Consider the following 57,671-nt stretch of genomic DNA (forward strand, 5'->3'; position numbering starts at 1 on the left):
ACCCGGTGTCACCTTACGTGATAATCAAGGAAAATATTTTCTAAAAAGATTGAAGAAATATTTAGAACGCCAGAACAAGATAGATTTATTTCATCAATTTGTTTCGCATTTTGGACCGGAAGGGACACATCCCCAAGCATATTATCATCAAAAGAACATGGAAGTTTGGAACTTGTGTCAGAAATATGATATGAATATTGAAGTACCCCGTTGGATCCCATCAGATTATCGAAAAGAAAATTATAAAGCAGCAGAAATATTGTTAACTAAAGCACGAATTCTTAAATTTGAAAGAAAACCATTTAAGGACATCTATTGGGCTGGGATGAATATCAATAATTTAAAACAACCCCTAGGACAATTACACAAACAAGGTAAGTTGAAAGATATATTGAAGAGCACTTCAAGAGTTTATTCCCTAATTCAACCATACATAAAACCTCCAACATCTTTGGACAAGTTTTTTTAATAAATTAAGAGTATTTTTACGTTCAACTTGATTTAAATTATGTAAAGTGTTCAAATATCCCATATCAAAATCCAAACTTTACCTCTCGTTTGTGTTATTAGTCCTGATTTTTAACTCCTACATAGGATTAAATTGGTTTTCATTGGGATATGGTGCAACTTCTGTCTCCTTAACGCAAGGGACAAAATCAGAGGCCATTTTTATCGAAGGAAATAGGGTGTATATCGTTGATCAAGAAAAAGGGACAGAAATTTATGATATCTCGGATCCACTTAATATTTCTTTAATCTCCCAGTTTTCCCGCTGGGGAAACACTTCCAAGGGGTTATTTGTGAAAGAAGGTATAGGATATATCGCAGATGGATGGGGGCATGGAGTGCGAATAATTAATTTTACAGATAGTTCTTATGCTTATCAAATTTCACAGATTCAACCTAAAAAATGCTTTATCAACGATGTTTATATCCAGAACAATACGTTATTCATAGCTGCGGGGGAATCAGGATTAATGATCTACGATATTGCTGACATTACATATCCGCGATATTTATCTTCTTTCGGTAATGAATATAATTCCACTGACGGAATTTTTATTAAAAATAATTATGCATTTTTGGCAGATGGGAAAGATGGCTTAGAAATTGTAAATATCTCAAACCCATCCGCCCCAGAATTTATTGGAAATTATAGTATCAATACGGAATCTTATGGAATTACCGGAGATAATAACTTAATTTTCCTAGCGGATGGAACTAAAGGATTTAAAATTCTGAATGTTGAAGATACCACTAATATTTCAATGCTCGGAGAATATAAGGAAGAATTTGGCACCCTCTGGAATGTAATAGTCCAAAATGATGTGGCATTTTTAGCATATGGATTATCAGGACTAATTGCGGTCGACTTAACTAATTCTAAAATACCTCAGAAACTTGAGAGTTATTACAGTGGAGGAAATACTGTCGATTTAGCAATTAGTGGCAAAATATTATATTTGGCAGACAATTGGCATGGATTAAAAAGATTGAATATTACAAATGTGAGTCATTTTGAAAAAATAGAAAACTCAAATATTATTGATGACCAAAATGACCAATTTAGGGCACCCTTCTGGTTATTGGGAGGTTTGGGAATAATTGTCCTTTTTGGATCACTATACATTAATCAAACTAAAAAGAGACCACTTCCAGAGAAGCTATGATATTCTACTGATTAAACTCTCTATCAAAATCATTTGCAAGTTTCTTAAAAAAATAGAACCCTACAGCAATGATAATTAGAGAGATGATAAAAATAACAACTTGAACAAATACATGTGCATTCTTTGCATAGATCTGAATTTTAGTTGGTGATATATAATTGATAATGACCGCTAGGGTAGCAATTATTAAAAAGATAATGACAGAAATACCCCAATACAGATTTTTTTGTTTTTTTTCCATGAACTCCACTTTTTTATCCTAAAGAGCAACTTTATGATATTTACTGTAATATTTATCAAAATCCTCCCATGACCACATACCAGCACCGATGGGGTATTGTTTATGAAAATCGGGTTTTTTCATTTGGAAATAATAGAGTAAGGGGATAAATAAAAAGATTAAGTAATGAGATTGTCCATAATTTGTAGTCAATGTAAATAAAATTACGGATAGAATGAAATACTTAATTAAAAACCATTCTTCATAAGAATCAAACCGTTTTGTAAATAGATAAACCACACATATAACACCCAATATGAAAAACATAAATAATCGCGCTTCGGGACCAATTTGAATTGATCTACCGCTAATATTAAATAAAATTCGAGGAATTGAAAAGACTGACCAAGCATCAAAATCATTTCCACAACTAGGGCACTTATTATAAGGCATATTACTGGAATAAGTAAAAAGACTTTCAATAAAACCCCCTGAAGGCCAAAAGATAAAAATTAATCCTATAAAAATCGCTGGAAGCGCGCCAAGAATAAAAAATCCGAAATCTTTTAATCCTTTTTTCATGTGATAGACTGCATAGATTGGAACGAATAAATAGATTAATTGATAAGACATAGCGGCAAGAGTAATACAAAGACTGGATAAAATCGGATTCTTCAATTTATCGAAAGCTAAGACAGTTAATAGAATAGGAGCATAGATAAATACGGTAATACAAGTTGTTCCTACGGGAATGATCCAAAAGAATATCCCCCCATAATATAATAATTGGTTTTCCCTTGGATCTTTCTCAATATGAGAAATTTGAGCATTTTTCTGACATTTTCGATCACAAGATCCGATTTTAGAAACATATTCCCCTATCAGAAAACTATAAACATTAATCATAATAGCCATTCCAATCCAGAGATTATTATACCAAATTGGAATCAACATAGCCGGTAAATAGACAAGCAAAGTAACAGGACCATAATTGAAAGGTTGTGAGAATTGTGAATTTCCCCAAGCAAGGAAATACTCTGATTTAGAATATGGATTTCGACCCCCCAATAATTCTTGGAGTGCTTGGTAGATTATTTCTGAAGCATCATTATAAACTTCATCTTCATTAACGTATATGAAGATTAGAAGCATAAGTAGTCGTACTCCCAATCCAATCAAAAAATAATCTTTGCGCATAATAGATTTCTCGAATAAATTGAATATTTGATCATTAATTAGATTTCTCGTTCAAAATCAAATCTAAAGTTACAAAAGTTTTTTGCTTATCATAAATTTAAGATCTTAGTAATTATACTCATAATCAAATAGTAAGTGGGAAATTGAATGAATAATCCATCAAATCAAGCAAAAATTAAAACAAATGACAATCATACAGAAGAAGACCCTTCGGAAATAATTATAGTAGAAGGGAAATTTAATGATAAAAAAGTCATACTCCCATTTTCCCTTACAAGCCAACAGCTATTTGATAAAAACTATTTTGGGACTCAATTACCAGATAAACAACTCGAATTAGAAATAGTTGAAGCTTTACTCTTGATAGAACGAAGTCGTTTGAAAGTTTTCAATGTTCAAAATCAAGAAATGACAGCCGAACAAATTCTTGCGTTGTATTCAAAACATGATGAAAAAATCTGGGTCAAATATCTCGTATATCGAGATATTCGCCAACGTGGTTATATCGTGCGAACGGGGTATGGTGAAGGGATAGATTTTCGAGTTTATCCACGAGGTTCAAGTCGAACCGTGGGTGTTGCGAAATATTTTATTTTCATCTTAGATGAAGAAAATCCAGTTCATTTACAAAAGTTAGATAAAATAACCCAACAAACACTTAACTCACGGAAAGAACTTATATTAGCAATTGTAGATCGTCTTGGAGACCCTACATATTATCAACTTGAACAATTTCAACTAAAAGAAAATACCAAAAAAGAAAAATTTTGGTAAACGACTCGCTGTAAATATTTTTTCACAAATTACTTTAAACAAAAATAATGGAATGATTTAAAATGCCCTATACCTTTTTACCCGATACATCTGTTATGTATAATCGCCGAATTCTTGAATTTATTGAAGATGGAGTGTTAGATAATTATCATCCTTCAGAATTGGAATCCGTTACTCAAGTAGAAGTCACTACGATTGTTCTCTCTCGTGTGATGTTATCCGAAATCGAAAATCAAGCAAATCAAACAAAAGCTCAAGAAAATGTAGGTTTAGAAGTCCTTCACGAACTTTATAGACTCAAAAAGCAAGGAAAAATTTTAACTACCATCGTTGGAGAACGCCCAAAGTTAGAACAGATCAAACTTAATCCCGGAGGAGAGCTTGATGCATTAATCCGAGAAGATGCTTTAAAATCCAATTCAATTTTAATTACTGCAGATGAAGTTCAGTCTTCAGTTGCATTAGTTCAAGGTATAGACGTTCTATATACAATGAATATGCCAGAATTAGATAATATCCAACCACATGAAGATCATGTTAAACAAATTCAAGATTTCTTTGACGATAAAACAATGAGTGCACATTTACGAGGACACTGCAAACCTATGGCTAAACGGGGTCGTCCTGGTGATTGGAAACTTGAGCCGATCAGCGAAGATATTATGGAACCTTCAGAAGTCGCTGAAATTGCCAATCGTATTATCCGAGATGCAAAAAACGATGAAAAATCCTTTGTTGAACGAAATGAAAACAGTGTTTCAGTTATTCAGTTACGGAAATATCGGATTGTAATTTGTCGACCTCCTTTTTCAAACACCTATGAAATCACAGCAGTAAAACCGTTAGTCCGTTTAACCCTCGCTGATTATGATCTCCCTCGAAAAATGTTTGATCGCTTAGATATCGCAGAAGGAATATTAGTGGCAGGCAATCCTGGAGCAGGAAAAAGCACATTCATCTCAGCGTTAAGTGATTTTTATTTAGAAAAAAATAAACTTGTGAAAACCATGGAAAGTGTGCGAGATTTGGATGTTTCGCCAGAAGTGTCTCAGTATGCACCCTTAAATGGAAGTCTTGAAGGTACATCAGATATTTTGCTATTAATTCGTCCTGATTTTACCATTTTTGATGAAGTGAGAGTAGAATCAGATTTTAAAATATTTGCAGACATGAGGTTGGCAGGAATTGGATTAGTGGGAGTCGTGCACGCATCCAAACCAGTTGATGCAGTTCAACGATTCATTCGAAGAGTAGAACTAGGAGTAATTCCAAACGTGATTGATACAATAATTTTTATTGATTCAGGAGAAGTCGCAGAAATCTTGAGTTTAGAAATGACTGTTAAGAAACCCAGCGGTTTTGCAGATCGAGATTTATCACGCCCAGTTATTGAAGTACGTAATTTTATGAGTAATGAGTTAGTGTATGAAATTTATGCCTTCGGTTCTGATGTTATAGTTGCCCCTATCGGTGGGTCAAAGCGACGCAACCTTTCCAATAAAAAAGGAAGTAAGTACAAAGGAATGAATGCATATGCTGGACATGCAGAACAACAAAATCCATTTGAACGGATTCGTTGTCATGTATATAGAAGAAGTAAAGCCTATATTATATCAGTAGATCCCGCTTTTGCAAATTCAAACTTCAACTTCTATGCAGGAGACAGACTATTATTTAATGGGGCTTTGAATAAAATGGGAGAACTTTCTATCAAAAATAAAAGCCCAATGTATTCTCGTATTCAAAAAGCGCTTCGAGAAGGAAAAAGAATTGAGGCATCTCAATCTTAAATTCATTTATTGATCAAAAATCAAAAATAACAAAAAAAGATCAATCTTCTTTTTTTTTCTCTTTCTTTAAACTATTAGCCGTTTTTATCCCCAAAGTAATGAACCAAATCCAAATCGGCCACAACATTAAAGTCATGATTAGAGTATAAAGAGATGTCTGCACACGGAAGAATGTAACTAAAATAGCTAAAATGGTGACAAAGATCCCTGTGAAAAGGAAAAGAAACTTCATTCCACCAGATTTTTTTCTTATCGTTTTACCAAACTTCAAACGATCAGACACATTGAACCACGCTAAAATAACCATAGCAATGGGAACAAAGTAATGCATAAAATAATTAAACCAATTTGGACCATTTGAAACCAAAGATGAAAGATAATCTGCAAGCATCAACAGGACTAAAATTGTAGCGGTAACTGGTACAGGTACGCCTTCGTAAGAACCCTTATCTTCAGATACATTGAACCATGCTAAACGAACAATGCCTCCAACAATTAAGAGAAAAGTGGGAACCATCATTAACAACGGATGGTGACTTGCGATACCCATATCTGTTGTATCTTTCCCAGCATATGTGACGAATGCGATTATTGAGGGAGCAATTCCAAAAACAATAGCGTCGCTTAAGCTATCAAGCTGGATACCAAATTCATTAAACTCACCAGTTTTTCGTGCAACATATCCATCCAATAAATCTGCAAAACACCCAGCAAAGATCATGAACATAGCCAATCGGGTAGCATCATATCCGATAGCGGCAATAATTGAAAAAACACCGCATAAAGTCCCCAATAAAGTGGCATAATCCTTCTTTTTTAATTCACTTAGCATAGACTTCTCAATGGTAGTAAAACATCCTATCCATTAAAATTCAATTAATTTTGGTTTCTTAAAATGGGAACATAAGTTTTTTTTACCCAAGCAAACAAATGAATAACCAAGTGAAAATTATGGGAGAATCAGAATCCACCATTCATTATGAACCCGCCTCAAACAAGAAAATCTTGTTATATTCATCACCTCGATTTGGAATCAGTATTTTTATGGGCTTAATTGATATGGCCCTTTTATTTCTATATTATGATGTTTATAACTTGGATCCCGAACTAGTTGGAACTGGGTTGATGTTAGGGAAGTTTTCCATTGCAATATTCCAATTTTTCATGGGATGGCTAAGTGATCATACCCGTACAAGATTAGGGAGAAGAAAACCCTATATTATCATTCTTACACCGATATTGGCAGCCTCTTTTATACTTTTACTTATCCCCGGGATATTTTTAGGTTCAACACCTTCGGAACATAATTTATTCATATGGTTCTGTGTGTTCAACTGTCTTGCGCAAGGTGCATATTCTGTAACAACTGTTTACCAATCTTGGACAGCAGAGCAATTTTCCGTAGACCAACGCCCAAAAGTTTCCCAATATCAAAATCTAATGAATTTTGTTGGAACTGCCATAGTAGTTTTATTTTCAATGTTAATATTGACAAACATTGAGGATGAATTTGTTGCAAATCCCGGTAAAATTCCCTCTGTATACTTGGTAAGTATAATCATTTTTACGTCGATTATGTTTCTATTCAATTTTCTAATAGTGATGAAAATACCTAAAGAAACTACCCCAGAGTATAAGACGAAAATGTTAGATGATCTTAAAACAATTCTTAAGAACAAAAATATGATCTTAGTTTGCCTAATGCAAGGGATTTGTTCTTTTACATGGGCTATGTCTCAAGGAATATTACTTTCTTATACAGAAAATGTATTGAAAATTACGGATACACAATATATTATCGTTGCAGTTGCGATGATTTTGACCATGATTGGTGCACTATTTCTTTGGCGTAAATTCATGGCTAAAGTCGGAAAGAAAAAAACACTCTTGTCAATATTTTCAATGGCAATCGTGACTTTACCTTTGTCCCTGTTAGGTTATTTTGAATTTTCTACAACAATATTATTTGGATTGCCCTATATTATTTTACTCGCCATTTCATTAGGAGGATGGTATCTTTTTCCTTATATAATGTATGCAGATCTTGCAGAAGATGATCAAAAGGAGACTGGACAACTTAAAGCAGGAATTTATGCAGGATTTCCTTCCATTCTATTAAATATTTTCCAAGCCTTCTCTTTGAAATTCACAACTTGGATTTTAAGTTTGGATCAACTCGTGCAAAATGCCCCCAATACTCAATATTTCAATGTAGGCTTATTATTGTGGGGTCCAATTGGGGCAATAATTCTGGTAATATCTCTAATTTATGCAAAAATTTTCATAAAATTAGATTTTGAATGGGAAAAAAACTAATTTTTTATTCCTTCCATCCAAGGTAAATGATATCAAAAAACCAATGAACAAAAATGTTAAACCCTCCTAGAAAATCTAAAGGCATTATCTATTATCTCCTAATCGTCCCAATTATAGTTGTTCTCACCATATTGCGCTTGTGGAAATATGTTTTATATGGATTTTTGGGAATTACTATCTTGGGATTCTTCGTATTTCTATATAATCGAAGAAAAGATATCGAATTTCACTTTATCTCATTCATTTTAGGGAAAAAATCTTTTTTTTTTCTTCAAAAAAAAATTATAACCGATAAATTTCATGTTATACAAAAAGGAACTGTAAACCCTCGTATATTAAGTGAAATTAATATTAAATCACAAATATATCTCAAATCAGTTCTACGATTCTTAAATAAATATGACCAATTTTTAATCAATTTGCCTTCTTTTGTTCAAAAATTGATAAAAGATGCCTATGCAGACAATTTTTCAATTATAAAGATGGATAAAATTTACCAATATTATTCATTACCTACTACCCAATTGATTGACAATCTTCTAAATGATCAAAATTTGGAAGAAAATCTTCAAGAACGAATAATTTATGAAATTAATTATGAAGAAATTTTGTTCTTAGAGAAAAATTTGCTCCATAATCATCCAATCTTGGAAAAGATCTACCAACAACATAAAATAAAATTAAATAATGACTTTGAGATTCTCACGTAGTAATTCTAGTAATTAAAATTAATAAGTTAAAATCTGTAACTAGAACATTAAGAATAAAAATACTAAATTGGAGAAAAAAAATGCCTCAAACAATTTATTGCTCCCAATGTGGAGATCCAAGCCCATTAGGCCAAAGGTTTTGTGAAAAATGTGGATCAAGATTACCTACTTCAGATCCTATGGAAAACCTTCAAGAAACGCAGATACATCAAGGTAAAACAATTTATCAACAAAATTCATCCCAAACACCACCTCCAAGTAATAACTCCCGAGGATTGTTTGATCCTAATCATATGTCTTATGTATTGAAAGAAAAATATTGGGATTTTGGAAGTGGTCCAATTTATGACGCAGCAGGAAGACAAATCGGAAGCATGAAACGAAAACTCCTCAGTATCCGATCTCGAATTGAGTTATATGAAGCAAATGGACAACTTGCTGGTGCAATCAATCGAAAACTAATAGCGATTAAACCAACCTATACATTGCATGATGAGTATGACAATAATATTGGACGGTTTGAAAAAACGCTTCTTAGTATTATTCATCCAAAGTTCTATCTAAAGGATACTAGCGGAAATATAGTTATGACGGCTCAAGGTGAATTTATGGGTTTTGATTTCAAAATCCGGAGAGGAACAAGTACTGATGATAGAGATTTAATAGCAGAGATTCGAAAAGCTGACAGATGGAAAGATGTTTTCTTTAGTGGAGCATGGGATTTTGGTGATACATATGGTGTTAGAATTCACAATCCCTCCGTAGACAGAAGATTATTAATCGGTTTCGTAATCGCAATCGATAATGTTTTGCATGATAATTAATTTTTTTATTCCTTTTGTGATCCAAATGATCGTTGAATACCATTTTACCCAGAACAATATCCAACATCAGATTAATCTCTTAGTAGGAGATATAACAGATCAGAAAACCGATGCCATTGTAAATGCTGCAAATGAAGATTTAATATTGGGAGCAGGGGTAGCGGGAGCAATTAGGAGAAAAGGAGGATCTTCCATTCAAAAAGAATGTAATTCTCTCGAAAAAACGGCAACAGGATGCGCAAAAATAACAACTGCTGGTAATCTTAGTGCAAAATATGTAATTCACGCAGTAGGCCCCATTTTCCACGATTATTCTCCTTCTGAAGCAATATATTTACTAAATAGAGCAGTGAATAATAGCTTACAAATAGCAAGAGATTATAATTTGGGATCAATCTCATTTCCTGCAATTTCGACCGGAATTTATGGATTCCCCAAAAAATTGGCTGCAGAGACAATTATTGAATCGATTCTCGATTTCTTGGAGAAATCTTCTACCCGTTTGTTAATTCAAATATGTTTACTTTCCGAAAATGATTTTCACATTTTTCAACATGTTGCAAATAGATTCTTTAAAGATCGAGTTTTAATTTAAAATCAAAAAGAATTTTTAACTTTTAGGTGAATTAAAGAAATATTTTAAGGAATAAAATCGACTTTATAAAATAAGGGTTTGATCTAAACAATGGCAATTGATGAAGATTATAAGGATTTCCGATGTTATCAACTTACGGATGACGGAGAACGCGAAGAATTAGATGTGGAGTTAAAAGATGCTGAAAAACTCTTTAATAGTGAAGGAGTGTACTTATTTGTGCGTTTTGACTTACGACGTATATTTATATGGAAAGGTCCAAAATCACCTGTTCGAAAACGATTTATATCATCACGGGTTGGAAGTAAACTCCAAGAAGAATCATCTCAAGTTGGTATGCATCTAAAAATAGTGAGTGTAGATGCTGGCGATGAACCCATCGAATTTTTAAGGGCATTTAATACAAATCCGTATGAAATCAAAGAAGGAGAAAAGTTAGAGGATATGTATTATATCCGGAACGATGAACGTCGTAAAATGGAAGAAGAGAAATTGGCGAAGGAATTAGAACAAAAATCAGGAAAGAAGAAAGAATACTGGAGCCCAATATTAGAAGAAGAAAAACGAATGAAACAAATGCAAGAAGCCAAAGAAAAAGCAGCCTCAACAGCCCAAGAAATTGCGACATCATTATCGTCTACACCTTCAAAGAAGAAAGATTTCACTCCAAAAGTAATTAAAAAGGCCCCCACTTCCAGAGCACGCGATTCTTTTTCCCCCAATAAAAAAAAATCTGGTCCTAATCGTTCAGAAGAAGAAGAACATGCAATATTAGATTTAATTTTAACTCATGACTGTCCTGAAAATTTGGAACGTTTGAATATTATTATTGGAACCTCATTATTTAGTCCAAATAAAACCATTTCGTCTGTATTTGGGAAAACAGTAGAAGAAATTCAATGGGATAGAGTTGGACAAATTCCCGACGGTAATATTGATATAGACACACATATGCTTCGAGCCTATTGTAAAAATAATCAAGTGGAAGGATTAGAGTTATTTAAAACAAAAACGGACACAAATCAGGAGAGTACTGAAGAAACCCCTGTAAAAGACACAACGGAGAAAAACAAAACAAAGAAAAAAACTTCAAAGAAAAGAACTTTAAAGGCAATCCCAAAGGGAAATTAATCATTTTTTAAATTTCATATTTTTTCGCGTATTCTGGAAGAATCACCATAATTTCATCATCTAGTAACTTCTGAAATAGTTCAGGATGAGTTGTATGAACAGGGAAAACATATTTAGGGTGGATTGTTTGAATAATTGAAATTATTTCGTCCCCCGATGCATGCCCTGAACAATGATACCGTTTAATATGATCTGATCCAATATCATAACGAGCGAGCCATGCTTCCAATTTACTCTGTTCAATTCTTCCTTCATCATCCCAAGGTTCACTTTTTGATAGAATGAAGTAGGAATTCCGTGGTGGTTGAAGATCAAATAAATCTAAGAAATTGTAGTAAGGAAGAAACATCAAAAATTGGTTCGGATTTTGGTGGATTTCTTCAGCACGAATCAAGAAATCTTTCGTAAGATCAATAAAATCCGAAACTCGGGTTCTTTTTTTCTCAAGTTCAATTTCTTCCCGACGGCTAGCAGACACTTCACACAGTTTTTTAATTGGGCTTTTAGAATAATCCAAAGGAGAATAAACCCCCCAATCCTTACGGGGTAAAAATACTCGGACATTAGAAATATCTATTTGAAAATCTATTCCTTTTGCATTCAACTCTTGTAAAATGTAATATGTGTCAGCATTGACAACTAATTTTCTATTAGCAGAGAGAGCTGCCGCATAGAAGCTAGAAAGTCTCCAAAAATCACGATTAGAGCTGGAGAAAAAGACCATTTTATCAGGATCCTTCTTATGAATTTCTTGTAATAAATCAGAAATAGATTTTTGAACTTCAGCTTCACTGTTCAAATTAGGTTCAGAATTGTTATCACTTACTCGGGTACCTTCCATGATTAAAACATCCGGACCAAATTTTTTAGCGGCGGAAATGAAATCTAAAGATTTTTGCCTTTCTGGACCATGCATTCTGATATCTCCTGAATATGCAATTTTAGTTCCAGTGATATTGTCATAGATAAGATATCCAGCAGAACCGGGAATAGAATGATCTGTTTCAAAAATTTGAACTTTAAATCCTCCTTGGGCGCAAGGAATGTAAGCACTGGAAGAAAATCCTCGTAGAGTTCGATTAATTTGAGAACCTTTCACTTTGGTAGGACGTGTGATATCTCCATTTTTATTTGTTCCAGTTATAAAAAATGGTTTATAAGAGTAGATATTGCTTAATAATGAATTAGAAGAATAAAGATCATCAAAAATTTTTAGAAAATCAATAGTTAAAGAAGACCCAATTAATTTTATTTGAGGATCTAAATAGCGAATATCCGAAATGTGATCACTGTGAGCATGAGAAATTAAAACTTCACTGATTTTTGGAGGATCTTCAAGATTCAAAGAAGTAAAATGAGGATGAGATTTTTGATAGTAGGTATAATTGGATTCAATTTGAGATCGGTTGTATTTGCATAATTCTTTGCGATAAATTCCTTTTAGTGAACCTTGAGGCCAGGGAAGCATTCCGATGAGAATTCCATCAATTAAAATCTGCTTTTGTCGGGGTTTCATGAAATCATCAAAATACTTGGTAGCGATTGAAAAATCATACCCAAAATCCAAAAGAATCCCATACCCATTTGCTGCCATGAGGCAAATCTTATTACCACCAATCGTTCCTACCCCTCCAAAAAATTCTAATATTGTTTTCTTTGTTTGCATAGAAAATCCCGATACAATTTTTGTAATTGTCTAAAAAAGTATAATATTTTAAAGTATTATCAAAGGACATTTAAATATTTCATCCTTAGCATTTTTCTTATTTTTCTATAGCGAGTCTTGCTAAATTATTCCCATACCCGTTTATATTCGGGATTTTTAATCTCCGAAATCTCACCAGCAACATCGGTGAGAAATAAATCAGTTATTTCTTGAATAGTCGCTTTCGGAAAATTGCCAAGAATCCACATGAGTTTAGTCAAAGCAGTTTCACTAATCATATCATAACCGGGGATCGAACCAGCCATCATTGCTTTTTTACCTGCTTCATAAATCATCATCCATGAAAATCCTACTGCACATTGAGAACATACAATAATCGGAACGCCTTTTTGTGTTGCAGATTTTATTTCATCGATCAGAGAATTTTCATATATGGGAATGTTCCCACTTCCGAATCCTTCCGTGATAATACCTTTATAGCCGATTTCAATAAGCTTCGGTATGATTTCTGGATTATAACCAGGAGTTATTTTTTGAATACATACTTCAATTTCCATCTTATCAAAGAATAATGGCATTTGGGTTGAGGTTTCAGTCTCTTGGTTGGAGTTATAATGTTCTCCAGTATACCGAATACTTTGTTCAATTAACCCCAATGGAGACATTCCAATACTATGGTAGGCATCAAATTCCAATTCACGAAATTTCTTTGTTCTATTGCCACGCATAATTTTTCCATTAAAAACAATTACAACTTCATGAATACGGGATTCGGTGGCCACACGAAGAGAATCAATGACGTTTCGCTTTGCATCTGTTCCGATTTCTTGAGGGGGGACCATGGCACCAGTTAAAATGACAGGTTTTGTTAATTTTTGGATTAAAAAAGAGAGAGCTGAAGCGGTATAATGCATTGTATCACTGCCATGTATAATGACAAACCCATCGAATAATTTGTAATTTGATTTAATGGTTTCAGCTATTTTAACCCAATATTTAGGTTGCATCCCAACAGAATCAATTTTAAAGAGATTTAAGGTTTTAATTGAGGCAAGCTGTTGAATTTCGGGAATGAAGTTCATCAATTCGTCTTCATTAATTTCTCCCGGTTTCCAAGCACCATCAACCATTTTTGCAGTGATAGTTCCACCTGTTCCAATCAAGAGAATTTTTTTAAAAGATTTTTTCATTGGTTATTGAGATAAATATTTTGCTTAGTTGAAAATTTTAGGTTTTTTTATTTGCATCTAGTTTTTTTTCAAATAAGACAATGCCCGATGGATGTGGGAAATCAACCCAATGGAACCCGAGATTTTGCATACTCGATCTGAGCTGTGGGGGGAAAAATATCTCTGCGCTTTTAACAGATTGATCTTCTTGTTTTTCATTTATTTCAGCTATTAAAAGACTCCTTGCTCCTTCAGGATCACCATACATTATATACCAGTATTCGTATTGAGGGGATTCATTAGATGAAGATGAACTTATCATGCGATGAATTTGAATCAAAGAATTGGTATTTCGTTTCCAAATATAAGAAGAAGAATTTTTATTTAATTGGGCCAGTGTAAATGGTACATAACTCCATCCCATATTTATCTCATCTTTTGGACCATTTTCAATTGTTTTTAGAAATTCATATGCTTCTGTTGCTGATATTGAAATGGAAGGACCAAATTTGTTAGAAGATGGTAGAAAGATAAGCTCTTCTTTTTTTGCGAACATTGTATCATGATAATCTTTACGATAAAACCCATGGGCTTCAGCTAACTTACACGAACCATGATTTTCAGTCCATGTATCATATTGAGCAAATTTGGCTCCATGGGTTTCAGCATAATCAAGAGCATATTTTGACACACTGAACCCGATCCCCTGTTTTTGATATTCAAAGGCAACTCTCCCACCTTGAATCCACACTAAACTATCTGATAACCACTTGATTCGCCCAGTTCCAACTAGTTCAGTCTTTTCAGGATCTAAAAATGCCCCAAAATTATTAGATTTAGGATCATCTAGCCAGAGACCGATGATATTTGGCATATAATCTTCTCCATCCCAAATTTTTTTACACATTTCATTGATGGCAGGAATATCTTCTCGGGTTAATTCTCTATAATAAAGGGTTAGAGCTTTCTTCATAGTTAATATTGTATATTTCCGACTAAATTAAAAAGCTATTTTTTGGAAACTGAAAATTTAAACATAATTCGGTTTTAAGCTAATATACTGATTTAAATGACAACCAAACTAGTCGAACGATTCCTAAAATATGTAAAAATTGACACCAAAAGCCAAGAAGGGGTAGAAACAATCCCAAGTACCGAGAAACAATTTAATTTGGCCAATCTTTTAGTGGAAGAATTGAAAGCAATTGGATTAGAAGATGCTCGGGTAGATGAGCACTGTGTTGTTATAGCCACCCTTCCTTCTAATATCGAAGAAGATATCACTTCAAATATCCCCACAATTTGCTTTAACGCCCACATCGACACAGCTCCAGCAGTCTCAGGAAAAGATGTTAAACCAATTATAACAAAATATACCGGTGATGATATTATTTTACCCCGAGACACTTCTCTACGCATTTCAGTGAAGGAAATTCCAGAATTAAAGGATTATATTGGCACCGATTTAATTCATACAGATGGAACAACCTTATTAGGCGCGGATGATAAAGCAGGAATTGCGGAAATAATGACAGCTATTGACGAATTAGTTCATACACCCGAAAAGAAACATGGAACGATTAAAGTGATGTTTACTCCCGATGAAGAAGTGGGAAAAGGTGCAGATGCTGTAGATATTGAAAAACTTGGGGCAAAATATGCGTATACTATTGACGGTGGTTCTATGGGAGGATATGAAACCGAATGCTTTAATGCAGCGGGAGGAAAAATCATTATTGGAGGATATGGTGTGCATCCAGGATCAGCCTATGGGAAAATGATTAACAGCCTCCGAATTATCCCCGAAGTGTTAAGTATTTTTCCAAACGATCAAGCTCCGGAAACAACTCAAGGGTTTGAAAGTTATTATCACCCTGATGCAATTAGTGGTCAAGTAGATGGAACAACAATTGAATTTATACTTCGTAATTTTGAGAGCCAAGGGTTAGAAGACCAAATTACTTATATCAAAAATGAAATCGCAAAAATCCAAAAAAATCATCCAGAAACCACAATTTCTGTAGAAATTGCAAAATCTTACCGAAATATGAAAGAAATATTAGATTTACAACCAATAGTGGCCCAAATTGCAAGTGAAGCAATAGAACGAGCAGGATTGGAAGTTAGAAAAGATCCTATCCGTGGTGGAACTGACGGAGCACGATTTTCCTTTATGGGATTACCTACACCGAACATCTTTACAGGTGGGTTTAATTATCATAGTAAAAAAGAATTTATCTCAATTCTCGGAATGGAAAAAGCGGTTGAAACCATTCTTAATATTATCGATCTTTACGTTGAAAATTTTCAATAAAAATATTGTGAGATTGGCACTCAAATAGAGGAGTTTATCGTTTTTTTAATTCTTCCTGAATTATTTCAATGTATGGATATAATCGCTCTGGTAACAAGTTTTTTTCTTCATTTTCTTTCAAGTATTCAACCAATTGCATGGATTTTTCCACTTTCCCTCCATAAAAACTGATTTCATCTGCTAAAAACTCCTCGAAAATACCCTCAAAATCATCCATCAAAATAAAAACATGATATTTATGCAGGATGTTGCGTAAAAGTTCTAATTTTTCATGAAATTCAATAGATAAATGATCTTCCATTAAGATAATTTCCGCACATAATTCGGAAATTTCGGAAGGAAAGATTGCTCGATTTTTATATATAATACTGCGTTTGAAAAGAGATGGTGTAATGATGTCACCCGCTTTAACACCTAATGCATCATTGTCTAAAAAAAACCAATATTTTTTGTGCAATTGACGAGCAAACTTCCAAAACGCACCAAAAGAACCTTTTCCGTGTAGATTGATTAATGAGAGATTATTAAGATCTAAATCAAGGCCATAAGCTCGGAAAAAGTAAGGAAATGCCATTTCTTCACTTGGTCCCTCAACAAATATCAATCCATCGGCAAAAATCGAATCCCGGTTTCGAATAGAAAAATTACGTTTTAAGCGATAATAATCCTTTGAACTCCGCGGAAGATCAATTTTTCGAACTTCTGTAATTCCATGACTTAATTCGAATAGTCGAAGATAATACAGATCATCGGGCTGAAAAAAATAAGGAGAATGAGTAATAATGACCACATGATGCTTATTTTTTAGAGAAAATTCTTTAATTAAATTATAAAGATGTCTCTGGGAATGTGGATGGAGTTGAAATTCTGGAAAATCAATCATAATAAATTTTCTTGTTTCAACTATAAAATAATACAAAAAATTCAACATTTCCGTTATACCCACCCCAATCGAGTCAAAATTGGTGATGATTGCATTTGTAGATGTCTGATAATATTTAATATAAGGCCCATCTTTGTCTTGTGCAATCCCAAAGACCAGATCTAAATCTTCAAACATTGCTTGAAAATGTATTTGTAATTCATGATATCGTCCCCAAAATTCGGGAGAATTTAAAGCTTCCATCCTTAAATGATTCAGTTTTTCTGCTAAGATTCGATTTAAAGCAGAAGGCAAATCTGGATGATAAGCTTCCATAGTAAATAGATCAGATTCCATAATTTTAATTCCTTCAGAAAGAACTAAACTATCATTAAAAAAAGAGTAAATCTTCTCAAGAGTTTCTCCTGTAAAAATAAATTTATCCGGTTTTTCAAAAAAATAGTCAAATAGTTGAGAAAGAACAGAACGGATATCCATTTTTGGGGAATTATTTTTTTTTTCTTGAATAAAGTTCCAGATGAATTCATCCCACAATTGAGATTCGCGATAGTGATGAATATCTCGATGCCGTAAGTTTTGGATGAAAGATCGACCATCTGCAGTATTTACTAAAATGATATTATTAAATTGAATGGAATAATTAACTTCTTGCTTTACATCAGAAAATCGAATGAATTCAATTCGCAGAAGACATACTTTATCGGGAAAATATTTATCAAAAATTGATTCGAGGTGCTTATAAGATATATCTGATAATTGAGAAACATCAAAAGGGAAAGAAACATCATCTTTAAAATCCAAATTCAAAATTTCCCGGATGGGTAATAAAAACCATTGATCAAATAGGAAGGCTATTTGTTCCTCATCCAATTTGATATTGATCCGAATTTTTAAAGGACGTTCAACACCCGTTTCATTATTATACCAATTATTTTTTGATAAAATATGATTAGATTCCAAGGGAGAATTGTTAAATTTCAATTCCTCTAAAAGTTTCAATAAATTTGATTTTCCACTATGATTCTTTCCTACAAAGAAAACCACGTTACTATCTAAATCAATAGATTGGGATTTCACCCCAAAGGATCTAAAGTTTTGAACATCAAATCTACGAATTTCCATACTATAACCCAATAATGTTTAAAAAATCCACTGTTTTAAACTTAGAGGTGATCCTATTAATAGAAAAAGCGATTTAAATAGACATTGACAATTAAAAAAATATTATTTTATATCAATGGCTAAGAGAATGAGCGTTGATCTGAAAAAGCGATTTTTTAATCTCATCAAATTGCGATTGAACCCAAGAAAGCATAAGTTCACAATCATTCTTTTCTGCGTTTAATTCTGGAGTGGCTCCAAAGAAATTAATTTGATAGGCAATATTTTCGAGTCGTTTTTCAGTTTCAAGAAGCTCGGTAGAGAGATTGTCAAACATATAACTTAAGTCCTCACGTTTTCCATCCATTGCTTTGAGAACTTTTTTTTTTGTGAAGATAGGCATGATTTTAACTCCTCGATTTCCTAATATCTTAATCGTTTGATTATTTATAAAATATCCTTCTTGGAAAATTTCTAGATTAATTAACAATATGCGAGTTTTATTCAAACAGTTATCTATGTAAAGATTTAAATAAAATCGTTTGATTTGCCGATAATAATCTTAATTCACTTTTTATCTAAGAATATAGACTATTAAATTTATTGCTTTTTTTTGATAAAATGGAATAATTCCAAAATATACATTAATGTAAGGAAGACCTTTATTCCGCTATTAATACCCACTATAGAAATTCAAAAATTTGGGATAAAAAATGAGTATTGAAAGTTTTTAATAATAACAAAATGATGAGTGATTAAATTAGATCAAACAAATGTACTCATGAAATTATTGCATTCTTGGACCATAAAAGATGAATTTTCTTCATTTGGAGTGATTTTATGGACGATTATACTTAAACTTAAAAAGTCAAAATTGCATGGTTGGACATAACATTTCAATAATTAAGATAATTGAAAAATAATACGAATTTGAGAGGCATATGACAAATCTACTAATTTGGGTTGGAAACAATTATTTAGGAGAGGTTGGGATATAGCTTTTCAAACAACTTTTTTTTTTGATAGAGTGGTTAAAATGAAAAAAAAACAAATTTATTCTCTATTTCTAGTTTTTGTGTTTTTAGGTAGTATTTCCTTCGTGCAAGGATTTGAGGGAAGCTCCGATTACTCGACCAGTAGTAGAGAGATCATTGAAGAAATCGAATTATCTGGCTTAAATTTTACCTATCCGTTTAGTGCCGGGGATGAATTTATATTCGATTTCAATTTAGCTGTTGATGTTGGAACAGATGATCCAACTATATACTCTGAGATTGATCAGTGGATTCTAGATAATTCAGATATTTTCAGTTCTTTTGATATTGAAAGTAGAATTGAAGAATTCGAAGATTTAGTATATCAAGATTTTGATATTAAGATTTTGATTGATCAAATGAAAAGTATTTATGAAAATCGAACGAGATTTGACGGAGAGTTTTATTATAACTATACTGAAGGTGATGAAGATCTATTAGTTGGTGAAGAAATTTATGGCCAAAATAGTGATATCAAAGCTTACGATTTAATCATGGGTAATATATCTGTGAGAAATGACACCTACTGGTTTGGTGCTCCAAGTGATTATGCGCTTGATGTGATTAATGAAGCGGGAAATTTGATTTCTAATGTAATTCCTTTTGATCGGGAATTAAATGAAATGCAAGAGCAAATTGATTTCTTATCTTTAATGCTCCCCCAAGTTCCCACAAATAGCCTTCCAATAGAAATGTTGCGTTTCAGGAATCTTACAGATGAATTTAGTTACGAAAAGTGGGATCCGACAGTTCCAACTATGCCTACCTTAGGTGATGATGATTATGATTATAAAATGAATTATTATCATGGCTATCATGACGCGGGATACGATTGGGGTTATGGAGATGGTGTTCATGATGATGAATATCGAGATTGGGATGTTTTCCACCAAGATGAAAAGAAGAATGATGATAAATATGACGATCGAGATCATTGGGAAGAATCATTCTATCCATTTGAAGATAATTTTTATGGTGACGGATATAATGAAGGTTATCGCCATGGATATAACCACGGATATGTAGATGGATATGAAGACTATCAAACTTATTTAAGCACCCATCCTCAACCAGAATTACCATTCCCCGATTATTTTGATGGATTAGAAGGATTCCCATTAATAGCACCTCCAGGAATGAATTTCTCAAAAATATATGACTTAGCTTTTGAAATGATTGATTGGGAAAATGCATATGCCGCCTACTTAGGAGATGAAGGATTACCAATCGATGATATTTGGGGCACGATAGATGATTTAGGCGCCGTTTCTAATTTCTATGTTGATACAAATACAGTTTCACTCGTAATCAATACAGATCATCTTAACTGGAGTTTTATTGAATTTTTGTCTAAAGGAATGATAAATAAAACTATCATTGAAGATATGGTCGGTATAAAGGATTTCACAGGACAAATAAACATAGCTCTTGAAATGAATGAAGATCGGACATTCAAAGGATTCACAATGTATCTCTTTGGAGACATTACTTTAGATTTCACCGACTTACAAGATATGTTACCTGATGACGATGATTTTCCAGATTTTATTCGGAATTTAGCTGATGATACCTTTTATATGGGATTAAATTTCAGTTTAACTTCACATGATTATCTCCCACCTTCCTTAAATGATATGGATCCCGATGAATTTCTAAAAGTCGCCAATCTAGGAGAAGATAGTGATGATTATGATAATGATGGTATTTTAAATTCTGAGGAAATTGCCGCAGGTTCTGATACCTACATAACCAACGAATATTCTGCAGATACTGATGGAGATTTCTTATTGGATGCAGAAGAAATTGCTTTAGGTTTAGATCCAACAGATGCTGATTCTGATGGAGATTCAATGCCTGATGGTTGGGAAGTGTATTACGGAACGGATCCCGAAACGGATGATAGTTCAGTCAATACTGATGGAGATGGATTTACAAATCTTGAAGAATATGACCACATGACTGATCCTGGCTTAGCTGATACCGATGGAGATGGATTGAATGATGATTTGGAAATTCTCTCCGATCCATTGAATCCTGACACCGACGGGGATGATTTAAATGATTATGATGAAATTATTGTTTATTTCACCAATCCATTAAATGAAGATACCGACAATGATAACATGACCGACGGTTGGGAAGTATCCTATGGTTTGAATGCAACATTAACAGCAGATGGCAAGTATAATAACGATACGGATGATCTTCTCAATGATGAAGAATTCGCTCGTGGATGCAGTCCACTCACTAATGACACCGATAATGATGATTTAGATGATAGATTTGAAATTGAATATCCCGATCATGCATTGAGTCCAAGCAATAATGATACAGACTGGGATGGTCTTAGTGATTATGATGAAGTGATGACCTATTTCACAAAACCAAACAGATATGACACAGATAATGATGGTTTAGATGATTATGAAGAACTATTTGTCTACTTCACTAACGCAACTTATTATGATACAGATTACGATGAGATGAATGATTGGGAAGAAGTTCGATTTGGAATTAACCCCAATAATGTTGATTCGGATGGAGATTTGATTCCTGATGGATATGAATGGCGACACTATAATGATGATTGGCATCATTTAGATCCTTCAACAGCAGATGACACATCAGTGGATTGGGATGGTGATGGATTAACCTTACTTCAAGAAATAGTTGGAGATTATTCAGATCCAGAAGATTGGGATACGGATCGTGATGGATTAGACGATTATGAAGAATCCGTTTTAAATACAGATCCACGTGATTGGGATACGGATCATGACGGATTGTCAGATTCAGAAGAACATTACAACGCTTTCACCGATCCAAAAGATTGGGATTCAGAAAATGATTTGATGCCTGATGGATGGGAATGGCACCACGGGTTAGACCCAAATACAGATGATGCAGCAGATGATTTAGATGCTGACGGTCGATCAAATCTTGATGAATATTACGATGATACTTGGCCAAATGATCCAGATACGGATAAAGATGGTTTATCAGATGGTGATGAAGCACTAGAATATACGGATCCACGCGATTGGGATTCAGACAATGATGGACTTTCTGATGGGTTTGAAAATACAACTACTGGATATGAACCACTCACTTGGGATAGTGTTACACCTGGAATTCCAGATTATGAATCAATGTATCATTCTAGTGGATACTCTGAAATTGTGACATTATTTAATACTCACAATATTGACTACTTATACGAAGACGAGTATTTTGGCGATGTGATTAAATTTGAACACCCCGGAAACAATGCCCGATGGTTTGAAATTTATCTTTTTGGTGATGATACAGCCGGCGCCACATTTACTCTCTCAGTATCATATGAAGAAGAAGTTTGGGATGGAGATCACTGGGAACGACACCAAAGAACCGATGAATTATATACTGATGAACCTTGGACAACTGGAACACTTCTCACAATTGATAGTCACAATTATGGTCAAAATTGGTATAACTTCAAATTAATGGTCTTTGATGGGAATCCATCCCATGATGTAGAAGAATACTTTGATTTGAATGTCAAGTCACATGATCCAATGGTGGAAGGTCCAAACGACGAAACCATAGATATATTTGATAGTGATTCTTATGCCTGGTTTGGATGGAATATTCATGACAACATGGATTGGTATGAATATGGAAACTACGTAATAACCCGAGGTACATCAATTGTGAAACGTGGAAACTGGTATGCTGGTGACTTCGTTGGTTTTGATGTTTGTGAAGTCCCTCCAATTGGCGTATGGGAATTTACGATTCATGTAGATGATAATAAAGGAGGACACTCAGTAAGAAATCTAACATTGAATATTGAAGGTGTTGATCCAACTATCAGCCATCCTGCAGATATTACAATTGATTCTACCGTTGCAGCAGCAGATGCCAAAATCCATTGGACAATTGAAGATCCTTCAGTTCAAGACGGTGCCTATTACGAAATATTCGTCGATAGCATTTCTATACGAGAAGTGATGTGGAATGGAGAACAACAATTCCAGTATAATATTACAGAGGATCTTTCTACCCTTTCAGCTGGAGTTTATGAATACAAGATTGTCGCTGATGATGGTCGTGGTGGAATAGTTGATGATATAGTAATAGTTACTGTCAACGCTCCAGCCAATACAACCACTACAGAAACAACCACCACAGAAACAACAACGCCTCCATTTGAAATTCCAGGATATTCCCCTGTTGTTTTTGGATTTGTTTCTTTAATTGCAATTGCTTATATAATTAAGAAACGAAAATAAAGGAGCATTCCAACATTTTTTTAATCTTTTTTTAATATATTTTATGTAAGCAAACGTAGGATTAAATCATGGTTTACCCTAAATTCACATTAAAAATAATTCTCATTGGAACCATCGGGTTATGTTTATTTTCGCTTATTGAATTTCAAGAAGGCCTTAATACGAGTTTTTCACTTAACAATAAAGAAGAAGATAGATTTCAAAATATAATGTTGCCAAGATCAAACAGTGAAGAATTATCACTAGATTATTCCCTAATCTATAATATCACTAAAAATGGTGATGTCCAACATGATATTGTACCGGTTAACTTATCTATTCAAGGAACAAATGGTTTACTTGAAGATGGGAGTATTGAATATTCTATACCTAAAAACATTACAGATCCATCTGTTCTTGAAAGTTTATCCTTAATTTTCTTTGAGGAGCAAATCCAATTCATTCAAGACCACAGTTTTGAAGAAACTTATGAAACCTACTTTTCTTTACGAAAAGAAGCACTGTCAAATGATCCGGCAGATATTGCTGAAAATGGGAGTTATAATTTCTTTTGGATTTGTGACATCAATACTCCTCCGAGTTCATTAAAAAAATATACCAATATTCCATTCACCCGGTTAGCGTACAATATTCCTATTAAGGAGGATGATTTGTTGTTGACTTATCCCACATGGGAAAGTGATACGACTTTATTTCCAAGTCATCAAAAATTAATTGAAGTATTTTACTTAAAATCAAGTCAAGCAGTCTCCGGGGAATATCAATATACCATCCGGCTGTATTATGATAAAACAAATTCCATATTATTGAAGGCTGAATCCTATTATCAAAAAATAAATACAAATGAAGAGTATTATGTGAAAATCATTTTGCGCGATACTTCTTTATCCTTGAATTTAGTTGACAACGGGGGATGGAATGGGGATACAAATGATCAACCTCTTCTCAACCATCCTGAGGATATTTCTTTTGATGATGATTCGCAAAACTCGCATGTGATAACTTGGGAAATCGAAGATGAAATCAATTTTTATGCAAGTTACACGATTTTTACTTTGAATAAACAATTTGGACCCTTTCTTTGGGACAATTCCCCTCTAATTATTTTCAATGTCAGTGATTTTGCCGATGGGGATTGGAACCTATTTATTATTTTTGAAGATGGCTTAGGTCAAGTAGCAATCGATTCCGTCCGTGTATTGATCAGTCCAGTTCCTCCAATAATTTCGACCCCTTCAAATATTGCATATTATAGCAATTCTTCATCAGAATACTGGGCAGAATGGCTAATTTTGGACAATTCCACTTACCACACCCATTATTCAATTACGTTACAAGAAGCTAATCTTATCCTTATGGAAGGGGAGTGGACCAATGGTGATATAATCGCATATAATGTATCTTCATGGCCAATTGGGATTTGGAACTTGGTCATTTTGGTTTCAGATGGAAGTTCAACACCAGTTTTGACAGATAATGTGGAAATACAAGTGTATAATGCAACTACGGATCAAGAAAATAGAGCCCCATATATATTTGCATCAACTGATTTAGAAATCTATTTTGAAAGCCAAGAAAATAATTTCCTCAACTGGTATCCCGTTGATTATAATACTACATCATCGCGCAAAGGTTCTTTGTATTTGAACAATACCTTAATAATGGAAAACATTCAGTGGAATAGCCAAGAATTAATCGAAATTGAATTGCCCTATTTAACAATCGGAAATTATTCTTTTTTAATCAACTTAGACGATGGGAATGGATTAAATTCCACTTCAGAGGTTCAAGTATCCGTTTTGCATGCAATCTCTGATCCTAATAACCCACAATCATCAAATTTAGTAATTATTTCAGGCCCTGATTTGTTCTATTATGATAATTCAACCACATTCCAAGATATAACATGGATCATTATTGATTTTACACGAGACTCAGGTAGTTTCGAAATCACTTTAAATTCAACGAATCTAAATTATTCCCAAAATGCGTGGAACTCGGGTGAATTTATTCACTTCAATGTATCAGATTTAAATAGAGGAAAATATATTTTTGAAATTCATGTAGAGGATCTTTATGGGCAGACACATTCAGATTCGATTAATGTTTGGGTGCTTGCATCTAATGTAAACAAACAGAGCAAATTGTGGTACCTACTCATCGCCATTCCGGTATTATCAGTTGGAGGAGTGGTGTATATATATTTAAAGAAGAAAAAAGACACCAATGCTGGAATATTGGATCAAATTTAATGATTTTTTTAAGGTGTTCTGAAATTCGATCAAGGTGCTTTTTCTTTTAATTTTCCATTTTTTAACACAAATTTATGATCACAAATCTTCTCAACTTCTGGATTGTGGGTCACAATTAATATTGTAGCATTATATTCTTTGCGTAATTTTAACAAATAATTGAGAATAATCTCTGTTGTTTGAGCATCTAGATTACCAGTAGGCTCATCACATAATATTAATGTGGGATCATTCACTAATGCACGAGCAATGGCCACCCTCTGTTGTTCTCCAATGCTTAGATGATGGGGAAATTTATCCGCTTTTGATTCTAATTGCACTTGTTTTAATAAGTCGGTACTCTTCTTTTTTTGTTCTTCTTGATCCTTGTGCAGTAATGCCATCGGTAATTCAATATTCTGGCGAACATTTAAAGTTTGAATTAAATTAAAAGTTTGGAAAATAAAACCAATTTTGGCTAGGCGAATTTCTTGCATTTGCTGTTTGGTCAATTGAGACACATCTAGCCCAGAAATCTCATATGTTCCAGAATCAAATTGATCTAAAAGCCCAATAACATTAAGCAATGTGGATTTTCCACTCCCACTGGGACCCATTATTGAAATTATATCATTTCGTTGAATTTCAAGATTTACACCCTTGAGAACTTGAAGCGATTCAGAACTTGTAAAATAGGATTTCTGGATATTTGATAATTTTATTATAGTTTGACTCAGATCACTCATTATTTTTAACCTGGTTAGTTTCTTTTTTTTATTTCAGATAGAATGTTTACTCTAAACACAATTAGGGCGGGAATGATTGCGATTAAGATTCCCCCAAAAAAAATCAACCCAATGGATTGAAACATTAACTTAAACGGGGCAACTTTCAATGTGTTACTTCCAAATATTTTAAAAGCAGTTGTAAAATTATCACGGGAGCCAATTTGAACTTGTATAAATGCAAATATTGAAATATAGGCAATTAGTGATAAAGGAACTCCAATCACCAACCCAATAATAGTGATAAGTGCAATTTCAATCCATAACAACTTCATCAACATCATTTTCGGTGTTCCCATTAGAAGGAGGACTGCAATATCCTTTTTGCGACTTAAAACGTTCATAGTTTCAATCGCAAATACAAATACTAAAGCAGTGATTATCGCAAAGAATGTGAAAAGTTCAATAATATCCGTGTAAAAATTGCCCATACTCCCCTTTATCTCATCTTGTTCCTCAGTTGTAAGAAAATTCAACTGGGGGAACTGGGTTTCAAATTCTTGTACTTTTTCGCCATTTTGAATTTGATTCGAAATAAAGAATAAAGAGACTCGATCTGTGTAGTTATAGGAGGTTTGTAATGTCAGCAAGTCGCATACAATAATACCATCCATAAAGGAACTGCTGGAACTTAAAATTCCACTTACATGAAAAGTTTTATTCTGTATGTAAACTACATCATCAGAAAACTCAACCGAGGATCCTACCACAACTTCATGTATTGAATTAGGCCATTTTCCCACACTCAAACCAGTATTTTCCCATAATGTGGAAATATCAGATAAGTTTGTGCCTAAAATGTAATTATATTCAAAAGAACTTACCGATTCATCATAAGATACAATCAAGGCCGGAATCGTTTCTTCTTGGAAAAAATCTTCAATCTCAGCTTGATACTCTGCTTCTAAAAATGATCCAGCAGGAAGAAATTGAAAATAATTCGCACCCTTTTCAATTATTTGTGAATATTCATTAAAGGGGGTGAAGAACCCCGAGGCGGTCTGTTGGTACCTTTCAGAAGTCATAGATATTACCATCACAGTCATAGTACTCAAAATAATCCCGAGAATACACATAATAGTTCGACTTCTTTTTTGTTTTAGATTTTGGAATATAAAATCACGTAAATACAGCATTTATCACCCTATTCTTCTTTTCTGAAATTTTCTACAATATTCAATTTTCGCCACTTCAAGATCGGGATCAAAGAAACTAATACCCCAACAAGCATTGTGATGAGAAATGTATTTAGATAAACGGAAGGTGTAATAAAATCATTCATTGAACTCAAAAACTGAATAAAATTTGAATATTCAAGCTTAAAACGGATAACGGCATTATAGGAGTACCAAAAAAATACAATTCCAATTAGGATAGCACCCAAATAGCTTACTAAAGTTAGAAATACGACTTGAATGAAAATGAGGAGGCTAATTTTGTTTGCAGGCATGCCAATTGCGCGCAAAATACCAAATTCTTTTAGATTATCTTTTAAATTTAAAGTCAATAATATTGCTACAAACATGATACTAATAACAAATGGAAAAGATGCTAGAAACGCCTGAATGAGTTTAATTACATCAAAAAAACTCCCCGTTTCCTTTTTCAAAGAATTTGAATCCATAACATGGATCGATGACGACAAGGACTCCACTTGTGAAACAATTGAAGGAGTATCAACAACAGGATCAATAATTTCAGAATCTAGTAATAAATAAAGAATAGAACAATAGTTTTCCATATTGTAAATCTCTTGAATTTTTGAATATTCACAATAGAGAAAAAAATCCATTAAAGGGTTATCTGGCTTCAGCACACCTGACACACTAAAAGTCTCATTTTGTATCAAAATTTCATCACCCGGTTCCAAATTTCCACCTGCTACATTTGATCCCACTAAAACTTCATTTTTATTCTTTTCTGGCCATTCACCAGCACTTAGAGTAGAATCCTGTAAGTATATGACTTTCAGATACTCAAAATCTATTCCAACTAGCGCATCCTTAATTAAATCGGTGGAGGAAACATTGCTGAAATCTTTAAAAATCAAAGGAATAGCGGTACTAACCCCATAAATTTGTGAAACTTCCGTTCTTAATTCTTCTTGAACCTTCGAATTAAATGGGACAAATTGAGCCATAGTTGTCCCTTTTGACATAACCATAACCGAATCAGAATCTACCAAAAAAAACTGATCCATCATTTGATCTAGCATGTTTGTATAACTGTTAATCGTGAAAACCGACCCTAAAGCCATACTAAATCCTAAAATACACCCAATATAGCGTAACCGATTTTTTCTAAACAAAGACCAGAAATATGTAATTAGGTGTATTTTCTAAATCCTCCATTATATAACTATAATTTGTTGACCATATATATAATTTTATTGATTAAATTACGAAGAAGAAGGCCATTCAATTTGGACTAAAAATTTGCGTGCGACAGCTCGATAATATTTCATCTTAATTCCAAATTCATTCGTAAAAAATCGAGATTGAACGGCGAGGTTTTTTTTTACCAAATCATCAAGATGGCGTTTGATAGTTCCTGGATTCATTTTAGTTATGTTTTTAATATCAATGATTGTTTTTTCTTCGGGAATGATAAGAGAAAGCAACATTTGTTTTTTTTCATGGAATAAAATTGGCACTACAGAAGGATCATTAATAATGGCCACTTCAGAAATGTGAAAAGTTGATGCAGCGTGTTGATTATTATTTTTTTCCATATTATGACCTTCTTTTTTCTTTTTTTTTTATTTATCTTGGAACGAGAATTTTATCAATGTTATTCCATTCGTTTGTTATTCCCACTTTCTTTAGTGCTATTGTAGATTCTTGTTGCGATAAGAGTCATTACAGGATATCCGATTACGAACATCCAGAAGAGCATCACGATTATCAAGGTAATAAATATAATTATCGTAATCAATTCTTCAAAAAGTAGATTACTAAGCAAGCTAATGATAAAAATAACTATTGAAGGTATAAATTGAAAGATAATGTAAAATATACCCCAAGTTGCAAGTAATCGTTTAGGATTTTGTTTTAAAATTAAGAAATTTTCTTTGAAACTCGCTTTTAAATTAGAACTAGAAGTTAAACTTGGAAAAATTTCAATGAACAGAACAGTTAAACAGTAAGTTAGAGGTGTATAAAGCATAATTTGAACATTTACTTCGGTTATGAAGAATTTAATCGGCAGATCGAATTGAGTAAAAAAACCCGATAATGTGAAAATGAGAGATAACAACGGATATTGCCACCAGAATCGTTTAAAATATGAAAAAGAACCCTTAAATTCGGCAAACATGTCCCCCGAACTCATAATGTCAAATGCAAGACCATATTGACAGGTTAACATTGCTTGAAAAAGCCAAATGGAAATCAAAAATCCTGGGAGTAGCATTAGAATTACAAGCGGTTCGGCAATTTCTTCTACTTTCACTTTTAAATAGATTAATGTGATTAATACAGAAATAAGCATCCCTACTACAAAAAATAGAAAAGCAAATAGTTCGGTACCCATAAAGGCTTTTACATTATTTCGAAATGCTTGCAAACTTAGTTTGAAATCCAATTTTACCTCTTCAGAAATAGATAAAGGTATTGATCCAGTCCTTTCACTACTATTTGGATTGATACTTGACATAGCTCTATTTCCTTATTTATTTCATTTCACTTAAGCTTTACAATTTTCATATCTTGCTTTTCTTTTAATAATGGAAAAAAAAAAATCTGAAAAAAACTAAGAATCTTGCCTTTTTTTATATAGGAAATTAGCAACGGTTGTAAATATTATTGTGAACAATAACATTCCCAAAACCGCACCCACTGATGAAGGAGAACTCCATGATGTCATTTCCGAAGTGGTTCCAATTGTTACAGTCACCGATCTTAAATCACCAGCATTAAAACAACCGGTAATTATCTTTCCATAATACGTAGGGATGAAAAGGGGCTCAATAGTTGTAAGAAAAGGCAATAGTAGTAATACAAAATCAAAAAAGACCAGTAGAAATAACATAGATAGTATTACCACAGACGAGTTTTTCTTGAGAAATGAACTAAATAACACAACAAACGATAAATTCATATTCATATATAATAGGGCCCATGCTAAACTAGTCCATAATGAATTTGGAATTTCAGAAAATTTTATAAGAGTTACAAATCCAATTACGGCATAAAATAATATAATCAAGCCGAAACTCATGATCATTCCCGCTATAAAACGTCCTACAAGAATTCTATCTCGTGAAATCTTTGGAAACAGTAGATTTCCAGTATTTCCCTGAAAATCTACTACTAGCATAGATCCTCCAAATGAAATTGCAATAATTACTATTAAAATATTTATCGGAAACATAAAAGTCATGACATACGAAAGAATTGTCGGATTTTCCCCATACATACCATTTTGCTCTTGAATATTGAATAAAAGCGTGGATATCGTATGAAAAATGATTATTACTATCGCTAAAAAGATAAATTTTCTGACGTTTCTTCTTATTTCAAATAGAGCAGTATCTGTTATTTGTTGAATTTTTCGTTGGGAACTAATGCTCTTCCGATTAAAAGGAGACAATTTTGAAGAAGTATTATTAATTAATTTTGTTGTTGACATCATTATCGCTCCTATATTTTACTCTCCACTTTGATGGGACTCATATTGAGTTCTCTATATTTTTGATCTGATTCCGAAACAAACTTTAAATACAAATCTTCTAATAATCCTGCTTTAGGGACTGAAAATTCTAGTACATCAATATTATTGAGAAGTAATTGTTTGAGAATTTCAAGTTGATTTTTAGGAGATCCATCAAATCTAATGTAATAAGTGTTATCATCAGAATCATAACTCACATCCTTTTCTTCAACTATAGAATTGATCGTATCTCGAATTTTTTTAAGAATAATTGTCGATTCAATTGAAGTTTCCAAGATCTCTAATTGAATTACACTATTTCGAGTCATCTGTTCTAAGTTCTCCAAAGTATCACAAGTTACTAACTCTCCATGTGAGATTATAGCAATACGATCCGCAACTTCTGAAATTTCATACAATAAGTGACTGCTCAGAAATACTGTTTTTTTTAATTCTTTCAATTTTAGAATTAAATCACGAACTTCTCTTCTTGCCTTGGGATCTAAGCCTGTATGGGGTTCATCAAAAATAATTATATCTGGATCATGAACAAAAGCGGACACAACACCAATTTTTTGGCGCATTCCTTTTGAAAAAGTACCTAACTTTTTATCAATCCATTCTTCCATATCAACCATTCTAATGACTTTTACTACCCGATCATGTATCAAATTTCGGGGATAACCTTTTAGTTTTGCAAAATAAGTTAATATCTGTCGAGGAGTGCTATTTTTATAAAAATATGGGTTTTCAATTAAGAATCCCAAGTGATCTAGAAGGTAATCTTTATTCAAAGAAGTCATTTTTTCAAGTTCACCATTTGCTCGAATCCAGACTTCCCCACTGGTCGACCGTAATATATTTGCCATTATTTTCATCGTCGTAGATTTTCCTGCACCATTTGGCCCCAAAAACCCAACAATTTCTCCACGATGAATATCCAGAGATAGATTGTTGATTGCTTTAAATGAGCCAAACTGCATAGATAAATTTTTTAATCGGATTAATACATCAGAGCTTGTCATATTCATTGTTGTCACCTTTGCAAAGAATTTGGATTCAAAAATTCACTGATTTGACATATTAATGTATTTAGACAAATATTGTCGCATAAAGTGAATAGTTATCCAATTTGCATCTTTTGCAAATGCTATTATATCTAAATAATTTTACCTATATAAATTTAAGCATTTGCACAACATGCAAAAAGTTCAAAAATCACATTAATACCACAATGAGCAATTTGCGACTTGTGCAAAAAGATAGTGAATTATTCGATATTCTTTTAAGATACTACAAAAGATGAAGACTATGGAAAAAAAATTTATTTTATATTCTTTCAATGGAGAAGGTATGTGTTTTGCCCATGTACTTTTGAATGCTATGGAAATGCACGGCAAAGGCTATGATGTTCTAATTGTTGTGGAAGGTAGTTCAGTGAAAATGATCAAAGAATTTCATGAAGATGAAAAACATCCCTTTAATGATCTCTATTCGAAAGTTAAAAGCGCCAATCTTATACATGGCGTATGTCTTGCTTGTGCAACTAAAATGAAAGTTGTTGAAGCAGTCAAGGCAGAAAAACTTCCGTTAATTGGATCAATGAGCGGTCATCCTCCAATGTCTGAATTTATTGATAAAGGATATCAAATAATCACATTTTAAATTTGTTTAACATACAATAAGTGTTGATTATGCAATCCTTGCAGTTCAGGGGGTTTCAGATTAGAATAATATTTTTTATCTCAATTTTTTATTATGAAAATGTTGCTTTGACTTCTAGTTCGTAATTTTTAGTGATACAAACCTAATATTTTGGAACGATGTAATTTAATGGGGGTCAATGAGATTATTTTACTAAATATTGGTGAAAAATTATGTTAAAAATAGGCGATTTTATTCCCGAGGCTCTTGAGCTGAATGACCAAGACAATAAAACTTGGAAATTATCTCAACTTAAAGGTAAAAGATCAATCTTGTATACCTACCCAAAAGATTCAACCCCCGGATGCACGACGGAAGCAAAAAACTTTAGGGATTCTATAAAGGAATATGAAAATGCAGATATCCAAATATTTGGAATCAGTGCTGATTCGGTGATTTCCCATAAGAAATTCGCTGAAAAACACAATTTACCGTTTACATTGCTTTCAGATCCTGATAAAAAGTTATTGAATGCGCTGGGATCTATGGAAGGAGGTAAAATTAAAAGAAGAACATGGTTAGTGGATGAAAATGGAAAAATTGAAAAAGTATTTGAAAAAGTATCTCCGACGAACCATAATGCAGAATTGTGCGAGTATTACATGCTGAAATAATCCCTATCCTAAATATTTGAGAATATTGATGATAAATTGCACAAATTTTTTTGATTTAAATTTCATCTTGGTAATAGAATTAATTTTATGTCTTTTTTATATATAATTCATATCAGCGTTTCCCAAGATAAACCAATATATTTTATTTAACAATTGAAAAACCAGAGTTATTTATTGAAGGAATTTTGAAATCCAGTTCAAAACCGAAATCTGAAGATTCAATAACTATATTTACATGAGAATCTGTTTGAAAAGTGACTGACTGCCCAAAAAAGAGATAAAATTGAACAGTTTCTTCAGGATCTAAATTTTGATCAGCATTTTGATTGTTTAAGAAGCAAATTCCAAAGGATTTTGAAGACCCTTCTAACATACTCCCGAGATCATTAATTCCTTCATTGTAATTTAATTCACATAACTTTGTCTCATCCGCATAGATTAAAACCTTCAGAGATGCGGATGAAAAAGAAAAAGATTCAATTTGTTTTAGGGAAATCAAATCGAAGAACAGCGCGTCCAAATAATAATTATCCCCTTCAGCATAGGAGTGTATCCCAACCATATTGTTTTTCACAACAAGTTGATCAGGAGCATTAAAAATACTGAGAAACGGAGCAGATTTTGATGCGATAAGAAATGAAAAAGTAAATCCTCCAAATAAACACATACCGATAATGAATATGATGGCAGTATGACGTTCTTGCTTAGAAATCTTCCCATTGCTTTTACTTCGTGTTTTGGTGAATGGGTATCGAGATCTTCGAATCGTCAATACTTGCATACCAACCAAGAATAAAAAAAATATTTGAAGCTGTTTTTTCAAAACATTCCAAAGAACAAGATTTTCTTCATTTTATAGAGAGCAGTGTTTTTTAAAAAGAGTACAACTCTTCCCATTTATAGTTGATAGCTGTAAGCAAAGAAATTACACAGTAGAAAAAATATTATCAAGAAAAACACAAGAGATTAGTTAGAAAAACATCTCTAAATTTGCGATCAAATTGCCAAACATGTGCAAAGCAATCGGAATGCGGATATCCTTTTTAAATACAAATAGTAACCCGAATAAAATACCTGAAACAAAAATTGGTAGTAATACTGATAAATCTCCATAATAATTTACATGCAATAAAGTCCATATTATTGATTGGATAATAATAACATACATTAATTCTCCAAATTTCATATTATATAGGTTAGTTTGAGGCTTGGGTTTCAGGCTAAGATCGATTTGAACCCGTTTTGATCGAAGATTCAAGAAAATACTGATTAAGAATCCCCGGAAGAATAATTCTTCTGAGATAGAGACTAAAATTGCGTACCAAAATAACACCCATTCTTCAGAGTCAAGGTTAAAATTTGAGGGGAGGTGTGATAAAGAAAATAATTTTATCACCAAAAACCCTATACAAAAGACCCAAAATGTGATGGAAAGGACTTGAGAATACATAAGATGTGATGATGAGTCCGGACTTTGAGGGTCATTTTTACTCTGATTACGACTGGAACAGTCCTTTTTCGTAACTTCTTGGAGATAATAATACCCAAGGAGACAAAAAGTCCCTTGAAGAAAACAAAATAGAGTCAATTCATAATTCTGGGGATAAATTATAATTCCGAGTAAAATTAACCCAAATATATCAAGAAATAAGAAAATTAAGGAATTTTTGTGAAAAGATTGGAAATGAAATTTGTTCAAATAGATAGAAAAAATTCTTTTGAATTCCTTCTGTAAATCCTTTTCATTAGAATCCATGTATACCATTATCAAACTTTCTTTTATATATTTGACTTCTTAAAAAAAGATTCAATAGAGAATGAAGTCTATCTAAAAGATTTTAAATATTGAAAATGTAATTTCAATTTCTAATCCATCTTTTGAAACGATTAAATTTATTCAATGTTGCCCCAAGTTTAATTAGGGTAATTTTTTATTACTTTGAAGAGTCATCTGCTAGATTTAAAAGTTTAATTGAGTTACTATAGTATAACAATATCATCAAAACAATTGATCACATTCCAGTTATATAAAATAATCTTGCGACGTTGATTTCTTTTTACATAAGTTACTGATGATATATAGTTGGGTATATATTTAGCAAAAAATGTCATAATTGTATTTAGACATTTTTTTTAAGGAAAAGTGATTAAAATGAAAAGAAAAACCTATGCGATGTTATTTCTACTGCTTTTAGCTTTCCCCGGAATAACTCAATTTGCCGGAGTTAGTTCTATGGAAGCAGTAGAAATCTCGCCAGAAAGTGCTGCTGATCCCGTAATAATTGTATCTGAAGGAGATATACTTTATTATAGTTGGACAGGAGAAAAAATAAATGAAACGGACTCTGAACTCGAAAGAGGTATATGTTATGTAGAAATAACAGAAGTGAATATAGCTGAAAATTACACAACCTATGACAATTACAATGGAGTCTTTAATGAAACAGAACAATCTTGGGAATGGATTTATGCGAATGATGAGTATGTAGGGAACGATAATGAAAGATGGCTGTCAGATAACTTTACATATCCTATCTTTAACCATTCAATATTATTTTCCACGGATATAGTCGACGTAAATGCAGTGAATCTTTCTGAAAATACGGATCAAAGAATTATGGACGCTTTTAGCGCTACATCTATCAATTCGTATTATGAAACATCAGGAGGATGGCATATTGTTAAATTTGACTTAAATCGTTCTGATGATCCATCAGATCTATTCGAAGTGGAAGCATGGGTTAATGCCTCAACGGGAATTCTGACCTATTATGAAGAAACTTCTAATAATTACACAAGTAAAAACGAACTGATAGGATTTGAAATTGCAGCTTTAGACTTTGAATATCCCGATTCCTTTGGATTAGAATTGGGGGATACAATTGATAGATTTATGCCTGATATAATGGATCAAGGGCCAGATGGACCAGATGGGCCAGATTATCAATACATGTATGATAGTGACGATCTCTTAGAAGAAAATGACGATTATACCTCGGCTTATCAGTTATGGGAAGTTGAAACCTATAATGCCACACGATATGGAAGTATGAGGAGTATTGATCCAGATTATTATCGTATAGATATAACAACGGATGTAACTCTTCACGTTCATATGCACGGACATAATCAACAAGTGGGATTTGGATTAGTTCGAATCAATCCTGCCGATGGAACGCAAATGGAAAGTGATTGGGCTTCTGACCCTGATGATTATGATATGCAAATTGATATTGCTGATTTTGATGGGACAGTTGAATTTGCTGTGTTCAGTGATTATGAACATAAAGCCGGATATATTCTTGAAGTAGAACTCGAACATGATATTTATGGACATCCAGACATAATGGACGATTTCTTAGAATATCGAGATGGAGTTCAAGAAAATGATATCTTTACTAATGCAGTATGGTTAGATCAATATCAGAATCCAACATATGAAGATTTAACCCATTGGGATGATGACTATTATAATTTCAGTTTGGGTGAATTTGAGGAACTTTATATTGAAGTCAATAACTGGGGCATGGGTACAGAAGACTTAATTATTGAAGAATTAGACAATTCAGGTACATTAATTCAAAGCTCATCAAGTTCTGATGATGATTTTGGCCTTGTAATTAAAGGAGGCGAAACCAGACGCGATGTAATTTTAAATATCTCAGGTGAAAACATTGGACAAGGTTACCAACTTCAATTTGATCATTTAAACCCTCCATTCCAACAGTGGATTAAAGAAGCAGATTATTTGGAACCAAATAATGATTATGAAAATCCAATAGATATTTCAGCAGGAGAATACAGTGTCCCAGCACAATTTTGGGACTTAAGTACCTTCGATGATCCAGATTATTATAGTTTTTATGTGGAGAGCGGAAAACATGTCGACATCCATGTCCAATTTTATCCTGGAGCAGATGTTGCTCTATCCTTAATTGATCCTAATACAGGGGCAGTTTTAGAAGGACCCTATGGTGGAGATGGTGGAACAGATAAAAACGGTCATATAGGTCTATCCTTTGATACAACTGTGAGTGGTCATCACATGATCAGAGTCGCGGGTAATACAGGATATTATGGGGACACATATAGTTTAGAAGTTCGGATTGACTACGAGATAAATGAATGGTATGGTAATGAAAAAAATGATGGAGACGATAAAGATGAAAATTCACTATGGATGAAAGATACTGTTGACTTTATATATCACAATCCTGCAACTAATGAAGATATTATTATAGTGTCTCAAGAATTCTTTACATCACCAGGAATGGAACCGGAAGAATTAGTTATGATTCGACCATACCATGAAGGCGGCAGAGTGAATCTAAATAATATATCTGGTTCAGTAGGGGAAAATTATTTCCATAAGGATATTGATTTAACTTCTGCTGCATTCAACGATTTGATGATGGAATTGATTGTTGATGATTGGGGCTTAGTTAGTACCACTAATGTATCAACAGCAGAATGGTATGAACTATGGGGTACCACTCCAGAAGGAGACCAAGGATATTTCTTTATCCAATTACTTCCCGATATTGGAACAACGCGATACTTCCATATGAATAGAAAGGAAAACTCAACTGGGAGAGAAGATAATAACTGGAATTTTGTGATTGACTGTTCTGCAGGCGGAATGAATGATACAGATCCAACTTTGGGAGTTGTTGAAGGTGATTGGTGGCAATATTTGGTCCAAGAACAATATCAAAACCGAAAATGGGGTGATGGTCCAGAGCAATATGAAGAAAATGAAAGAGTTCATTTAGCAACATTTGAAGTAACTCACATCTTTGCCCTAAACCGAACTACCATGGGAGTAGTTGGAAAAATGGAAGTGCAAACATTCAAGAATGATGGCTCGCTTAATACTGAAAAGCATATTGAGAGGTTTGAACCTCTTTTAGTCTATGATACAATGCATCCTGAAAATTTCGTAACTATGGGTGGTCATGGTGGTTTGGAAGGACCTCCTGTGTTGTTACCAATGGTTGCCAACTGGTCCCAGCTTGAAGGGGATATGATTGATCTGTTTACTTCAATGGAAGATGGTCCAGGAATGCCTGAGGCATATAATTTTGACGAAAATGCAGTCAGATTCCGATTTGAGTGGGGATCAGACGAACCTGATTATAAAAATGAAGGACGGCAGAATATTGTTCTTGATGTAAATGAATTTGGAATGACAACTCATTTAGATCAAGATAGATATCAACGACGAGAAGAAAACATGGGAACGTATTGGAGAGGAGAAGAACAAAGAGAGAGAATGGTTGCTTTCATGACGAATGGTAGTAAAGGTGATATATATGAGACCAATATCCCTGCTGTTACAGGTGTTAGTCCTTTACATGAATTTGTTTGGGAAAGAAGCGAATACAGACCTGCGGAAGGAGATCAAGAAGCAAAAGATCCTAGTGATAAATCTTACCAAAAATGGCGTATAATCAATGTAATGTCTGCTTGTGATAAATTTATTGTATTCTTAGGTCAGCAATATTGGAAAGGACCTGATGATACTGAATATCAAAGCCAAGAATGGCATATTGAGACACCCGAAGGCCCTGTTGATCTAAATTACTGGTATTTAGGCTCTGTTCGCAACGATGATGTCTGGACATGGTTCCAATCTCAAATTTATGATATCGGCATTTCTGATCTTTCACTATACGAAGATGAAATTGTAGAAATGCTGAATTATGGACTTGAATTGGGCGGAGCAATGCTAACACCAGCAAATGTAGATATTGTAGGTCGTTCATTTACAGTACGAGTTCAAGCGGATGGAAAAGAACATGTCATGCGAATTGCTATAAATGACCAAGGAATTATGCAAGATATGTTCATGGGAACAAAATACATATCGAATGGAACATGGGCAGAGTGGGATCGAACAGTTCTCTCAGAAGCAACTATAGGATATACGACGGGAGAATTCTTTAGTGATGATATTCCAGCTAATTATGTCCAGCTAGATTTAACCGATCCGACAATTATATTGGTCTCGCCAAGTACAGCCGGAGATGTTGAAGTGGGTTCTTCGATTTCTATTACCGCCGCCGATAATGTAGGCGTCGTTGAGTTGAAATACCACTGGGATTCAGAAGCAATGGTCATTGTCACAGGGACTTTGTTCACTACCCCCGTACCAAGTGCTTTGGGAATCCATGAATTACATATTTGGGCAAAGGACGAAGCGGGAAATGAGAAATATGTCATGTTTGCATTCACAACAGTGGAAGCGGGATCATCATCCAATACAACAACGAATTCAACAACTGAAACATCAACAACCGGAACAGATGAGCCACTACCTTTCGACATTCCTGGTTATGGATACACATCCTTTGCAGTGTTCAGTTTGATTGGCTTAGTGATGATTGGTTTGAAACGTAAAAAGCGAACCTAAATAACCGCTCATCAATTGAAAATGATTTGCCGTTAACATATAACGGTATTTTTTTCTTTATTTTTCTTTCAAAGAATGGATGGTTGAAATAGAAGTTTATTTCTGGAAAAAAAAAAGATTATTTCAAAAATCGGGAGAGAAAAACAGCCCAATCCTTGATTGGAATATCGGAATCAAACTTAGAATATTGAACAATTGCTTTTGGAGATGTGGTAATGAAATATTGCACTCCAGTGTCTTGAACCTCATGAAGTCTTTGTTTCCACATTTCTTCCGTAGTAGAATTTTCAACGATATATAACCCTCCAGCATAATCAAAAGCACTTGTTTGGGCAGATTCGAGTTCAATAAGTGTATTTCCGGGAATTTTTCCTAAAATGGAGCGTGGTTCTTCATAATGGTTACCACCTAACCTACCAAGTCGACTGCTATCCTGAAAAGCATATGTGGCTGTAAAGGAATTATCAAAAACCAATTTTTTAACTAAATTTTCGTTAAGCAGATATTCACTTAAATGATATACTTTGAGTCCAAAGGATTTAACGGCCTTAGGATAATCAAATTTCCATGTTCGATATGCTTCTGCTCCTTCCACAATAACGGTTGTAACTCCGGCTTTTTTATAAAGGTCAACGTTGGTTTGAGCAATCTTGCGAAAAGTCGCGATATTTCCCGCCCAAAGATCATCATGACCAGAATCTTTCATATTTAAAACTACGGGAGAAATATTCACTCGATTTAAAATGCCTACAACAGATTGAGGTATTTCAGATAAATTCAACCCAAGATCCTTATTTAAATCTTCTAATCCCGCTAAATTGCCAATAAAATAAGCAATCTCACCTTTTTGGGCGATTTTGAGTTTAGGAGTGTTCTTAAAATATTGTAAACTATCGACCGTTGGAATAGAATCAGATTTTTCAGAATTTTTAGCTAAAGTTGTACAGGACCCAGGGAATTCATTTTTTTCAGGAGATTTCAATTGATTTTCAATAGCATATGCTCTTAAATAGCGAATTAACATCGCTATATTCATACCCACACCGTTTTTACTGGCGGGACAAAAAGTCATACATCGATTGCAAGTTAAACAATTGTAAATCGGTTGATTCGCAATAGCCGTCTCAGGATCATGCATTTGAAGGTCCCGTAATACACCTAAGGGATTAAAAATTCCCGCAATGTGCGTAGGACACACCAAATTGCATTGACCACAATTGATGCATTGAGTCACATGTTGTTGCATTTGGGATGAGGTATTGGTTAACATTGATAGGATTCTCTTTTCTTTCGTTTTTAATTTTTTTCTTTCGGAATTTGATAAAAGCAGAGAAAATGAAGCAAAAAAAAAGACTCAATATACTTTATATAAAATTCGTTCGAGCAAGTATGTAAGTTTTGATACACAAATGTTGCGCAAAATAGAGTAGCGATATTCACTAACTTCAAGATGCACGAAGGAATAATTGATTTCCTTTAAATGTTGTTGAATGCGTTCAAAGGATCTTAATGTAGGAAGGACATCATGAGTATGGGCTTCATCCCAATTAATTTTTAAATGTGACCGATATATTTCAGTAACTTGGCTTATAGCACGCTCATCTTCTTTCTTCTCTTCGCTAGCTTCATTTTCAAGAACATTTAAGACGAGTTCTTTCATCGTCGCCACAGCGTCCGAAAGTTCAGTTATAGCAGACTTAATTTCCTCTCGCTCATATTCATCTTCTTCGGTCTCTTCATAATAAATATCATCTTCATCTTCCTTAATTTCAGCAAGATGCCGAAGATTTTTAAACAACATCGAGCATCACCTAAATTCCCTCGTCTCCTAGGACTAATGAAACAGTATAATCAACATAACTTCGGCCATTTTTGCGATTGATATAGACCATACCCATATTTTCAAGTTCTTTGATATCAGAATAAGCGGTTTTTATTGTAATATTGGTAAGGGTTTTGAATTCCTTCACCTTCACAGTCTTGTTTTCAATTAAACAATATAATATTTTGTATAGTGATTTGGGAGGTAAATCCGGTCTGATGAATTCCATAAATTTAAACAGACCTTCTTTTAAATAATTGATTGTTTTTTCCATCTCAAGGATGCCTTCACCGAGTTCAATATTTTCTTTAAGGAGATCATCCGTATTATCTTCATTCGAATTAACTTGATTTTCAATCATTTTTATTCGGTCATTAATTTGATCATATTCCGCTTGCTTGGCTTCAAGAGCTTGTTCCGATGCAATTAATTTTTCCCCTAAATTAAAAATTTCTTTATCCATTTGATCTTTTTCTCTCTGAAATGCAGCATTATCCGTCATTAACTCGGAAATTTCTTGTGCTAATTCAGAGTTTTTAGTAGTGACCTCTGCAATTTTTGAATCTATTTCAATTGAATTTTTTTTTAATTCCCTCATTTGACTTTGATAATCGCGGATAGTCAGTTCAAATTCTTTTTCTTTATTTTCAAAATCATTTTTCGCTTTAGACATAGAACTAAGCTTGATATTTTGACGTTCAATTTGTTTTCGGGCCACATTAAGAGAATCAGATAATTTTTGAACGTTTTGCTCTAAAATAGCTTTTAATCGGTAAAGTTGTTCATATTCTTCATGGTTTTCTTCGATTTGATCTTTAATGGTATCAATATACTGCAAAACAAATTCACGATACTCATCTGTATCTTGGACAGGCTCATCCAAATTAATTGATCCATCAGAATATTCACTATTTTCTTCACTTAGCATTGATTTAATATTTTGGATTCGCCTGTATAATGCATCCGTGTCTTCATCGAGATCTTTATAGTTTTGCATCTATAATCCTCCAATGAAAATTTGAATATTTTTACTTTCTGTTTTAGAATTTTTAGAAAACAATCTCACTACCCTCTAATTTTTCACGATTTTTTAAAGGAATAATTTCCCTTCTGAATAGATTTCACTGATGAAAACAACATTTATGGTTGCATCAAATTGATAAATTTTTATTAAATCACCTTGAATTTTTTGAGTGACAACTTTTTTTTCTGTAGCCTTTTTTACATACCATTCATCGCCCCGAATCAAGCATTCTGGATAATTACTGCATTGATAGTAGACTTTTTTCTGAGTAACGACTTTAGTCATTTCTGCTTCACATTTCTTGCAAAATACTTTCAATTCCCCTTTAGATTTCTCCCATTCTTTCATAATTTCAGCAATTCGCCTTTGCTTTTCTTCTTCTTGTTGGAGCTTTCGTTTTTCTTCTGCTTCCCTATCTTCATTTCGTCGTGATAAAATGGTTGATAATAAGTCTTCTTCAGATGAAGTTTCATCAATATTTTGAGAGAAATCGGTTTCAGATGAAGATTTTGAGGAAGATTCAGTTGTAATATTTGGAGATGGAGTGTTACTATTCATATCTTGATAGTATTTACAATCAAAGATGTTTTCCATTTGCGCAGAATCTATTCCTCGAGGACAATTCACCATATTGCTACATGAAAAACATAACGGCGGTTTCTCTTCAGGGATTTCTTCTGGAGCATTCATATCACGAAATTCTTTGCACGAAAAAATAGTTTCCATTTGATCCGAATCAATTCCCCTTGGACAATCAATCATATTACTACAGGAAAAACAAAGAGGCATCCCTGATTCTTCTTCCGAATCAGCTTCTCCTGAAGAAGAACCAGACATAGTATCGTACTCATCACATTTCATACAAGATTCCATTTGAGATGAATCTAACCCTTTGGGACAATCCACCATATTTTTACATGAAAAGCAAAGAGGCATTCCATCAGAACTTTCATGCATTATTTTTGGTGAAGATTTTACAGTTGGCTGGGAATCACTTCCAATGTCTATATCCCGAGATAACAATTCTAAGAGATCCATATCCGAATATTCATCATCTACTTCGATATTCAATTCTTCAATTATGGAATTTTCACTTTTTAATTCAATTTTATCCCCTATTGTAGAATTTTTTGCTTCAAGAGCCGATTTTTCTTGTTTCTTGTTATATTCTGATAAAAAAAGTGTTGTATATTTACTTCGATTCAATCTATATTGATCTAATTTTCCAAAACGATTGAGGGCACTTGTTTGTGAATACAAGGATTCAAAGAAGTCATCGGCATAGGGTATTTCAGTGAATTGAAACCCTTCCTCAATTTCAGAAGGAAGATTCTGACAGTCATGAGCGAAAAGATCATCAGTAATCTGAAAACAGTAAGGACATATATGCTTAAATTTATAATGTTTTTTCTTTGCTTTGATGGGAGTTATTTGTTCTGATCCTTCCGAAAGGTCATCGAATTCGGATTTAATTTCTTTCTGGGCAATTTGCTCTGCCAGTTCATCATCATATATTGATTCAAATGTTTCCTTCAAAGATGGATTTTCTTGAGTAATCAGTTTATTATATAACTGAAAAAATAATGGGGTATATTCAGTTCGATTTAACTTATTTTCATCCACAAAGCCCTTTCTCTGCCATGCGTTTATGGAATAATATAAATATAAGAAAAAGTCACTAAAACATGCTCGAATGTCAAATTGAAATGTTTCAGGAACATCTTCAGGTAATTTTGAACATTTATGAAGACTTAAATCTTCTTCCGAGATATAACAATAAGGACAAATTTGCTTAACTCGATAATTTTTTACTTTTAAACTATCTAAAATGTTAAGTTTTTGTTCCACAAAAATTTCTTTGGGAACTCGAGAGGGTAACTCCTCTGTCACTCCTTCTACAAGAACATTTATTTCTTCAGATGTTCTCCTAGATACTATTTCTAAATCATTTGATTGTTTATTACCCGAACCTGAAAGAAATTGAGAATATTCATAAGAAAAGAGAGATGAATACTCAGATCTGTCAAATATAAAAAAATTGAGTATTCCTTTACTTGATAAAGAGCCTATCTTTTGGTAAATTTTTTCAAAAAACTTTGCACTAAATAGCTGAATATCAAATTTAAAACCAGAAGGGATATGATCACAAGAATGACCAAATAGACATTCGTGTAGAGTATAACAATACGGGCAAATCTGAGGTACGGTTGTCTTTTCTACATCTATACCCTTTTCTTCAATGATTTTTTCAATTTTACCCACTTTTTGTTTTAAAGAACTATAGTAACCAGTAAGATCATAAACTACGGGGTTATCTAGAGTTTCATTGTATTCTAAAGTTATATTTGGATCTTCACTCTTTTGAAGACGATTGTGAATGCGAATAAACATTTGAAGATATTTACGCCGATTAAGACGATATTGATCAATATGACCGTGTCGATTCAATCCATTAGAGTTTTTATATAAATCTTTAAAAAATGTAACTTGCGAGAGAAGTGCGGAATAAGAAAAATCAGGAGGAAGCTTTGCACACGTATGATTGACCAAATTAGTGGTGGATTTGTAGCAAAAAGGACAAATTTGATTCAGTTGTTGGAGTTTAAGAAGAGTTTGGCGCTCATCTTCCTTTTGTTTTTGTGCACGCTTTTCTTGAAGTTGTAAATTTTTACGTTTCTTTGCTTCAAGAAGTCGTTTCTGTTCTTCAGCAACTTTATGTCTTTCAATCAGTATTCGCTGTTTATAATCTTTGAATTTTTCCTCCTCCAAATAAGGAGGTTGGAAATATTTGGTAAACAAACGATTATATTTATTATGACTAAATTTATTGAAATCAATTTTTCCATATTTATTCAAAGCACCAATTTCACGGTACAATCGCCTGAAAAATTCATAATCTTCTCCAAGATTTAGAGTGAATTTTATGTCGGGGGGTTTCTTATCACATTCATGGTCGTAAAGGGAATTGAATGATTCAAAACAGAAGGGACAAATTTGTTTTAAATCAGAAATCTTTTGAAAAGACTTGGAATTTCTCCTAGATTTGTCTGATAAAGATGTTTTAGTTGAATTTTTATGAGATGATGGCTTAAGATTTGAACTTATTTCATCTTCTATTTTTTCCATCTCGGTTTTTTTGTGTGGTTCACTTGTAACCTTTTCATCAGGTAGAACTAATAATTTTTCAAGAACTTCTACTGATGGATCTGCAGTTTCTTCCAATGATTTTATTGCTTGCAAAAAATTTGTTCTATATCTCTTGAGATCAAATCGATAGAGGTTTAAAAATCCGCGAGGATCCCAAATTCCTGAAGATTTATACACAAGATCAAAAAATTCATCTGGATGTATTCTACATTGAAAAGTAAAAAATGGATTATCATTACATTTATGAGAAGACAGCCGTCGATATTTCAATCCGCAATAAGGGCATAATTGAACCAATTTCGTTCCTTTTGAAAATGCAAAATCATTTTTTTTTTCAACAAGCTCTATTTTTTGAGCCAATATTTCCTTAATTTGCTTTTCATCATCGAAATTTCCATCGATTATTGCGGTTTCAAAAGAAATTTGAGGATTGTTGATTAAGCGAAGATATAATTTAATAAACGAATATTGATAAGGTGTACGATCAAGCTTAACTACATCAATATGGCCTGATTTCTTATTAAACGCAACAGAATTATGATAAAGATAATAAAAGAACTGATCGTTGCAAATTTCTTTCTTAAACATGAAATTTGGAGGTGCAATTTTGCACTTGTGCCGAGAAATTGCTTTAAAAGATTGAAAACAAAATGGGCACACTGCACTTAACGAATAATTCTGTGTTATTGACGCATTTATTTCAGATATTCGGACCCCCCCCGAATTTACAAATTCTGTCATAGATCAATTAAAGTAAAGGTTTTTCGTGAGCAATAAATACATTCATTTCTATTCCAGATACTTTTTTTTCTAATAATTCTAGGAATTTTTTTTCTAATAACCACAGTTATTGTGAAGATTTTGGAGCTTTCCTAAAAATTTTTACAATGAAAATTCCGATCTAACCACTTATGTCTTCAATAAAAACAATTTGAGAAAAATCAAAATGAACTATTATTCTTAAAAACACATTAGTAATTTAGAGGAACAACTTTCCATCAGAATATATCTCACTAACAGTGACTATATTTTTTAAATCATCGTATTGATAAAGAATTATTAAATCCCCATGCTCTATATGGGATACAATACCTTTTAAGACCGCTTGAGATATATACCAAGGATCAGCTTTGATTTTGCACTCGGGATAGTTTGTACATCGATGAAAAATTTTTCGAGTGGTGACAATTTTGCTCATTTCGGCCTCACAGGAACTGCAAATTACTTTCAATTGTCCTCGATCTTGCTCCCAACGATTCATTATTTCTTTAAGTAAATCTTGTTTTTCTTCATTTGTAATTTTAATTTGAGCTTCTTCATGGATTGAAATGTCAATATTCTCCAGATCTGCAAGATTCTGAAGATCTTCTTCTGCTTTATTTGGGATAATTTCTTCAGTGCGCTTTTTCTGTCGTTTAAATAATCGAAACCTATGGCGTTTTTTTTCAAGTTTCTTTTGAATTTCTTTTTCCAATTCTTCTTCAATTTCTTTTTGGATTGCATTTTCCCGATCTTCTCGATTCGTTTCTGTTTCTTTAAAAGCATGGCATTGAAAGACTTGTTCCATTTGTTCAGAATTTAAATTAAGAGGACAATTATCTATATGGGTGCAAATCCCACAAATTGAAATATCAGATGGAACTATCGAAGATTTATATGAAGTTGTAGAAAAATTCATGTTTTCATATAAATCACAATCAAAAATAGTTTCCATTTGAGATGAATCTACACCTTTTGGACAATCCATCATATGTGTACAGGAGAAACACCATGGCATCCCATCATCAGGGGGTGTTTTTAAGCCTATTTTTTCCTGAGTTGACAGAGCTTTAGCGGTTTTTGCAGGTAACCCGGTGAGATCATAATCTCGAGACATCATATCTAGAACATCCATATTGGACAAATCTTGATTATCCAGCTGTGAAAGATCCATGGTGAGATCAAGATCTTCTTCATCCAAGCCATATAATGAATCGTGGAGTTTCTGCAACTTGAAATTATAAAATTGAAAGAATTCAGTCGAATAAGTCGACTGATTAATTTTTATTAAGTCAGGAGTACCATTTGGAGTAGTGATGCGCAATTTTCGATATAAATCTTCGAAAAACAATTCTTCATTCAAAGCAGATTCAAAAGAAAACTCAGAAGGCATTTTTTCACATTTGTGATCTCTTAAAGAATGAATTACTTGCAAGCAATAGGGACATAAGACTTTTGAGGAAACAAAATTCTTCAGAGTGTCCTTTTTAGCCTTTTCAAGGATTTCCTTTTCGAATTTTTCAAAACGGGATTTCTTGTGGGATGGAGTGGAATAATTTTTCTCCATTCGAGCTTTTTCTAATGAAGGCCCTTCCATCTCCATCATACGATCATAATAAGTGAAAAATAACAACCGATAAGCCGCAGTATTCAATTTATAAAGATCCACATTCTTTGAAGAACTCCAAGCATCAAGCTTTTTATAGAGAAATATGAAGAAATCGTTCGTGCATATTTTTTCTTGAAAATGGAAATCGGGAGATAACTCCTCGGGAAGGGAAGCACAAACATGTTCAGATAAACTCGGAACACCTTCATAACAATATGGGCAGATCTGTTTTATAAAAATAGAAGGAGGAACTGATGAATTACGAGTAACAGAACTAGTTTCAGTTTTAGCAGGATTTTTGATAATCGGATCTGTAATTTTAAAAGAAGTTTCAATAGAAGCATCTATTTCTTTTTGATATGCCCGAAGAAATGCAATTTGGTACTTCACAGGATGAAGTTTATAAATATCAAAAGTTCCTTGATCTGATAATGCATCAGATTCTTTATATATATGCTTGAAAAATGAAGCATCATCGATTTTTTTGGAAAACTGAAAATTTGGAGGAAGATCAAGGCATTGGTGCCCATAAAGAGAAAGAAAAGATTTAAAGCAAAAGGGACAAATTTGACGGTATTTTTTTAATTTTGATTCTTTTGACTCTTCATTTTTATCCATAATTAAAAATTCCTTTGATCAAACGACTTTTCAGTTTCATATTTTTGAAAAAAACCAGTTCTAATTAAATAATTGAAACTCTTAATCTATATTTCTCTGTTTCTAATTATAAAAAAATGGGTTTATAAAAATAATTCTTAAAGGTAAACTTTCTTCTCATTATTATATTTTAGGAAAAATAAAATTACTTGGTTAAAATGATGGAAAAAGAAAAGGGAGTTTCTCAGTTTGAGGTTTCGCAATATTCGAGATATCACTACTATCCACAACGCATCCGGCCTTAACTTCAGTGTTCGGAATGGGTACTGGTGTTATTCCGGACCTATGACCGAGAAACAATATAGATAGTGATATAAGCTTATTAAACTTATCGAAGTGCTCAAGATCCTTCTTAAATTTTATTATTTACATCTGAGGCATGTTCGGTTAAAATTCATTTCAAAGAACGATAGCTTTTTTTATTTGAAAGACATGGTTGATTTAGGTGGAAATTTTTGAGCATAGGACTTATTTTAATTATCATCGTGTCGGTTATTGCAGGAGGATACTTTATATTACTTATAATAATTCAGTTGATAAGTAAACGCCCAAATAATTTAGGAATTTCAGGAGGAAGATTACAAGCGTGTCCTGATATTCCTAATTGCGTGTGTAGTTATAGCAAAGAAAAAAATTCTAAAATAGAGCCATATTCATTTTCAAAATCAATTAAAGAACAAAATTCTATTTTGATTGAAATAATCCAGAAATATCCAAGAACTAGAATAATCAAAAATGAAATAAATTATGTTTATGCAGAATTTCGTTCCCTGGCGTGGCGTTTTATAGACGATGTGGAGTTTTTTCTGGATGAAACTGCCAAATGCATCCATTTTCGCTCTGCATCTAGAATTGGGACAAATGATTTCGGAATGAATCGAAAACGGATGGAAGATATAAGACAATTGTTGAAGGAATCTTAGGGGTATTGAGGCAGAAATTATTGATAATTGGAATGTAAAGTAAGAGATTTACCAATGATCATCTTTCTCTTCTTTTTTTTAGTTAATTTGAAAAATAATAGAGCGTTTTTTTTTTGAGAAACACTAGACCCAATATAAAATTAGCATTACTGGTAATTGGATAAAAAGAAAAGGGAGTTTCTCAGTTTGAGGTTTCGCAATATTCGAGATATCACTACTATCCACAACGCATCCGGCCTTAACTTCAGTGTTCGGAATGGGTACTGGTGTTATTCCGGACCTATGACCGAGAAACAATTTAGATAGTGATATAAGCTTATTAAACTTATCGAAGTGCTCAAGATCCTACTTAAATTTTGTTATAATCTAAAACACAAAAATCAAGAATTAAAAAGAACCAAAAAAAATAATTATAATCGCATCGAATAAGGAATTAGGGCCCGTCGCATTATTTTACTATAAGAATAAAGCACAGAACGCATAGATTTTACAAGACTAAGGATTAATTCTCCTTTAATGCTAGTATAATAGTATTTCAACAAAATCATGTCTGCTTTGTGATCATGTTCCTTAAGGTTTGTATTTATGATGGTTTTTATCTCGGATAACCGTTCTTCCCTAATATCTTCATCAATCAAATCTATTTTATGGAGAAATACATTAAATTGAGCTTTTGGTGCAACCAATGATTTCGAGTTTAATGCTTCTATTAGATCTTCCAAAATTTGATCCTTAAATTTATCAAACTGACTGATATCCATTACAAAGATGATAGAATCAGATTCACCAAAAGCTTGCTCTTGATCTAACCCAAGCCAACGTTCTATTTCTTGACCCGCAGAATCTGCAACCCCTGCTGAAACATCCAACCAATTATAGGTATAATTTTCAATTCCTCGAGTTGGTTCCAAAGGATCATCAATCAAGGTTTGTGGACTTGAGTCTTCGAAAAACACACTCCGTATAGTAGATTTTCCTGCTGCGGGGGGACCAATGAACAATATTCGCCTGATCGATTCATCTTCATTTGCAATTCCGAGCATTCGCATTAAAAAAGCATCGGTAGGCTCCCCTTCTTCCTTATTGGCATCAATTAATTCAGCCACTTTTTTCGAGACTTCAATTGAGACCTTTTCTTCTTCTGTCATAATTCATCCCATTCTTAATCCTAGAATCGTATTAACGATCATTTTGATTTTTAGTGCTTAATATGTATCCGTTTGAATTATTTCTTGTAATATTTTTAAAAAATAGTTGTTATTAAAAATCTTCAATCATGTGGAAACAATCTTCGGAAATTAAACCCAGCACTCAATATTCACAAACACTCAAATATAATATCAGATTTGAACAAAATATGGATAAAAATGCACTTTGGAAATCTTTTCCGGAATTAGAAACACCTAGATTATGGCTAAAAAAAATGAGCCGAAAGCATGCAAACGAACTTATGGAATTTTGGGGTGACGATGAAGTAACCAGATATACAGACTTTAATTCATTTAGGGAAATCCAAAAGATAGAAAAAACAATAAATTGGGTAAACAACCGGTTTAAAGATAAATATGGAATTCGGTGGGGCATTTTTCTCAAAGAAAACTCAAAATTGATTGGAACTTGCGGATTTAATTCATGGATCACAGATCGGGGAAACAAATCCGAAATTGGATACGATTTACATAGAAAATATTGGCGAAAGGGATATATGTTTGAAAGTCTTTATAAAATGATTACCTATGGATTCCAGGAAATGAAATTGCATCGCATTGAAGCAGATGTGGATCCAAATAATATGGGGTCACAAAAATTGTTGGAAAAACTCCATTTCACTAAGGAAGGATGCTTGCGGGATAATGGGTATTGGAAAGGGCAATATTGGACGACTTTGATATATGGTCTTTTAGAAAAAGAATTCTAAACAAGCGATATCCTCATCAAAGTGTTCTTTATATCCATCAAACATCCATAATTCATTTATAACAGAAGAAAAAGAAGTCAAAAAAAAGAGCAGCCGCCCAAACCCTTGAAAAAACTTGGAAAAAAAAAGGGTTGGATTGACACGGCGCCGTTGCCAATACGATCGATTCACATTAAGGATTACCGTAGGAGATTCATTCCTGGTTCTATGCCCGTCGGAGCGACTTTCGACACTTTCATCATTGCGACACTAGAAATTAAAACGATCATCACATTATCATTTCCAGCAATTTCGTGCGTTGTTGCATCAAGCAACACAAAAAATCGCACAATTTCACCAGCATCTAAAATAGTGTTGGAGTGTACTTCATCATAGAATGCCATGCCATATGTATTATTTATGGCTGCACTATTCCAAAAATACGCTTCATCATTTAGAGCAGAATTATATGATAATCTTGACTCATTTAGCGAACCAATGAACACAGAAACTTCAATGGCAGATTCTGACAGATCAACTTCACCCGTACCTAAGACTAAACGCATATTCCATACAAGCCCTTCGAGTTTACTATTTCCATCAGCGTCGTAACCTACGACGAGTCCGCCCTCTACTATCATGAATTTTTCCACAGATTTATTTTTGTGTGTGAATAAAATTTTGCATGGCAGATGAAGCTTGCTGCAGTGCCTGTTGCCCCGTTGCACTGAGTTGTTGTTGTAATGTTGATCCCATAGTGAGGATTACAAATGCAACTCCAGCTGCAGTGATTATAAAGGCAATCAAGATGATTGCGGCGGTCATCCCTTCATTTGCTTTTCGACCTTTTTTGGTACGGCGACGTCTGATCCGGGCGTTGGTTGCTTTATCGGCATTAATCTTGCGGATTTCCTGACGAGAATCGCAAGAACTTGATTGCAATTTGCTGCTCATAACAGATTTCACCTGTTTAATTTTTGGCCACTTGAGTCATCTTACAACTAGCGTAGGATTTGTCCAGTTCCAAATTTTATTCAATTCTTGAGACAAAGGTTAATACTTAAAGACAATTATTAGAAAAATTCTAAAAAAAATGATTTCATCTTAGAGAATTGCAACACCAAAACCACCAATCAACTCACCAGCTACTTGACTGATCACAATAATCTCTAAACCCGCAATAATATAATATTGAGACAAGTATTTGGTAACTTTCATCCAAGTACCTCGTTGAGGAATAATTATGGCCAGACAAGCGTAAATTGGCATAGTTAAATAATAGATGGTGAAATACAAATCAGTAAAAAATGCAGGAGGTGGTTTACCTAACTGTAAATTCATCCCTTGGACATCTTGCAGAGCACCCATTGTGACATTCAATAGGAAAAGAACATCTTTCATAAAGATCATAATCCCAATATTAATAATAGTGAGCATCAGTAAAGTCCCTTTGAAGACCCCAATTACCTGCTGCCTATCCCGACGGAGCTTCAATATTTTTTCAACATTGGTTGAGATAAATTTGGATATTATTTCGGTATTACCTCCTATATCTAAACTAGAAGTAAAAATTCGAAGAAAACGATCAATAATACTGCTGGATGTGCTATCAGAAAACCATTGCCACGCAATAATCGGATCAATCCCAAATTTTGATTGGGTGTATAATAATTTAATATCAGTAGTCAAAGGACCAAATTGTTCCCGAGAGATGATGTTAACAGAATCAAAAATGCTTCCTCCTAATAATGCTGTTGTAGCGCCCAAAGTGCGAATAAAAACGGGGAAATTAGCATCCCGTCGTTTTATAATATCTTCAAATTTTTCAGCAACATAACCAGGATAAAACATGGAGATTCCAAATATGATCATGAAAACTGGGAGAGAGATCACAGAATTACCGTCAGCATCTTTTAGAAAGAAAGTAATGAATGCCAAAATTGGCATGAAAACAAAAACACAGATTAAAAAGGAATAAAGAACTTTTTCGTACTCAGCGGTTTTCCTTTGAATATTCACCAAACCATCTTTGGGGGAGATCGCATAAAAGGCAACCATAAGAGCAATATAAACAAGTTCTATTACCCCCAAAATGAGAAATAAATTCCGAGTATTGGCAGCTTCATCACTTCCAAAAAGAAACATCATCAAAAGAAAGGTAATAGATATAAAACTCAATGAAGTGGAAAGTGCGGTAAACATATCGTTAAGTACCTCAAGGGATTTCAACTTGCGAGTATAATCCGAAATATAACCGTTTAAAACCGATTGCTGTTCTTTTAAGAAATAATCTTCTAAATTTTCACCCGCATCCAAAGCTTGGGAAAAACGGGAGAGAAAATCACCAAATCTGGAACTTGCTGTCGTAGCACTTACTTTTTTAATGCTATCTAAATATCCAAGATTCCACTCTTTCGCCATGGTACGAATTCGTTTTACCTCTAAAGCAATTAGTCCAAAAGATTTTTCCCGACGACTTACATTCTCAAAAAGTTGATCTCGACTAGCTTTTGAGGTAGAAATACCACCCATATAGGTAACAAGCATAGGAAGAGCAGTATCAATTTGTTCTTGACGTAAAGAGCGTTTAAAATAGGGAAAGATAAAAACTATAATGAATCCAAGAAAAAAACATGAAATTGATAAAGGAAAAATTATCCCAGAAATCATAGGGCTCATTTCCAATAAAATTCCGATGATTATTCCGGACCCTAGACCACCCACTGTAATAGGGAGAAGAATTTTAAATAAATATTCACCTATGGATTTCTGTATTCCTGCTTGGATTAGTGTTTGTTGGAACGAATCAACAAGTTTCCGATAAACATCTTGCATTGTTTCTTTGAAACTTTGTTTTTTATTCTCTTCGTCTCGTTTTTCCATCATATATCAGTTTGATTTGGTTATTTGACCATGATTAACTTAGAGTGCGGCATCGTCTTCTTCCTTCATACGCCGTTTCATTGTATCTACTACTTCTTGAGGTAATTTCTTTTTGTTTTTATAAGTGGTTAATATTCGAAAGATAGTATGGTAATTTTGAATTCCAAGTTCTCCAAACGCTTCTAGGATATGTCGTTTCGTGCGTAATTCGTCATAGAGCATTTTAATATCTTTTCGTTTTATTCCCCGTTTGACTGCGATTTTTTGTTCAAATACATAGGATTGATTTCTAAATATATGAGTATCATCCCCTGCATCCCATGCAAAAAGCTCAACATACCTAAATTTATCTTTTTTTGGAAGATAATCAACTAATTCATTGCAAGAAATGCAACGACGTAATAATTTTCCCGTTTTTCCTTGAACTGCCATTTGTATATAGACAAGATCAAGTAAAGCAATAAATGCAGGAGGGACATTAATAGGCTTCCCAGTCATACGATTCACAAATGCTCGTACACTACCAGCGTGGAAAGTAGCAACCATCGGGTGACCAGTTTGCATTGCTTGAAAAGCCATGTTTCCTTCTTCACCACGAATTTCTCCAATAATTATTAAATTTGGACGTTGTCTGAGAGCTGCCTTTACAAGAAGAAAAATATCCACGGGATTTCCAGCTGAAGCAGGACGGGTGACTTCTCGAGTCCAATTTTGGTGAGGCACTTTTACTTCTGGAGTATCTTCAATACTTACGATTTTTGCATTAGGTCCAATAAAAGTGAGTAAGGCATTCAAAGAGGTCGTTTTTCCAGATGCAGTTTCACCAACAACCATCATAGAATGATGAGATTCCAGGGTCATCCATAAATATGCACATAATTGGGAACTAAGAGTGCCCCATCCAATAAGATTGACTACACTGATAACATCTTCACTAAACTTACGGATTGTGAAATTTGATCCATGCATGGACACATCTGTTCCATAGACGATATTAATACGAGAGCCATCGGGTAAAGCAGCATCAACCACAGGATTGGAGTGGCTCGCAGGACGTCCAGAACGTTCGCTAAGATATAGGGCAAACAAATCAAGTTCTTCATCCGTTTCAAATATAATGGTACTTTCAAGAGATTCAAAGATTTTATGTTCTACAAAGAGTGGACCTTTCCCATTACAAGTTATATCTTCAATATATGGATCATTAATTAGTGGTTGGAGTTTTCCTAAACCAATCTTATTACGAATAAAATAATAACGGACCCGTTCAGCGACGACGGGATCGAGCTTCAATTTGGAACTCTGTTTCAATTTGGACAGCAATTTCAAAATTGGATTTGAAGAATCTGTTTTTTCATAGGAAGTTCCTGATCCTCCACCACCGATGGAAGTATCAATTATACGAGCAGCAAACTTGTCATATAATTTAATATGATCTTCTTTATTCTCTGGAATATCATTGTACTTAATCAAAGAGGTTAAGGTGGACATAATTTTTTCTTGAGCATCTGTAGTAGCTTGATTTAATGTAGGTTCTATTGAAGAATATAAGATTCTGGAAGGCCCGGGATAAATATGTATAAATACAGGTCCATCTGCAGGGTATAAAACATTGGGATATTCCAATTTTTTATGCTTGCGCTCTAATTTTTCAATATATACAGGCACCCCAATTTCTTCATTGTAGTTCTGAATTAAATAGTCCAGTACATGAGGGTATTTGGCAGTAATTTGCCTTAATACAACATTTTGATTAATTTTGGCTTCTGCTTGGGCCATTTCTTGCGTGGACATTGTTTCTGTCATGTTTAATTCAGCATTCAACAATTCTCATGGAATTCATATTGAAGATGTAGAAATTGTTTCTAACCATCCAAGTAACCCTTTTTACTATATATTTGGGTTTTTAGAAATTTCTTCACAAAAAAATCAATTTTTTTATCTTAATTGAAAGAAAAAATGAAATAATTTAAGCCGCAGAAATAACTGAAACCGCAATTCCAAAGGCAGAATCAATATTAAAGACAATTAATTGAGATATTTCATCTTGTGCTAACCATTTTAAAACTGAACACGCTTTGAAGGCCGTTCCATCTTCTTCTCGCTGTTCAAATCGAAGAATTAAGTCACATAAATTCATAAAATTTAATTCGATATAGTCATATAACTCGGGGAAGTAAGTTGGAATAGTAATAATGACTGTTTTTCCACCAATGGTTAATCTTTTACACAATTCAAAGAAAAACATTACTTGTTTAGGATCAAAATTCTTTCCGACAAAATAAGTCAGGGAATCAATAATAATCACTTCGCTTTCAATGTTGGATATTAGATCAATTAACTTAAACATTACATCAGGAGTACGTAGAACTTTTCCTGATTGAGACACAACAGGAATAATGTCAAACTGTCCAGTTAAAAAGAAATCTTCTGCTCTTTCCCAAGATAGAGAGAACATATTTTGCACTAAACCTTTGACTGTCATCTCACTTGTGATATAGGAAACGGTCTTTCTACATCGCAAAGCACCATAAGCAATTTGTTGACACCATACAGACTTCCCTGCCCCCATATCCCCAGCAAATACTGCAAGAGATCCACATTTTACTCCACCCCCCAGATTTCGATCCAATTCTTCATTCGTTGTGAGGAAATATTCGGAGAAATCTTTTTCTGGCCCTTTTTTTTCTTCTTTATCTGCAAATGATTCCATAATTCTGTTTCCTCGCATTAATTCGTAATGATCTTATGATAGGGTGTTATAAATAAATGAATCTCCGACCCCATTAGGGGTTGAAATTCGGTAATAATAGTATTGCTCCGCTATTGTTACATTAAACGTAATTGTGATATTTAAAAGCTCATGAGGATCCCAATAAGTGGGATTGT

The 57,671-nt window shown here is 33.5% G+C and carries 46 protein-coding genes and 2 rRNA genes (2 of these 48 only partly in view); 17 read left to right on the forward strand and 31 right to left on the reverse strand.

All coding sequences use genetic code 11. The features are described from left to right. A protein-coding gene (locus NEF87_RS03270) for a radical SAM protein (protein ID WP_457918632.1) crosses the window boundary here: on the forward strand, positions 1 to 469 show its final stretch. It extends 662 nt beyond the left edge of the window; only the last 469 of its 1,131 coding nucleotides appear in the window; its start codon lies beyond the left edge, outside the window; it ends in the stop codon at positions 467 to 469. A 46-nt stretch (positions 470 to 515) separates the two neighbouring features. After that, positions 516 to 1,670 (forward strand): LVIVD repeat-containing protein, encoded by a 1,155-nt coding sequence (locus NEF87_RS03275; protein WP_457918633.1) that lies wholly within the window; start codon positions 516 to 518, stop codon positions 1,668 to 1,670. A gap of 4 nt (positions 1,671 to 1,674) precedes the next feature. Here the strand turns inward: NEF87_RS03275 and NEF87_RS03280 are convergent, their stop codons facing one another. Beyond that, the gene (locus NEF87_RS03280; protein WP_457918634.1) at positions 1,675 to 1,911 is read right to left on the reverse strand and encodes a hypothetical protein; all 237 of its coding nucleotides are present in this window, start codon (positions 1,909 to 1,911) and stop codon (positions 1,675 to 1,677) included. Between the two features lie 18 nt (positions 1,912 to 1,929). Further along, positions 1,930 to 3,087, reverse strand: coding sequence for a hypothetical protein (locus tag NEF87_RS03285; protein WP_457918635.1), 1,158 nt, complete (start codon positions 3,085 to 3,087; stop codon positions 1,930 to 1,932). Between the two features lie 147 nt (positions 3,088 to 3,234). Between NEF87_RS03285 and endA the strand changes: the two genes are divergently transcribed. Together endA and NEF87_RS03295 are read left to right on the forward strand one after the other, a co-directional pair. Continuing rightward, positions 3,235 to 3,861, forward strand: a complete 627-nt coding sequence (gene endA / locus NEF87_RS03290; RefSeq protein ID WP_371804970.1) for a tRNA-intron lyase — start codon at positions 3,235 to 3,237, stop codon at positions 3,859 to 3,861. Between the two features lie 62 nt (positions 3,862 to 3,923). Then, positions 3,924 to 5,651 (forward strand): PIN domain-containing protein, encoded by a 1,728-nt coding sequence (locus NEF87_RS03295; protein WP_457918636.1) that lies wholly within the window; start codon positions 3,924 to 3,926, stop codon positions 5,649 to 5,651. A 40-nt stretch (positions 5,652 to 5,691) separates the two neighbouring features. On the opposite strand, the gene NEF87_RS03300 is transcribed toward NEF87_RS03295, so the two are convergent. Next, complete coding sequence (locus NEF87_RS03300; RefSeq protein WP_457918637.1) at positions 5,692 to 6,483, reverse strand: CDP-alcohol phosphatidyltransferase family protein; 792 nt, start codon at positions 6,481 to 6,483, stop codon at positions 5,692 to 5,694. A gap of 119 nt (positions 6,484 to 6,602) precedes the next feature. Between NEF87_RS03300 and NEF87_RS03305 the strand changes: the two genes are divergently transcribed. From NEF87_RS03305 to NEF87_RS03325, 5 genes are all read left to right on the forward strand, one after another. Next, positions 6,603 to 7,967 (forward strand): MFS transporter, encoded by a 1,365-nt coding sequence (locus NEF87_RS03305; protein WP_457918638.1) that lies wholly within the window; start codon positions 6,603 to 6,605, stop codon positions 7,965 to 7,967. A gap of 53 nt (positions 7,968 to 8,020) precedes the next feature. Next, the gene (locus tag NEF87_RS03310) at positions 8,021 to 8,677 is read left to right on the forward strand and encodes a hypothetical protein (protein WP_457918639.1); all 657 of its coding nucleotides are present in this window, start codon (positions 8,021 to 8,023) and stop codon (positions 8,675 to 8,677) included. An 80-nt stretch (positions 8,678 to 8,757) separates the two neighbouring features. Further along, positions 8,758 to 9,501 (forward strand): LURP-one-related family protein, encoded by a 744-nt coding sequence (locus tag NEF87_RS03315; RefSeq protein WP_457918640.1) that lies wholly within the window; start codon positions 8,758 to 8,760, stop codon positions 9,499 to 9,501. A gap of 25 nt (positions 9,502 to 9,526) precedes the next feature. Beyond that, positions 9,527 to 10,096, forward strand: coding sequence for a macro domain-containing protein (locus NEF87_RS03320; RefSeq protein WP_457918641.1), 570 nt, complete (start codon positions 9,527 to 9,529; stop codon positions 10,094 to 10,096). Positions 10,097 to 10,186: 90 nt separating this feature from the next. Further along, a complete protein-coding gene (locus tag NEF87_RS03325; protein WP_457918642.1) occupies positions 10,187 to 11,227 on the forward strand; it encodes a hypothetical protein in 1,041 nt (346 codons plus the stop codon). Positions 11,228 to 11,234: 7 nt separating this feature from the next. Here the strand turns inward: NEF87_RS03325 and NEF87_RS03330 are convergent, their stop codons facing one another. The 3 genes from NEF87_RS03330 to NEF87_RS03340 all read right to left on the reverse strand — a co-directional run bounded on the left by NEF87_RS03330 (position 11,235) and on the right by NEF87_RS03340 (position 15,035). Next, positions 11,235 to 12,893: an MBL fold metallo-hydrolase gene (locus NEF87_RS03330; RefSeq protein WP_457918643.1), complete on the reverse strand. Its 1,659-nt coding sequence runs from the start codon at positions 12,891 to 12,893 to the stop codon at positions 11,235 to 11,237. Positions 12,894 to 13,018: 125 nt separating this feature from the next. After that, entirely contained in the window at positions 13,019 to 14,083 is a 1,065-nt protein-coding gene (locus tag NEF87_RS03335; protein WP_457918644.1) for an asparaginase, read from the reverse strand. Between the two features lie 37 nt (positions 14,084 to 14,120). Continuing rightward, positions 14,121 to 15,035, reverse strand: a complete 915-nt coding sequence (locus NEF87_RS03340; protein ID WP_457918645.1) for a GNAT family N-acetyltransferase — start codon at positions 15,033 to 15,035, stop codon at positions 14,121 to 14,123. A gap of 96 nt (positions 15,036 to 15,131) precedes the next feature. On the opposite strand from NEF87_RS03340, the gene pepT reads away from it, so the two are divergent. Continuing rightward, entirely contained in the window at positions 15,132 to 16,376 is a 1,245-nt protein-coding gene (gene pepT / locus NEF87_RS03345; RefSeq protein WP_457918646.1) for a peptidase T, read from the forward strand. A gap of 34 nt (positions 16,377 to 16,410) precedes the next feature. Here the strand turns inward: pepT and NEF87_RS03350 are convergent, their stop codons facing one another. Together NEF87_RS03350 and NEF87_RS03355 are read right to left on the reverse strand one after the other, a co-directional pair. Then, complete coding sequence (locus NEF87_RS03350; RefSeq protein ID WP_457918647.1) at positions 16,411 to 18,381, reverse strand: AAA family ATPase; 1,971 nt, start codon at positions 18,379 to 18,381, stop codon at positions 16,411 to 16,413. Between the two features lie 112 nt (positions 18,382 to 18,493). Next, a complete protein-coding gene (locus tag NEF87_RS03355; protein WP_371804983.1) occupies positions 18,494 to 18,868 on the reverse strand; it encodes a hypothetical protein in 375 nt (124 codons plus the stop codon). A 528-nt stretch (positions 18,869 to 19,396) separates the two neighbouring features. On the opposite strand from NEF87_RS03355, the gene NEF87_RS03360 reads away from it, so the two are divergent. Next, entirely contained in the window at positions 19,397 to 23,665 is a 4,269-nt protein-coding gene (locus NEF87_RS03360) for a hypothetical protein (protein WP_457918648.1), read from the forward strand. A gap of 68 nt (positions 23,666 to 23,733) precedes the next feature. After that, complete coding sequence (locus tag NEF87_RS03365; protein WP_457918649.1) at positions 23,734 to 25,917, forward strand: hypothetical protein; 2,184 nt, start codon at positions 23,734 to 23,736, stop codon at positions 25,915 to 25,917. 29 nt (positions 25,918 to 25,946) lie between these two features. On the opposite strand, the gene NEF87_RS03370 is transcribed toward NEF87_RS03365, so the two are convergent. From NEF87_RS03370 to NEF87_RS03400, 7 genes are all read right to left on the reverse strand, one after another. Then, the gene (locus NEF87_RS03370; protein WP_457918650.1) at positions 25,947 to 26,642 is read right to left on the reverse strand and encodes an ABC transporter ATP-binding protein; all 696 of its coding nucleotides are present in this window, start codon (positions 26,640 to 26,642) and stop codon (positions 25,947 to 25,949) included. Positions 26,643 to 26,656: 14 nt separating this feature from the next. Further along, entirely contained in the window at positions 26,657 to 27,817 is a 1,161-nt protein-coding gene (locus NEF87_RS03375; protein WP_457918651.1) for an ABC transporter permease, read from the reverse strand. Between the two features lie 8 nt (positions 27,818 to 27,825). Next, the gene (locus NEF87_RS03380) at positions 27,826 to 28,989 is read right to left on the reverse strand and encodes an ABC transporter permease (protein WP_457918652.1); all 1,164 of its coding nucleotides are present in this window, start codon (positions 28,987 to 28,989) and stop codon (positions 27,826 to 27,828) included. A 90-nt stretch (positions 28,990 to 29,079) separates the two neighbouring features. Beyond that, the gene (locus NEF87_RS03385) at positions 29,080 to 29,412 is read right to left on the reverse strand and encodes an ArsR family transcriptional regulator (RefSeq protein ID WP_457918653.1); all 333 of its coding nucleotides are present in this window, start codon (positions 29,410 to 29,412) and stop codon (positions 29,080 to 29,082) included. A 59-nt stretch (positions 29,413 to 29,471) separates the two neighbouring features. Continuing rightward, the gene (locus NEF87_RS03390; protein ID WP_457918654.1) at positions 29,472 to 30,335 is read right to left on the reverse strand and encodes a hypothetical protein; all 864 of its coding nucleotides are present in this window, start codon (positions 30,333 to 30,335) and stop codon (positions 29,472 to 29,474) included. 96 nt (positions 30,336 to 30,431) lie between these two features. Then, entirely contained in the window at positions 30,432 to 31,310 is an 879-nt protein-coding gene (locus NEF87_RS03395; protein ID WP_457918655.1) for an ABC transporter permease, read from the reverse strand. Positions 31,311 to 31,321: 11 nt separating this feature from the next. Then, positions 31,322 to 32,362, reverse strand: a complete 1,041-nt coding sequence (locus NEF87_RS03400) for an ABC transporter ATP-binding protein (RefSeq protein WP_457918656.1) — start codon at positions 32,360 to 32,362, stop codon at positions 31,322 to 31,324. Positions 32,363 to 32,642: 280 nt separating this feature from the next. On the opposite strand from NEF87_RS03400, the gene NEF87_RS03405 reads away from it, so the two are divergent. Together NEF87_RS03405 and NEF87_RS03410 are read left to right on the forward strand one after the other, a co-directional pair. Next, a complete protein-coding gene (locus tag NEF87_RS03405) occupies positions 32,643 to 32,996 on the forward strand; it encodes a DsrE family protein (RefSeq protein WP_457918657.1) in 354 nt (117 codons plus the stop codon). Positions 32,997 to 33,208: 212 nt separating this feature from the next. After that, complete coding sequence (locus NEF87_RS03410; RefSeq protein ID WP_457918658.1) at positions 33,209 to 33,649, forward strand: peroxiredoxin; 441 nt, start codon at positions 33,209 to 33,211, stop codon at positions 33,647 to 33,649. A gap of 142 nt (positions 33,650 to 33,791) precedes the next feature. Here NEF87_RS03410 and NEF87_RS03415 read toward each other — a convergent pair whose 3' ends face one another. Both NEF87_RS03415 and NEF87_RS03420 read right to left on the reverse strand, forming a co-directional pair. Then, a complete protein-coding gene (locus tag NEF87_RS03415; protein ID WP_457918659.1) occupies positions 33,792 to 34,430 on the reverse strand; it encodes a hypothetical protein in 639 nt (212 codons plus the stop codon). 189 nt (positions 34,431 to 34,619) lie between these two features. Next, positions 34,620 to 35,405: a CPBP family intramembrane glutamic endopeptidase gene (locus NEF87_RS03420; RefSeq protein ID WP_457918660.1), complete on the reverse strand. Its 786-nt coding sequence runs from the start codon at positions 35,403 to 35,405 to the stop codon at positions 34,620 to 34,622. A 396-nt stretch (positions 35,406 to 35,801) separates the two neighbouring features. Here NEF87_RS03420 and NEF87_RS03425 point away from each other — a divergent pair, with 396 nt between their 5' ends. Next, entirely contained in the window at positions 35,802 to 40,061 is a 4,260-nt protein-coding gene (locus NEF87_RS03425) for a hypothetical protein (RefSeq protein ID WP_457918661.1), read from the forward strand. A gap of 118 nt (positions 40,062 to 40,179) precedes the next feature. Here NEF87_RS03425 and NEF87_RS03430 read toward each other — a convergent pair whose 3' ends face one another. The 6 genes from NEF87_RS03430 to rrf (NEF87_RS03455) all read right to left on the reverse strand — a co-directional run bounded on the left by NEF87_RS03430 (position 40,180) and on the right by rrf (NEF87_RS03455) (position 49,376). After that, positions 40,180 to 41,331 (reverse strand): (Fe-S)-binding protein, encoded by a 1,152-nt coding sequence (locus NEF87_RS03430; RefSeq protein WP_457918662.1) that lies wholly within the window; start codon positions 41,329 to 41,331, stop codon positions 40,180 to 40,182. Positions 41,332 to 41,415: 84 nt separating this feature from the next. Next, a complete protein-coding gene (locus tag NEF87_RS03435; RefSeq protein WP_371804999.1) occupies positions 41,416 to 41,862 on the reverse strand; it encodes a hypothetical protein in 447 nt (148 codons plus the stop codon). 10 nt (positions 41,863 to 41,872) lie between these two features. After that, a complete protein-coding gene (locus NEF87_RS03440; RefSeq protein WP_371805000.1) occupies positions 41,873 to 42,880 on the reverse strand; it encodes an HTH domain-containing protein in 1,008 nt (335 codons plus the stop codon). Between the two features lie 93 nt (positions 42,881 to 42,973). Further along, positions 42,974 to 46,795 (reverse strand): hypothetical protein, encoded by a 3,822-nt coding sequence (locus tag NEF87_RS03445; protein WP_457918663.1) that lies wholly within the window; start codon positions 46,793 to 46,795, stop codon positions 42,974 to 42,976. A gap of 238 nt (positions 46,796 to 47,033) precedes the next feature. Then, on the reverse strand, positions 47,034 to 49,040 hold the full coding sequence (locus tag NEF87_RS03450; RefSeq protein ID WP_457918664.1) for a hypothetical protein: 2,007 nt from the start codon (positions 49,038 to 49,040) through the stop codon (positions 47,034 to 47,036). Positions 49,041 to 49,258: 218 nt separating this feature from the next. Next, positions 49,259 to 49,376, reverse strand: a 5S ribosomal RNA gene (gene rrf, locus NEF87_RS03455). Between the two features lie 158 nt (positions 49,377 to 49,534). Between rrf (NEF87_RS03455) and NEF87_RS03460 the strand changes: the two genes are divergently transcribed. Further along, a complete protein-coding gene (locus NEF87_RS03460) occupies positions 49,535 to 50,002 on the forward strand; it encodes a DUF1499 domain-containing protein (protein ID WP_371805003.1) in 468 nt (155 codons plus the stop codon). Between the two features lie 176 nt (positions 50,003 to 50,178). Here NEF87_RS03460 and rrf (NEF87_RS03465) read toward each other — a convergent pair. Both rrf (NEF87_RS03465) and NEF87_RS03470 read right to left on the reverse strand, forming a co-directional pair. Further along, positions 50,179 to 50,296, reverse strand: a 5S ribosomal RNA gene (rrf, locus tag NEF87_RS03465). A 116-nt stretch (positions 50,297 to 50,412) separates the two neighbouring features. After that, positions 50,413 to 51,150 (reverse strand): GTPase, encoded by a 738-nt coding sequence (locus tag NEF87_RS03470; RefSeq protein WP_371805004.1) that lies wholly within the window; start codon positions 51,148 to 51,150, stop codon positions 50,413 to 50,415. A 128-nt stretch (positions 51,151 to 51,278) separates the two neighbouring features. Between NEF87_RS03470 and NEF87_RS03475 the strand changes: the two genes are divergently transcribed. Next, positions 51,279 to 51,920, forward strand: coding sequence for a GNAT family N-acetyltransferase (locus NEF87_RS03475; protein ID WP_457918665.1), 642 nt, complete (start codon positions 51,279 to 51,281; stop codon positions 51,918 to 51,920). Between the two features lie 179 nt (positions 51,921 to 52,099). Here the strand turns inward: NEF87_RS03475 and NEF87_RS03480 are convergent, their stop codons facing one another. The 6 genes from NEF87_RS03480 to NEF87_RS03505 form a co-directional block, all read right to left on the reverse strand. Continuing rightward, the gene (locus NEF87_RS03480; protein ID WP_457918666.1) at positions 52,100 to 52,540 is read right to left on the reverse strand and encodes a hypothetical protein; all 441 of its coding nucleotides are present in this window, start codon (positions 52,538 to 52,540) and stop codon (positions 52,100 to 52,102) included. A 16-nt stretch (positions 52,541 to 52,556) separates the two neighbouring features. Continuing rightward, positions 52,557 to 52,853 carry a hypothetical protein gene (locus NEF87_RS03485; RefSeq protein WP_457918667.1) on the reverse strand — a complete coding sequence of 99 codons (297 nt, stop codon included), beginning with the start codon at positions 52,851 to 52,853 and terminating at the stop codon, positions 52,557 to 52,559. Between the two features lie 150 nt (positions 52,854 to 53,003). Further along, positions 53,004 to 54,785 carry a hypothetical protein gene (locus tag NEF87_RS03490; RefSeq protein ID WP_457918668.1) on the reverse strand — a complete coding sequence of 594 codons (1,782 nt, stop codon included), beginning with the start codon at positions 54,783 to 54,785 and terminating at the stop codon, positions 53,004 to 53,006. 36 nt (positions 54,786 to 54,821) lie between these two features. Further along, positions 54,822 to 56,588 (reverse strand): type II/IV secretion system ATPase subunit, encoded by a 1,767-nt coding sequence (locus NEF87_RS03495; RefSeq protein WP_371805009.1) that lies wholly within the window; start codon positions 56,586 to 56,588, stop codon positions 54,822 to 54,824. Positions 56,589 to 56,751: 163 nt separating this feature from the next. Next, a complete protein-coding gene (locus NEF87_RS03500; RefSeq protein WP_371805010.1) occupies positions 56,752 to 57,495 on the reverse strand; it encodes an ATPase domain-containing protein in 744 nt (247 codons plus the stop codon). Between the two features lie 33 nt (positions 57,496 to 57,528). Continuing rightward, positions 57,529 to 57,671, reverse strand: the end of a protein-coding gene (locus NEF87_RS03505) for a hypothetical protein (RefSeq protein WP_457918669.1). It continues 394 nt past the right edge of the window; only the last 143 of its 537 coding nucleotides appear in the window; its start codon lies beyond the right edge, outside the window; the stop codon is at positions 57,529 to 57,531.

It is taken from the genome of Candidatus Lokiarchaeum ossiferum, from assembly GCA_025839675.1.
Classification (GTDB): domain Archaea; phylum Asgardarchaeota; class Lokiarchaeia; order Sigyniarchaeales; family Promethearchaeaceae; genus Lokiarchaeum; species Lokiarchaeum ossiferum.

What these genes read in the sequence shown, in the direction of transcription:
- NEF87_RS03280 (WP_457918634.1), bottom strand. Translation starts at nt 1,911, where the DNA reads ATGGAAAAAAAACAAAAAAATCTGTATTGGGGTATTTCTGTCATTATC.
- NEF87_RS03285 (WP_457918635.1), bottom strand. Translation starts at nt 3,087, where the DNA reads ATGCGCAAAGATTATTTTTTGATTGGATTGGGAGTACGACTACTTATG.
- endA (WP_371804970.1), top strand. Translation starts at nt 3,235, where the DNA reads ATGAATAATCCATCAAATCAAGCAAAAATTAAAACAAATGACAATCAT.
- NEF87_RS03295 (WP_457918636.1), top strand. Translation starts at nt 3,924, where the DNA reads ATGCCCTATACCTTTTTACCCGATACATCTGTTATGTATAATCGCCGA.
- NEF87_RS03300 (WP_457918637.1), bottom strand. Translation starts at nt 6,483, where the DNA reads ATGCTAAGTGAATTAAAAAAGAAGGATTATGCCACTTTATTGGGGACT.
- NEF87_RS03305 (WP_457918638.1), top strand. Translation starts at nt 6,603, where the DNA reads ATGGGAGAATCAGAATCCACCATTCATTATGAACCCGCCTCAAACAAG.
- NEF87_RS03310 (WP_457918639.1), top strand. Translation starts at nt 8,021, where the DNA reads ATGTTAAACCCTCCTAGAAAATCTAAAGGCATTATCTATTATCTCCTA.
- NEF87_RS03315 (WP_457918640.1), top strand. Translation starts at nt 8,758, where the DNA reads ATGCCTCAAACAATTTATTGCTCCCAATGTGGAGATCCAAGCCCATTA.
- NEF87_RS03320 (WP_457918641.1), top strand. Translation starts at nt 9,527, where the DNA reads ATGATCGTTGAATACCATTTTACCCAGAACAATATCCAACATCAGATT.
- NEF87_RS03325 (WP_457918642.1), top strand. Translation starts at nt 10,187, where the DNA reads ATGGCAATTGATGAAGATTATAAGGATTTCCGATGTTATCAACTTACG.
- NEF87_RS03330 (WP_457918643.1), bottom strand. Translation starts at nt 12,893, where the DNA reads ATGCAAACAAAGAAAACAATATTAGAATTTTTTGGAGGGGTAGGAACG.
- NEF87_RS03335 (WP_457918644.1), bottom strand. Translation starts at nt 14,083, where the DNA reads ATGAAAAAATCTTTTAAAAAAATTCTCTTGATTGGAACAGGTGGAACT.
- NEF87_RS03340 (WP_457918645.1), bottom strand. Translation starts at nt 15,035, where the DNA reads ATGAAGAAAGCTCTAACCCTTTATTATAGAGAATTAACCCGAGAAGAT.
- pepT (WP_457918646.1), top strand. Translation starts at nt 15,132, where the DNA reads ATGACAACCAAACTAGTCGAACGATTCCTAAAATATGTAAAAATTGAC.
- NEF87_RS03350 (WP_457918647.1), bottom strand. Translation starts at nt 18,381, where the DNA reads ATGGAAATTCGTAGATTTGATGTTCAAAACTTTAGATCCTTTGGGGTG.
- NEF87_RS03360 (WP_457918648.1), top strand. Translation starts at nt 19,397, where the DNA reads ATGAAAAAAAAACAAATTTATTCTCTATTTCTAGTTTTTGTGTTTTTA.
- NEF87_RS03365 (WP_457918649.1), top strand. Translation starts at nt 23,734, where the DNA reads ATGGTTTACCCTAAATTCACATTAAAAATAATTCTCATTGGAACCATC.
- NEF87_RS03370 (WP_457918650.1), bottom strand. Translation starts at nt 26,642, where the DNA reads ATGAGTGATCTGAGTCAAACTATAATAAAATTATCAAATATCCAGAAA.
- NEF87_RS03375 (WP_457918651.1), bottom strand. Translation starts at nt 27,817, where the DNA reads ATGCTGTATTTACGTGATTTTATATTCCAAAATCTAAAACAAAAAAGA.
- NEF87_RS03385 (WP_457918653.1), bottom strand. Translation starts at nt 29,412, where the DNA reads ATGGAAAAAAATAATAATCAACACGCTGCATCAACTTTTCACATTTCT.
- NEF87_RS03390 (WP_457918654.1), bottom strand. Translation starts at nt 30,335, where the DNA reads ATGTCAAGTATCAATCCAAATAGTAGTGAAAGGACTGGATCAATACCT.
- NEF87_RS03395 (WP_457918655.1), bottom strand. Translation starts at nt 31,310, where the DNA reads ATGTCAACAACAAAATTAATTAATAATACTTCTTCAAAATTGTCTCCT.
- NEF87_RS03400 (WP_457918656.1), bottom strand. Translation starts at nt 32,362, where the DNA reads ATGAATATGACAAGCTCTGATGTATTAATCCGATTAAAAAATTTATCT.
- NEF87_RS03405 (WP_457918657.1), top strand. Translation starts at nt 32,643, where the DNA reads ATGGAAAAAAAATTTATTTTATATTCTTTCAATGGAGAAGGTATGTGT.
- NEF87_RS03410 (WP_457918658.1), top strand. Translation starts at nt 33,209, where the DNA reads ATGTTAAAAATAGGCGATTTTATTCCCGAGGCTCTTGAGCTGAATGAC.
- NEF87_RS03415 (WP_457918659.1), bottom strand. Translation starts at nt 34,430, where the DNA reads ATGCAAGTATTGACGATTCGAAGATCTCGATACCCATTCACCAAAACA.
- NEF87_RS03420 (WP_457918660.1), bottom strand. Translation starts at nt 35,405, where the DNA reads ATGGATTCTAATGAAAAGGATTTACAGAAGGAATTCAAAAGAATTTTT.
- NEF87_RS03425 (WP_457918661.1), top strand. Translation starts at nt 35,802, where the DNA reads ATGAAAAGAAAAACCTATGCGATGTTATTTCTACTGCTTTTAGCTTTC.
- NEF87_RS03430 (WP_457918662.1), bottom strand. Translation starts at nt 41,331, where the DNA reads ATGTTAACCAATACCTCATCCCAAATGCAACAACATGTGACTCAATGC.
- NEF87_RS03435 (WP_371804999.1), bottom strand. Translation starts at nt 41,862, where the DNA reads ATGTTGTTTAAAAATCTTCGGCATCTTGCTGAAATTAAGGAAGATGAA.
- NEF87_RS03440 (WP_371805000.1), bottom strand. Translation starts at nt 42,880, where the DNA reads ATGCAAAACTATAAAGATCTCGATGAAGACACGGATGCATTATACAGG.
- NEF87_RS03445 (WP_457918663.1), bottom strand. Translation starts at nt 46,795, where the DNA reads ATGACAGAATTTGTAAATTCGGGGGGGGTCCGAATATCTGAAATAAAT.
- NEF87_RS03450 (WP_457918664.1), bottom strand. Translation starts at nt 49,040, where the DNA reads ATGGATAAAAATGAAGAGTCAAAAGAATCAAAATTAAAAAAATACCGT.
- NEF87_RS03470 (WP_371805004.1), bottom strand. Translation starts at nt 51,150, where the DNA reads ATGACAGAAGAAGAAAAGGTCTCAATTGAAGTCTCGAAAAAAGTGGCT.
- NEF87_RS03475 (WP_457918665.1), top strand. Translation starts at nt 51,279, where the DNA reads ATGTGGAAACAATCTTCGGAAATTAAACCCAGCACTCAATATTCACAA.
- NEF87_RS03480 (WP_457918666.1), bottom strand. Translation starts at nt 52,540, where the DNA reads ATGATAGTAGAGGGCGGACTCGTCGTAGGTTACGACGCTGATGGAAAT.
- NEF87_RS03485 (WP_457918667.1), bottom strand. Translation starts at nt 52,853, where the DNA reads ATGAGCAGCAAATTGCAATCAAGTTCTTGCGATTCTCGTCAGGAAATC.
- NEF87_RS03490 (WP_457918668.1), bottom strand. Translation starts at nt 54,785, where the DNA reads ATGATGGAAAAACGAGACGAAGAGAATAAAAAACAAAGTTTCAAAGAA.
- NEF87_RS03495 (WP_371805009.1), bottom strand. Translation starts at nt 56,588, where the DNA reads ATGACAGAAACAATGTCCACGCAAGAAATGGCCCAAGCAGAAGCCAAA.
- NEF87_RS03500 (WP_371805010.1), bottom strand. Translation starts at nt 57,495, where the DNA reads ATGGAATCATTTGCAGATAAAGAAGAAAAAAAAGGGCCAGAAAAAGAT.